This is a genomic window from Rhizobium sp. RSm-3 (assembly GCF_001854685.1).
Taxonomy (GTDB): Bacteria; Pseudomonadota; Alphaproteobacteria; order Rhizobiales; family Rhizobiaceae; genus Rhizobium; species Rhizobium ecuadorense.
This window is the reverse complement of the sequence record NZ_MAWZ01000013.1, coordinates 447,588-503,384: the sequence shown is the minus strand read 5'-3', so window position 1 is coordinate 503,384 and position 55,797 is coordinate 447,588. Positions and strand designations below refer to the sequence as shown.

The 55,797-nt window shown below is 61.4% G+C and carries 48 protein-coding genes, 1 tRNA gene and 3 pseudogenes (1 of these 52 cut by a window edge); 23 read left to right on the top strand and 29 right to left on the bottom strand.

The window, feature by feature from the left end:
- The 5 genes from tnpC to BBJ66_RS15610 form a co-directional block, all read right to left on the bottom strand.
- A partial coding sequence (tnpC, locus tag BBJ66_RS15630) for an IS66 family transposase (protein ID WP_071088100.1) occupies positions 1-1,466 on the bottom strand: 1,466 nt, incomplete at its 3' end.
- A 71-nt stretch (positions 1,467-1,537) separates the two neighbouring features.
- A complete protein-coding gene (gene tnpB, locus BBJ66_RS15625; protein WP_071088098.1) occupies positions 1,538-1,894 on the bottom strand; it encodes an IS66 family insertion sequence element accessory protein TnpB in 357 nt (118 codons plus the stop codon).
- On the bottom strand, positions 1,891-2,337 hold the full coding sequence (gene tnpA / locus BBJ66_RS15620) for an IS66-like element accessory protein TnpA (RefSeq protein ID WP_071088097.1): 447 nt from the start codon (positions 2,335-2,337) through the stop codon (positions 1,891-1,893). The genes tnpB and tnpA overlap by 4 nt, the downstream gene beginning before the upstream one ends.
- Positions 2,338-2,661: 324 nt before the next feature.
- On the bottom strand, positions 2,662-3,855 hold the full coding sequence (locus tag BBJ66_RS15615) for an XRE family transcriptional regulator (protein ID WP_071088095.1): 1,194 nt from the start codon (positions 3,853-3,855) through the stop codon (positions 2,662-2,664).
- Positions 3,856-3,867: 12 nt separating this feature from the next.
- Entirely contained in the window at positions 3,868-4,587 is a 720-nt protein-coding gene (locus BBJ66_RS15610; RefSeq protein ID WP_071088094.1) for a hypothetical protein, read from the bottom strand.
- A gap of 808 nt (positions 4,588-5,395) precedes the next feature.
- Here BBJ66_RS15610 and BBJ66_RS35865 point away from each other — a divergent pair.
- Positions 5,396-5,620: pseudogene (locus BBJ66_RS35865) on the top strand (IS481 family transposase); the annotation flags it as partial.
- Between the two features lie 43 nt (positions 5,621-5,663).
- Here the strand turns inward: BBJ66_RS35865 and BBJ66_RS15600 are convergent.
- The 4 genes from BBJ66_RS15600 to xylF form a co-directional block, all read right to left on the bottom strand.
- A tRNA-Arg gene (locus BBJ66_RS15600) sits at positions 5,664-5,740 on the bottom strand.
- A gap of 206 nt (positions 5,741-5,946) precedes the next feature.
- Entirely contained in the window at positions 5,947-6,729 is a 783-nt protein-coding gene (locus BBJ66_RS15595; RefSeq protein ID WP_007630865.1) for an ATP-binding cassette domain-containing protein, read from the bottom strand.
- Between the two features lie 14 nt (positions 6,730-6,743).
- Positions 6,744-8,057: a sugar ABC transporter permease gene (locus BBJ66_RS15590; protein WP_071088090.1), complete on the bottom strand. Its 1,314-nt coding sequence runs from the start codon at positions 8,055-8,057 to the stop codon at positions 6,744-6,746.
- A 260-nt stretch (positions 8,058-8,317) separates the two neighbouring features.
- Positions 8,318-9,358 carry a D-xylose ABC transporter substrate-binding protein gene (xylF, locus tag BBJ66_RS15585; protein WP_071088088.1) on the bottom strand — a complete coding sequence of 347 codons (1,041 nt, stop codon included), beginning with the start codon at positions 9,356-9,358 and terminating at the stop codon, positions 8,318-8,320.
- A gap of 291 nt (positions 9,359-9,649) precedes the next feature.
- On the opposite strand from xylF, the gene BBJ66_RS15580 reads away from it, so the two are divergent.
- Complete coding sequence (locus BBJ66_RS15580; RefSeq protein WP_071088086.1) at positions 9,650-10,924, top strand: ROK family transcriptional regulator; 1,275 nt, start codon at positions 9,650-9,652, stop codon at positions 10,922-10,924.
- A gap of 420 nt (positions 10,925-11,344) precedes the next feature.
- On the opposite strand, the gene iolG is transcribed toward BBJ66_RS15580, so the two are convergent.
- Positions 11,345-12,337, bottom strand: coding sequence for an inositol 2-dehydrogenase (iolG, locus tag BBJ66_RS15575; protein WP_071088084.1), 993 nt, complete (start codon positions 12,335-12,337; stop codon positions 11,345-11,347).
- Positions 12,338-12,533: 196 nt separating this feature from the next.
- On the opposite strand from iolG, the gene BBJ66_RS15570 reads away from it, so the two are divergent.
- Positions 12,534-12,815 (top strand): hypothetical protein, encoded by a 282-nt coding sequence (locus tag BBJ66_RS15570; RefSeq protein ID WP_071088082.1) that lies wholly within the window; start codon positions 12,534-12,536, stop codon positions 12,813-12,815.
- Positions 12,816-12,938: 123 nt separating this feature from the next.
- On the opposite strand, the gene BBJ66_RS15565 is transcribed toward BBJ66_RS15570, so the two are convergent.
- From BBJ66_RS15565 to BBJ66_RS15555, 3 genes are all read right to left on the bottom strand, one after another.
- Positions 12,939-13,817 carry a Hint domain-containing protein gene (locus BBJ66_RS15565; protein ID WP_071088080.1) on the bottom strand — a complete coding sequence of 293 codons (879 nt, stop codon included), beginning with the start codon at positions 13,815-13,817 and terminating at the stop codon, positions 12,939-12,941.
- Positions 13,818-14,118: 301 nt separating this feature from the next.
- Positions 14,119-14,580 carry a hypothetical protein gene (locus BBJ66_RS15560; RefSeq protein ID WP_071088078.1) on the bottom strand — a complete coding sequence of 154 codons (462 nt, stop codon included), beginning with the start codon at positions 14,578-14,580 and terminating at the stop codon, positions 14,119-14,121.
- A gap of 152 nt (positions 14,581-14,732) precedes the next feature.
- Positions 14,733-15,737 (bottom strand): LysR family transcriptional regulator, encoded by a 1,005-nt coding sequence (locus tag BBJ66_RS15555; protein WP_071088076.1) that lies wholly within the window; start codon positions 15,735-15,737, stop codon positions 14,733-14,735.
- A gap of 270 nt (positions 15,738-16,007) precedes the next feature.
- Here BBJ66_RS15555 and chvE point away from each other — a divergent pair, with 270 nt between their 5' ends.
- The 6 genes from chvE to araD all read left to right on the top strand — a co-directional run bounded on the left by chvE (position 16,008) and on the right by araD (position 24,333).
- Complete coding sequence (gene chvE / locus BBJ66_RS15550; RefSeq protein ID WP_049733798.1) at positions 16,008-17,072, top strand: multiple monosaccharide ABC transporter substrate-binding protein; 1,065 nt, start codon at positions 16,008-16,010, stop codon at positions 17,070-17,072.
- A gap of 99 nt (positions 17,073-17,171) precedes the next feature.
- Positions 17,172-18,710 (top strand): multiple monosaccharide ABC transporter ATP-binding protein, encoded by a 1,539-nt coding sequence (gene mmsA, locus BBJ66_RS15545; protein ID WP_071088074.1) that lies wholly within the window; start codon positions 17,172-17,174, stop codon positions 18,708-18,710.
- A complete protein-coding gene (gene mmsB / locus BBJ66_RS15540; RefSeq protein WP_049733800.1) occupies positions 18,707-19,918 on the top strand; it encodes a multiple monosaccharide ABC transporter permease in 1,212 nt (403 codons plus the stop codon). The genes mmsA and mmsB overlap by 4 nt, the downstream gene beginning before the upstream one ends.
- 116 nt (positions 19,919-20,034) lie before the next feature.
- Positions 20,035-21,030, top strand: a complete 996-nt coding sequence (araD1, locus tag BBJ66_RS15535) for an AraD1 family protein (RefSeq protein ID WP_049733810.1) — start codon at positions 20,035-20,037, stop codon at positions 21,028-21,030.
- Between the two features lie 66 nt (positions 21,031-21,096).
- Complete coding sequence (locus tag BBJ66_RS15530; RefSeq protein ID WP_049733801.1) at positions 21,097-22,530, top strand: aldehyde dehydrogenase family protein; 1,434 nt, start codon at positions 21,097-21,099, stop codon at positions 22,528-22,530.
- Between the two features lie 63 nt (positions 22,531-22,593).
- Entirely contained in the window at positions 22,594-24,333 is a 1,740-nt protein-coding gene (gene araD, locus BBJ66_RS15525; RefSeq protein ID WP_049733802.1) for an L-arabinonate dehydratase, read from the top strand.
- 624 nt (positions 24,334-24,957) lie between these two features.
- Here the strand turns inward: araD and BBJ66_RS35755 are convergent.
- Positions 24,958-25,665, bottom strand: a pseudogene (locus BBJ66_RS35755) (APC family permease); the annotation flags it as partial.
- 166 nt (positions 25,666-25,831) lie between these two features.
- On the opposite strand from BBJ66_RS35755, the pseudogene BBJ66_RS35630 reads away from it, so the two are divergent.
- Positions 25,832-25,993, top strand: a pseudogene (locus tag BBJ66_RS35630) (MurR/RpiR family transcriptional regulator); the annotation flags it as partial.
- Positions 25,994-26,083: 90 nt separating this feature from the next.
- Entirely contained in the window at positions 26,084-26,668 is a 585-nt protein-coding gene (locus BBJ66_RS15515) for a MurR/RpiR family transcriptional regulator (RefSeq protein ID WP_274534078.1), read from the top strand.
- A gap of 2 nt (positions 26,669-26,670) precedes the next feature.
- On the opposite strand, the gene BBJ66_RS15510 is transcribed toward BBJ66_RS15515, so the two are convergent.
- Positions 26,671-27,573 carry a DMT family transporter gene (locus tag BBJ66_RS15510; RefSeq protein WP_071088072.1) on the bottom strand — a complete coding sequence of 301 codons (903 nt, stop codon included), beginning with the start codon at positions 27,571-27,573 and terminating at the stop codon, positions 26,671-26,673.
- Between the two features lie 168 nt (positions 27,574-27,741).
- Here BBJ66_RS15510 and BBJ66_RS15505 point away from each other — a divergent pair, with 168 nt between their 5' ends.
- A complete protein-coding gene (locus BBJ66_RS15505) occupies positions 27,742-28,611 on the top strand; it encodes a helix-turn-helix transcriptional regulator (protein WP_071088149.1) in 870 nt (289 codons plus the stop codon).
- Positions 28,612-28,706: 95 nt separating this feature from the next.
- Here the strand turns inward: BBJ66_RS15505 and BBJ66_RS15500 are convergent, their stop codons facing one another.
- The 4 genes from BBJ66_RS15500 to BBJ66_RS15485 all read right to left on the bottom strand — a co-directional run bounded on the left by BBJ66_RS15500 (position 28,707) and on the right by BBJ66_RS15485 (position 33,645).
- Positions 28,707-29,969: an MgtC/SapB family protein gene (locus tag BBJ66_RS15500; protein ID WP_071088070.1), complete on the bottom strand. Its 1,263-nt coding sequence runs from the start codon at positions 29,967-29,969 to the stop codon at positions 28,707-28,709.
- Positions 29,970-30,457: 488 nt separating this feature from the next.
- Positions 30,458-31,282: a transglutaminase family protein gene (locus BBJ66_RS15495; RefSeq protein WP_049736071.1), complete on the bottom strand. Its 825-nt coding sequence runs from the start codon at positions 31,280-31,282 to the stop codon at positions 30,458-30,460.
- A gap of 12 nt (positions 31,283-31,294) precedes the next feature.
- On the bottom strand, positions 31,295-32,236 hold the full coding sequence (locus BBJ66_RS15490; protein WP_049736072.1) for an alpha-E domain-containing protein: 942 nt from the start codon (positions 32,234-32,236) through the stop codon (positions 31,295-31,297).
- Positions 32,236-33,645, bottom strand: coding sequence for a circularly permuted type 2 ATP-grasp protein (locus BBJ66_RS15485; RefSeq protein ID WP_049736073.1), 1,410 nt, complete (start codon positions 33,643-33,645; stop codon positions 32,236-32,238). The genes BBJ66_RS15490 and BBJ66_RS15485 overlap by 1 nt, the downstream gene beginning before the upstream one ends.
- A gap of 558 nt (positions 33,646-34,203) precedes the next feature.
- Between BBJ66_RS15485 and BBJ66_RS15480 the strand changes: the two genes are divergently transcribed.
- Positions 34,204-35,103: a DMT family transporter gene (locus tag BBJ66_RS15480; protein ID WP_071088068.1), complete on the top strand. Its 900-nt coding sequence runs from the start codon at positions 34,204-34,206 to the stop codon at positions 35,101-35,103.
- 74 nt (positions 35,104-35,177) lie between these two features.
- On the opposite strand, the gene BBJ66_RS15475 is transcribed toward BBJ66_RS15480, so the two are convergent.
- The 3 genes from BBJ66_RS15475 to BBJ66_RS15465 all read right to left on the bottom strand — a co-directional run bounded on the left by BBJ66_RS15475 (position 35,178) and on the right by BBJ66_RS15465 (position 38,608).
- A complete protein-coding gene (locus BBJ66_RS15475) occupies positions 35,178-36,866 on the bottom strand; it encodes a DEAD/DEAH box helicase (RefSeq protein WP_049736075.1) in 1,689 nt (562 codons plus the stop codon).
- A gap of 244 nt (positions 36,867-37,110) precedes the next feature.
- Positions 37,111-38,226 carry a DNA alkylation repair protein gene (locus BBJ66_RS15470; protein WP_071088066.1) on the bottom strand — a complete coding sequence of 372 codons (1,116 nt, stop codon included), beginning with the start codon at positions 38,224-38,226 and terminating at the stop codon, positions 37,111-37,113.
- A gap of 73 nt (positions 38,227-38,299) precedes the next feature.
- On the bottom strand, positions 38,300-38,608 hold the full coding sequence (locus BBJ66_RS15465) for a hypothetical protein (RefSeq protein ID WP_071088064.1): 309 nt from the start codon (positions 38,606-38,608) through the stop codon (positions 38,300-38,302).
- Between the two features lie 307 nt (positions 38,609-38,915).
- Between BBJ66_RS15465 and BBJ66_RS15460 the strand changes: the two genes are divergently transcribed.
- Positions 38,916-42,296: a response regulator gene (locus BBJ66_RS15460; protein ID WP_071088062.1), complete on the top strand. Its 3,381-nt coding sequence runs from the start codon at positions 38,916-38,918 to the stop codon at positions 42,294-42,296.
- Positions 42,297-42,416: 120 nt separating this feature from the next.
- Here BBJ66_RS15460 and argS read toward each other — a convergent pair whose 3' ends face one another.
- The 3 genes from argS to mnmD form a co-directional block, all read right to left on the bottom strand.
- Positions 42,417-44,120: an arginine--tRNA ligase gene (gene argS, locus BBJ66_RS15455; RefSeq protein ID WP_071088060.1), complete on the bottom strand. Its 1,704-nt coding sequence runs from the start codon at positions 44,118-44,120 to the stop codon at positions 42,417-42,419.
- 225 nt (positions 44,121-44,345) lie between these two features.
- Positions 44,346-44,540, bottom strand: a complete 195-nt coding sequence (locus BBJ66_RS15450) for an addiction module antitoxin (RefSeq protein ID WP_071088058.1) — start codon at positions 44,538-44,540, stop codon at positions 44,346-44,348.
- Between the two features lie 71 nt (positions 44,541-44,611).
- Positions 44,612-45,340: a tRNA (5-methylaminomethyl-2-thiouridine)(34)-methyltransferase MnmD gene (gene mnmD, locus BBJ66_RS15445; RefSeq protein WP_071088056.1), complete on the bottom strand. Its 729-nt coding sequence runs from the start codon at positions 45,338-45,340 to the stop codon at positions 44,612-44,614.
- Here mnmD and BBJ66_RS15440 point away from each other — a divergent pair.
- The 8 genes from BBJ66_RS15440 (at position 45,339) to BBJ66_RS15405 (ending at position 50,836) form a co-directional block, all read left to right on the top strand.
- Positions 45,339-46,517, top strand: a complete 1,179-nt coding sequence (locus BBJ66_RS15440; RefSeq protein ID WP_071088054.1) for an NAD(P)/FAD-dependent oxidoreductase — start codon at positions 45,339-45,341, stop codon at positions 46,515-46,517. The genes mnmD and BBJ66_RS15440 overlap by 2 nt on opposite strands.
- 114 nt (positions 46,518-46,631) lie before the next feature.
- Positions 46,632-47,339 carry a DUF1045 domain-containing protein gene (locus BBJ66_RS15435; protein ID WP_071088052.1) on the top strand — a complete coding sequence of 236 codons (708 nt, stop codon included), beginning with the start codon at positions 46,632-46,634 and terminating at the stop codon, positions 47,337-47,339.
- A gap of 113 nt (positions 47,340-47,452) precedes the next feature.
- Entirely contained in the window at positions 47,453-48,376 is a 924-nt protein-coding gene (gene puuE / locus BBJ66_RS15430) for an allantoinase PuuE (RefSeq protein WP_071088050.1), read from the top strand.
- Positions 48,376-48,876 carry a 2-oxo-4-hydroxy-4-carboxy-5-ureidoimidazoline decarboxylase gene (uraD, locus tag BBJ66_RS15425; protein WP_071088048.1) on the top strand — a complete coding sequence of 167 codons (501 nt, stop codon included), beginning with the start codon at positions 48,376-48,378 and terminating at the stop codon, positions 48,874-48,876. Before puuE ends, uraD begins: the two co-directional genes overlap by 1 nt.
- The gene (locus tag BBJ66_RS15420) at positions 48,873-49,235 is read left to right on the top strand and encodes a HepT-like ribonuclease domain-containing protein (RefSeq protein WP_049736085.1); all 363 of its coding nucleotides are present in this window, start codon (positions 48,873-48,875) and stop codon (positions 49,233-49,235) included. Before uraD ends, BBJ66_RS15420 begins: the two co-directional genes overlap by 4 nt.
- Positions 49,236-49,239: 4 nt before the next feature.
- A complete protein-coding gene (locus tag BBJ66_RS15415; RefSeq protein ID WP_049736086.1) occupies positions 49,240-49,740 on the top strand; it encodes an ureidoglycolate lyase in 501 nt (166 codons plus the stop codon).
- Positions 49,737-50,093, top strand: coding sequence for a hydroxyisourate hydrolase (gene uraH, locus BBJ66_RS15410; RefSeq protein WP_071088046.1), 357 nt, complete (start codon positions 49,737-49,739; stop codon positions 50,091-50,093). Before BBJ66_RS15415 ends, uraH begins: the two co-directional genes overlap by 4 nt.
- 2 nt (positions 50,094-50,095) lie before the next feature.
- Positions 50,096-50,836, top strand: coding sequence for a metallophosphoesterase family protein (locus BBJ66_RS15405; protein ID WP_071088043.1), 741 nt, complete (start codon positions 50,096-50,098; stop codon positions 50,834-50,836).
- 22 nt (positions 50,837-50,858) lie between these two features.
- On the opposite strand, the gene BBJ66_RS15400 is transcribed toward BBJ66_RS15405, so the two are convergent.
- From BBJ66_RS15400 to BBJ66_RS15385, 4 genes are all read right to left on the bottom strand, one after another.
- On the bottom strand, positions 50,859-52,622 hold the full coding sequence (locus BBJ66_RS15400) for a flotillin family protein (RefSeq protein ID WP_071088041.1): 1,764 nt from the start codon (positions 52,620-52,622) through the stop codon (positions 50,859-50,861).
- A complete protein-coding gene (locus BBJ66_RS15395) occupies positions 52,619-53,266 on the bottom strand; it encodes an OB-fold-containig protein (protein ID WP_049736090.1) in 648 nt (215 codons plus the stop codon). Before BBJ66_RS15395 ends, BBJ66_RS15400 begins: the two co-directional genes overlap by 4 nt.
- Positions 53,267-53,271: 5 nt before the next feature.
- Positions 53,272-54,411, bottom strand: coding sequence for a PspA/IM30 family protein (locus tag BBJ66_RS15390; RefSeq protein WP_116429641.1), 1,140 nt, complete (start codon positions 54,409-54,411; stop codon positions 53,272-53,274).
- 150 nt (positions 54,412-54,561) lie between these two features.
- On the bottom strand, positions 54,562-55,173 hold the full coding sequence (locus BBJ66_RS15385; protein ID WP_071088038.1) for a CDP-alcohol phosphatidyltransferase family protein: 612 nt from the start codon (positions 55,171-55,173) through the stop codon (positions 54,562-54,564).
- Positions 55,174-55,375: 202 nt separating this feature from the next.
- On the opposite strand from BBJ66_RS15385, the gene BBJ66_RS15380 reads away from it, so the two are divergent.
- On the top strand, positions 55,376-55,797 hold the start of the coding sequence (locus BBJ66_RS15380; protein ID WP_071088036.1) for a bifunctional alpha/beta hydrolase/class I SAM-dependent methyltransferase. 1,363 nt of this gene lie beyond the right edge of the window; 422 of the gene's 1,785 nt are visible here — the first part of the coding sequence; the start codon lies at positions 55,376-55,378; the stop codon falls past the right edge of the window.

Here is a 55,797-nt window from a genome sequence, read left to right as displayed (position 1 = left end):
TTTGGGTGGTCGTTGACGATCCTTGTGAGGACGTCAGAGATGTAGGCCAGTGGCTCGACATCGTTGAGCTTGGCGGTTTCGATGAGCGATGCAATGGTGGCCCAATGTTCGGCCCCTGCATCGGAACCGGCAAACAGCGCATTTTTTCGATTGAGCGCAATTGGCCTGATGGACCGTTCGACGGTGTTGGAGTCGATCTCGATGCGGCCGTCGTCGATAAAACGGGTCAAGCCATCCCAGCGTGACAGGGCATAGCGGATGGCTTCGGCGAGCTTGGTCTTCTGGCTGATATAGCCGAGTTGTTCACGCAGCCAGGGAGCGAGGCTTTCGGTGATCGGTCGGCTTTTCTGCTGGCGGACGGCGCTACGCTCCCCATGTGTGCGGCCACGTATCTCGTCTTCGACCGCGTAGAGTTCGGCGATGCGTCTGAGTGCCTCGCTGGCGATGGGTGCCGGACCGGCGGCGGCCAGTTCATAGAAGCGGCGTCGAACGTGAGACCAGCAGAATGCCAGCGACACGGTGTTCTTTGCCGCGAGCGGGCGATATCCACTGTAGCCGTCGACTTGCAGGATGCCGACGAAGCCATCGAGATGGGCCATTGGCCGCTCGCCTTTGCGATCCGGTGCATAGACATAGGCGACGCCGGGTGGGTCCTCGCCCTGCCACGGCCGGTCGTCCCTTGCATAGGCCCAGAGCTGTCCGGTCTTGGTTTTGCCGCGCCCCGGATCGAGCACCGGAGCTGTCGTCTCGTCGGCAAACAGCTTGGACGAAGACTTCAAATGATCGAGCAGCCGCTGATGAACCGGCCGAAGATGCCAGGCCGCGCGACCGACCCAGTCGGCAAGCGTCGAACGGTCGAGATCGATGCCCTGGCGCTTGTAGATTTGCGCCTGGCGATAAAGCGGCAAGTGGTCAGCATATTTGGAGACTAGCACCTGGGCGACGGTTGCCTCGGTCGGAATACCGCCCTCGATCAGCCTTGCCGGGGCCGGAGCCTGGACAACGACCTCCTCGCAAGCCCGGCAACCATACTTCGGGCGGCGCACCACGAGCACCCTGAACTGAGCGGGCACGATATCGAGCTTCTCGCTGACGTCTTCGCCGATCCGATGCAGGTCGTTGCGGCAGCACGGGCAGGCATGGTCATCGATATCCACCACGATTTCGACGCGCGGCAGATGTGCTGGCAGCGAACCCCGGTTCGTGCGCCGCTTGACGACCTGCGCCTGGCGAAGAGCGGCGACGGCTTGCTCCTTCTCTTCCAACCCGGCAGCCTCAACTTGCTCAGCCTCTTCAAGCCCCAACAGAAGCTGGTCTTCGGGAAGGGTCTCGGCGCGGCGGCCGAAGCGATGACGCTGCAATTCCTTGATGATCTGGCGAAGGCGGGCATTCTCTGCCTCGCGCGAAAGCACCATGGCTTTGAGCGCATTCAGGTCATCCGGAAGCTCGTCTGCCGTCATCGTCATGGATCGACAACAGCATATTTTACCGCTCCGATCGAGAGGCTGGATGGTGCTGATTCAATTGGTCGCGGCCGCTATCCAGCCTTTACCGGGATGCGCGTTTCGCTCGGCGCATGCACCCGTTTCCAGTCCAATCCCTCGAACAAAGCCGAGAACTGCGCAGCTGTCAGATGCATCGCGCCGTCCTGCATTCGAGGCCAATGGAACTCGCCATCCTCAAGTCGCTTGGCGACCAGGCACACGCCGCTGCCGTCCCAGAAGATCAGTTTGATCCGGTCCGTGCGCTTGGCTCGGAAGACGTAGATCGTACCGGAGAACGGATCGGCACCCATCTCAGCCTTCACCAGCGTCGCCAATCCTTCAGCACCTTTGCGGAAGTCGACGGGCTTGGTGGCGATCATCACCTTCACCGCACCGGACGGGCCAATCACGACGATGCCTTCAAGGCCTGGATCACGGCGGCAATGGTTGCCGCATCGGTGCCCGAGGCAATGCGCAGCATGGCTCCATCAATCTGCAATTCAATAGCCGCCTCCGGAGAAGTTCTTCTTGGCAAACGTGCCTGCCGCGCCTTCTTCGGCTCCGGCTTCTCCGGTGACACGATGACCGCTGGTGCAAACATCGGCTCCTCGACCGGCACAGAAAGAACCTCACATGGCTTTCGGGCGAGACGTCGCCATGTGAACAATTGCTGCGGCGTCAAACCATGCCGCCGCGCCACAGAGCATACCGTCACGCCAGGTTCGCAACTCTCCGCAATGATCTGCGCTTTCTGATCGTCGCCCCATTCGCGGCGACGGCCATTGCCAGTGAACACCTCGAACCGGCGCACCGGCTCATCCTTGGATTTAAGCGTAAGCTCTGAAATCGACATATGTCCAAGCCCTCTTTCGAGGCTGAACATCGACAATCATACGCTGATCCGGAAGGTGGGGTCAGCACAGCGCTTACGGAAGAGCAGATTATTGCGGTGCTGAAGGAGCGCCTTGATGCTTCCTATGTCTTAGGAATAAACCGTAACCTATGTGTCCAGAACGGACTCTGATTTATATGGCGCGCCCGACAGGAAACTCCGAGCGGAGGAGCTCGAGGTGTCCTAAATACTTGAAATCAAAGCTATCTCTCCAAGACCTTCGCTAAGCGATGTGAAGGAGAAGCGAGTGATTGGCAAGTGGTATAAGTGCCGCCGCTGTTGCAATCAGCTCCGTTTCAGAGGCACCACATTGCTACCATTCTCAGCTCGTTCCACTTTACGCGAGATGACCGGCTTGAACTCCACGACTCTTGCCGCCTCTGCCGTAAGCCATCCGTCAGGCAACCCTGATAGACTTTCCACATCGTGTGGCATTAGTGGAAGGTCTTGGCGCAAAGCGTCCTTAGTTATCTGCCCCTCTTCAACCAAAGCTCTGAACACATCCGCCAATAGGTTGGGCCGTTGGAGCGGCCAACTGTCATCGTAAGGCTCACCTTTGGAGCTATAGCCCTTGGCGCTGTAGATTTTGTACAGGCGGGTTGCGGCCTCACGGTCCACAATGCCGAGCCGTTGAAGCCGCATGATCTGAGCCTTGATCGAAACACGCCAACGAGCTTTTAGCCGCTCCAGTTCCCAAATTGCCCCGGTGTCGATTTCCACAGAGAACTGGCTTGCCGGCAGCAAAAATGCGGACGCAAAGTTGTGCGCCTGCTCTTCGATGGTCTTGAAATTCTCTTCGAACTCCGCCTCAGTTACAGCCCTGTGGAGGACGATATGCCCGAGTTCATGGGCGGCATCGAACTGGCGGCGGGCAAATGACTGCTTGTCGTTGGCCAGCAGGATGTACGGCCTTCCGTCAGTACCCCAACGGCTGAGGCCATCCAAGCGGTCAGTATCCATCTGCTCGCTCGCCACAACGACCCCGTTACTTTCCAGGAACGTGAGCATTTCGGTTACCGGGCGGAGGCCCAGCCCCCAAAACTCGCGAGCACGCTGCGCTATCTCCTCAAGGTCTTCCTCTCGTAGAGACCTGAAGTTTCTGCCCTCAAGCAACTCGGGGATGTTCACCTCGGGAAGGTAAGCGTAATGCTCGGCAACCGCCGTAACATCTTCGAGCCATGTTAGCCGAACCTGTTGAACCAGCCGGTCACCCTTGAGAGCACCTGCAAATGACCTAAAGAAAGACGGTCCTGCCCCCTCTGCTCTAGGTGTAAGAAAAAAGTCTTCGGGCAGTGAAAGCAGTGTGGAGAGTTGTGATAGCGCCAGAGGCTCAGGAAAAGACGCACCCTCTTCCCAACGCTGTACCGTACTTGGTGCCCGCCGCATCAGGTCAGCCAAAGCCTTGCGCGAGGTTATCCCCCGCGCTTGCCGCGCCTCGGCTAACTTAGCGCCGACAAATGATCCAACTCCACTACGCACGCTTCATCTCGTTTACTCTCCTTGGCCGGTAACTGCGGGATCGCCCTTACCGTCCTTGAAACTTTTGGTCACCTTCTTGAAGGCCACCGGCCGCTTGGTCTTCACGGCAGTCTCAGCCCCGTATCCTGCCAGGAACTCGTTGATGTCCCACTGGCAAATGAAGCTCTCAACCTTGCTGTCCACCAAGCTTATCGTCATCGAGGCGATCTTGCCCAACACCTGAGGATCGCGCCTAACCATGATAAGAACCAATCGTTTCCGATCATTGAACATCTCAGGCGGGTGGAAGAAATCCGGCGAGAGACCCCGATTTTGAGAGCAGAGCGCACGTCTGGAAGCGTTCTTAGAGGGAGCGTCCTCCTTTTCCCTATGCGACGCAAAGCCGACCATTGTTTGACCGAAGCAGCCAGTAGTCACATAGACGGCAGATTGCCGTATTTCATCGGGAGTGACCTCAACGGGAACCGAGGTGACGAACTCCGCGCCGTTCCGAGACAATATTTGTTCGAAGGCTTCGTCAATGATGTTGTGTCTGAGAATGCCGGCGCTTCTGCTTTGTCTACGCCGTGACAGCGCCAAGCCATTTGCAACGGACTTATGAGAAGTCCCCACCGCAGTATCCGCCTGCTCTGCGGCAATAGGGAACATCTCGATGGCCTCCACCAAGACATTTCGCGGCAAGTCCTTCCGAATTGCCAACTCAAACTCCAGCTTACGCTCATCGGTGATCATTTCGGCTACCTCGTCGCCTTAACCAATTTTGCATTAACATGGAAAACATGCCAGATTTTTTGCATTTTGCAACATGCGCATTCGCTTCCCCCCGGCGTTAACCCATTCGCTAACAGCTTTTATCGGTCCAGCGTGTTGCCAACAACTACTAGACCCCACAGGACCGGCATCACGGATGCGCGTAGCCCTTCCGACTTATACAGGGATCACATATCTCAGAGGCTATCCACGCGGCAGCGGCGAGGAGGTTCCCCCGGTGCCCTCTGCCATGGGCCCAATGCAGGCATGATGGCACCCTCCTGCCTCCGCACGCAATGAGTCACCAAGCCCGCCCCAGCCACCTCATGAACTTAGTCATAAGTCCGCGCCTCTGCGCTGCCCTGATGCTTCCCCAGTCGCCGTCGCCGTAGATGCGGAGCAGGTCGGGGCCAATATCTCCACGGTACTCGTAAGCGTCTGGCTCAGCTCCAGACTTTCTGAACGGGCTCGGCACCGAGTAGTACTCCCGCAGAAGCTCACGGTTTAGACCAGCGTCATCAACTTCAATCAATACTCTCGGGGCGGCATGGTACTTGCGCAGTGCCGCAGGGTCATTCAGGTCAAAGAGCCAAACCGAGGCGCTTTCCATACCCTCGACCGGGAGAGCCCGCCGGAGAAGCAGCCCCTCATTTCCGATAGCTTGCAGATTTTCTGGTCTCGTGGAGTGCCCAAATGCCATCGCCTTACCATCTTTCCTCTGGTTGGCACCTATGAGCGATGAAACCTTAAGGGATGCTAAGAGGCCACCGAGAAGTTTAAGCGCTGCGCAGATTTCTCGCGTACCGTCACAACATGCGGCCGCATCTGCTACAAGCGAAAGAAGATCAATCTCAGCTGGTCTTTGCCCGGCCAGGCCGTCGGCATCAAACAGGTCGAAGGCCATATTTGGCTCGCAAGCTTCATGGATTACGACCTGGGATACTTCGATGACGAGACATGCAGGCTCGAACCGCTGCCGAACCCTTTCGGCGCGAAAGTGTTACCTATGTCTTAAGAATAAACCGTAACCCATGTGTCCAGAACGGACCTTGATTATATGGCGCACCCGACAGGATTCGAACCTGTGACCTTTGGAATCGGAATCCAACACTCTATCCAGCTGAGCTACGGGTGCATGCCTGAGGCGGTTTGAATCGCCTGTCCGATGGGTGGTTCTTAGCCTAGCTTGCGGCCGGCTTCAATCGCGAATTTCTCAGAAATACCGATGCTTGCGGTTTACGGGGTGTTTTTATTCGTCAGCCTTTGGATTGAACGAAAAACTCCGCCGGCCTTGCGGGCGGCGGAGCGGGGTTGTCGGGGGGCAGGGCGCTTTAGCGCCGATCAGATCTGCATGGCGCCGGGGCCGGGGATGGCCTTCGGCGGCACCTTGCCGAGGATGATCATCCCCAGCACTTCGTCCTTGGTCACATCCTCGGTGCGGGCGTGGCCCACGAGCTGGCCGTTCTTCATCACCGAGACGCGGTCGGCGAGGTCGAAGACGTCGTGGATGTCGTGGCTGATGAGGAAAATGCCGATGCCTTCCTTCTTCAGCTGCTTGATCAGCTCGCCCACCTGCGCCGTCTCCTGGGGGCCAAGGGCCGCCGTCGGCTCGTCCATGATCAGGATGCGGGCGTTGAAGAGGATGGCGCGGGCGATCGCCACCGATTGCCGCTGGCCGCCCGAAAGCGCCTTCACCGGCTCCTTGAAGCGCTTGAAGTTGGGGTTGAGCCGCCCCATCACCTCGCGGGCCGAAGCCTCCATCGCCACGTCGTCGAGCGTGCCCCAGCGGGTCTTCAGCTCGCGGCCGAGATAGAGGTTGGCGGCGGCGTCGACGTTGTCGGCGACGGCCAGCGTCTGGTAGATCGTCTCGATGCCGTATTTCTTGGCATCGCGCGGGTTGCGGATGTCGGCCGGCTCGCCGTTGATCAGGATATCGCCGCTGTCGCGCTTATAGGCGCCGGAGAGGATCTTGATCAGCGTCGATTTGCCGGCGCCGTTGTGGCCGAGAAGGGCGACCACTTCGCCGGGGTAGAGATCGACCGAGGCATTGTCCACGGCGTGGATGCCGCCGAAGGAGATCGAGATGTTTTTCAGTTCCACAAGGGGAGTGCGTTGATCAGCCATGTCTAGGGCTCCTCTCACTTGGCACGGGCGCGATAGACGGTGTCGAGCCAGACCGCCACGACGAGAACGGTGCCGACGACGACGCTCTGCAGCGGCGTGTCGACATGCGCGAGAACCATGCCGGATTGCAGCGATTGCATGACCAGCGCACCGAGCATGGCGCCGGCGATCGTGCCGGTGCCGCCCGCCAGCGACGTCCCGCCGATCACGGCGGCGGCGATGGTGTAAAGCTCGTCGAGCGTGCCCTGCGAGTTGGTGGCGGCGTTGAGGCGGGCGGTGGAGATCGCGGCTGCGATTGCCGCCAGAATGCCCATCAGCGCGAAGATGCGCACCGTCACCCAGCGGGTCTTGATGCCGGCGAGCTCGGCCGCTTCAGGGTTGCCGCCGATCGCGAAGACATAGCGGCCGAAGCGCAGTCGGGTGGCGATGAAGGTCATGATGATGCCGACGACGATGGCGATCAGCACCGGCACGGCGATGCCGTAGGGAATATCCAGGCCGGTCTCCGGCCAGGGGATATTGTTGGTCTCGGCATATTTCTTGGCGATATTGATCGGCCAGTAATAGCTGTTGGCGATCGAGACCGCGCCGAGGATCAGCACGCAGCTGAGGATGGCGAGGAAATATTCCGCCCAGATCGGCCGGCGCGGAAAGCCGAAGCGGCGGCGCTGCCGGCGCGAGCCGATGATGCTGGCGACGACGAACAGGCAGGCGGCGATGCCAACGATCCAGCTCCAGGTGGCGCCGATCGAGCCCTCCGCGCCGCCGCCCATGATGCGGAAGGTCTGGTCCATCGGGGCAACCGTCTGGCCGCTGGTCACGAGCCAGGTCGCGCCGCGCCAGACGAGCAGGCCGCCGAGGGTGACGATGAAGGAGGGAACGTTCAGGAAGGCGATGATGATGCCCTGGAAGGCGCCGATCAGGCAGCCTGCCGCAATGCCGATGATGAGCGTGATCGCCCAGGTGAAGGGGCTGTCGAAGCCGATATACTCAGGCAGGATCTTGGCCTGGGTCACGCCCATGATCATGCCGCAGAGGCCGAGCACGGATCCGACGGAAAGATCGATGTTGCGGGTGACGATGATCAGCACCATGCCCGTCGTCATGATCGCGATGTCGGTCGTCTGAACCGAGAGGTTCCAGAGATTGCGCGGGGTCAGGAACAGGCCGCCGGTGATGATGTGGAAACCGATCCAGATGATGATGAGCGCGCCGATCATGCCGAGCAGACGCGTGTCGATCTCGGTCGCGCGGAAGAAGCGGGTCACCGGATTGGCTTCCGCCGTTCGCGGCCCGCTTGATGCTGTTGATTTTACCATTTCGGCCATGGGTTTGCCGTTCCCCCATTGTGTTTGGACGGGTGCGCCGGCGTGCCCGAGACTGTTGGCGGCGTCATCGTCTGTTCTTCAACTGACCATCGCGATGCTTCCGGAAACCGTGGCGTGGCGTCGCGACACCCTTCCGGCAGGGAATGCAGGTCCGCGATGGTGCGGCGGGGCGGAGGAACTGCATCCTTGGAGTTCTCATCCGCATCCGGCGCCGCAACGGTCTCTCCGCTGCGGCGCCGGCAGTTCAGTCCGAAGCGTGCTTACTTGCAGGCAGCGACGGTGCCGGCCTTGACGCCCTGGCAGGCTTCAGCCTTGGAAATCCAGCCGGCGTCGATGACGACGTTGAGGTTTTCCTTGGTGATCGCCTGCGGCTTCAGGAAGACAGACTGCATTTCCACGCCCTTCGGGCCGCCCTTGAAAGCCTGGGCGCCGTCGATCTTGCTCATGTCCTTGCCGCCGGCGAGGTCGAGAGCGATTTCGGCAGCGCGGGTGCCGAGCTCGCGGCTGTCCTTCCAGACGGAAACCGTCTGCGTGCCGAGCGCGATGCGGTTCAGCGCTGCCTTGTCGCCGTCCTGGCCGGAAACCGGAACGGAGCCGGCAAGGCCCTGGGCGTCGAGGGCTGCGATCGCGCCGCCGGCGGTGCCGTCGTTCGAAGCAACAACGGCGTCAACCTTGTTGTTGTTGGCGGTCAGGAACTGCTCCATGTTGCGCTGAGCATTCTCAGGCAGCCAGCCGTCGGTATAGGCTTCGCCGACATTCTTGATCTTGCCGGCGTCGATTGCGGCCTTCAGCACTTCCTGCTGGCCCGAGAACAGGAAGTCGGCATTCGGGTCTGAGGACGAGCCCTTGATGAAGACGTAATTGCCTTCCGGCTTCGCCTTGAAGACGCCCTCGGCCTGCAGGCGGCCAACTTCCTTGTTGTCGAAGGTGATGTAGAAAGCAGCCGGGTTTTCGATCAGACGGTCGTAGCCGACGACCGGAATGCCTTCGGCAGCGGCCTTTTCGATCGCCGGGCCGATGGCGTCGGAATCCTGGGCGAGAATGATCAGCGCGTTGGCGCCCTGCGAAATCAGCGATTCGACGTCGGTCAGCTGCTTTGCGGCTGAAGACTGCGCGTCAGCGGAAATATACTTGGCGCCCTTGGCTTCGAGAGCCTTCTTGATCGCGGCTTCGTCGGTCTTCCAGCGCTCTTCCTGGAAATTCGACCAGGAAACGCCGACGACGAGGTCGGCAGCCATGGCCGCGGTATGCACGGAAACGAGAATGGCCGCGCCTGCCATCAATTTCAAAATAGACTTCATACTATCCTCCCGAGTGAGTTGCGACCGGCCCAGCCCATGCTTCCTCCGGCCACCGCGAAAAGCTGTCGAGGGAAATTCGGATTATTTTCTCGACAGTCGAGAAATTTGATGTCAGAGATTTTTTCGGCTGTCAACACTGGGCCGTCAGCTTATTTCCCTTGCGGAACGGCGGCCGGAGATGCAGTGGAAAGTTGGGTGGGGCCAGAGCATGATGCCGAAAAGAGTGAGCGGTTTTCGGATGACATCATGCTCTAAACTATTGAATTAGATCAGGAGGAGAGGGCGGCATTCATGCTGACCAAGTCGAGCACGGAGCTGGTCCGGCAGCGAAACAGCGTGCTCGTGCTGTCCGTGCTGCGCCGTCACGGCGCGCTCGCCCATACCGAAATATCCGATTTCACCGGCCTTTCCTCGGCCACCATCTCGGCGATCACCGCCGATCTGGAACGTGCCCATATCATCGAAAAATCCGAGCAGCAGGCAGCCAGCGGCCGCGGCCGGCCGCGCGTGCTGCTGCGCCAGCGCCGCGATTGTGGCTATCTCATCGTCGTCATCATCTCCTCGGATGCGGTGCAATATTCGCTTGTGGATTATGCCGGCAAGCTGATCGATCGTTTCAGCGAGGAGCGCTCGCATGATCCCGCAGGGGCCGCCCGCTTCGTGGAAGGGGTGCGCGCCGGGCTCTCCCGCATTCTCGAGCGCTCCAGGATTTCCCAGGAAAAAGTGCTGCTGATTTCGATCAGCAGCAAGGGCCTGGTCAACTCCACCGAGCCGGTGCTCGTCTGGTCGCCGATCTTCGGCAGCGATCAGATCGATTTCGAATCGGCGCTCAGGCCGGATTGGCAGGCCAAGGTCATCCTCGACAATGAGACGCTGCTGGTCGCCGCCGCCCTCGGCGCCCGGGAAGAGATCGTCAAGGGCGCCGATTTCCGCTCGCTCGCTGCGCTCTCGCTCGGCCACAGCATCGGGCTCGGCATCGTCAGGCGCGGCGGCCAGAGCGGCCAGGAAATCTCGGCGCCGAATTTCGGCCATATGCTGCACATGGCGGGCGGCGGCCTCTGTCGCTGCGGCACCCGCGGCTGCATCGAGGCCTATGCCGGCTTCTACGCCATCCTGCGCAGCGCCTTCGAAGTGCCGCTCGATACGATCCCGGCAAAATTCGTCCCCGTCACCGAACTCGACAAAATCGCCGCCAAAGCCCGCCAGGGCCACCGCACCTCCACCATCGCCTTCCGCCAGGCGGGCCTCGCCCTCGGCAACGGCCTGTCGCGCATGCTCAGCCTCACCGAAAGCATGCCCATCGCCATCACCGGCCCCGGCACCCGCTATTACGACCTGCTGCGCCAGGGCATCGAAGAGGGGCTGGGCCAGTCGCATATCGTCCGCATGGAAGGCATGCCGGAAATCCGCGTCGTCGCCGACGAACCCATCCTCGTCTTCGAAGGCCACCTCAACCGCGCACTGTCGGTGATCGACCAGGATATTGTGGTCTCTGGGGTTCAGGGTGCGGAGAGTAGCGAAGGAAAACCCCTCCCCAACCCCTCCCCACAAGGGGGCGGGGCTTAACCCGTCGCCCCGACGGTGACCAACAGGAGAGGCCTTGCCGGCTGCTACCGTCCCACAAATTGTTACGTTGGAGGTTATCGCAAGCGGCGCGGCAGATTAGCCCCTCCCACCTGTGGGGAGGGGTTGGGGAGGGGTCTTCCAAACGCTCCGAACCACCGCACAGCTGCCCGGTTTGCGCCAGACGCCTGCCCCTCACCCTAGCCCTCTCCCCGTAAACGGGGCGAGGGGGCGTGCCTTGCGCGACGTTGGCGAGGGACCGAGAGCTCGCGGCATACCTCCTTCGCCCCGTTTACGGGGAGAAGGTGCCGGCAGGCGGATGAGGGGCTGGTCTCGCCGGCTCCGCAGCACGCCACCAAAACGCAAAACGGCCGGGCAAACACCCGGCCATCCACACCTCTCTCTCAAATCGAAAGCCGGCCGTCACCCAACCTTGATCAGCTTGCCTTCCTTCACCGACTGCACCGCCGCATCGGCGAGCGCCAGCGCCGCCAGGCCATCGGCGCCGGACGGCGAGATCTTCGTGCCCTTTTCGATCGCGGCGATGAAGGCGGCGATTTCGTTGGCGTAGGCTTCGGTGTAGCGGGTCATGAAGAAATCATGCAGCGGCGGGCGGGTGTAGCCGTCGCCGTTTGCCACTTCGATCGAGACCGGGCGCTGGTTTTCGGCAGCCGCCATGCCCTTGGCGCCATGCACTTCGATGCGCTGGTCGTAGCCGTAGGTGGCGCGGCGGGAGTTGGAGATGATCGCCTGCTTGCCGGATTTCGTCTGCAGGATCACCGAGACGCTGTCATAGTCGCCGGCTTCGCCGATCGCCTTGTCGACGAGCACGGCGGCGGTCGCCAGCACCGAGACCGGCTCTTCGCCGAGCAGGAAGCGGGCCATGTCGAAATCATGGATCGTCATGTCGCGGAAGATGCCGCCCGAGCGCTTGATGTAATCCACCGGCGGGGCGCCGGGGTCGCGCGAGGTGATCGTCACCATTTCGACATCGCCGATCTTGCCGTCGTCGATCACCTTGCGCACCGCCATGAAATGCGGGTCGAAGCGGCGGTTGAAGCCGACCATCAGCTTGGCGCCGGTTTCTTCCACCACCTTGATGCAGGCCTTGACGCGGGCGACGTCGAGATCGATCGGCTTTTCGCAGAAGATCGCCTTGCCGGCGCGGGCGAAACGCTCGATCAGGTCGGCATGGGTGTCGGTCGGCGTGCAGATGACGACCGCGTCGATATCCTTGGATGCCTCGATCGCCTCGATGGTGCGCACTTCGCAGCCATAGGCCGAGGCGATGGCGTCGGCCGCCTGCGGAAAGGCGTCGGCGACCGCGACCAGCGTCGCATTGGCGTCGCCGCTGACGGCTTTCGCATGAACCTTGCCGATGCGGCCGGCGCCGAGAAGACCAAATCTCACTGTCATAGCAACCTCCTTGAATTCGGAACAAATAAACCGAATTGCCATAAATCTGGAATTTTCATTCCATCTTCTCTGCGTCGCGTCAAGCCCGCGGCTCTTTCACATTTGCAAGATTCAAACTAAAGACAAGCGCAACAAATGCCATGGCCGGTGTGACACATGCCATGGGCATGGTGACATATGCGACCGCGGGGCCCAGATGCAACTGATTGATCCGAACCATCCGGCATACCGGCGCCTTTGGGTGCGTGTCGCCATCGTTGCCGTCTGCTTCGGCTGGGCGGCGTTCGAGATTGTCGGCGGCGATCCCTTCTGGGCGGTGCTCTCGGCCGCGGCGGGCGCCTATTCCTTCTATATGCTGTTCTGGACCTTCAATCCGCAGCCGCCGGAGGCGGCGGCAGTCGTCACGGCCGATGATGCTGATGGGGGCGAGCCTGAAGGAGACGAAGAGAAGAAAGCCGAAGAGAAGAAGGCCGAATAATCGAAGCGCGCCGCGATCTTTCCGATGCGCGGCACGCTTGACGTCTTTCGTTTGATACCATCGCAAATCCGACGCGCGGCTTCGCGTGCAGCCGGCCCGATCCCGGACCGCATTCCTGTCCTGTCAGAGTGACAGTTCCTTGGCTTGCGCGTCGATCTTTTCGCAGGCATTCCCGAATGGATCGCGCATCGGCACCAGCGGCGAAACGCCGAGCATGAGAAGCGCTTTCAGATGTGACCAGCCACCTCCCAGCAACGGCGCAAAGCATGTCATCGCGAGGCGTTCCTCGCCATAGAGACGCAGGTACTCTGCAAAATTGCTGAAGTTCTCGTGATTGCCGTTCTTCAGATGGAAGGTTTCGGCCGCAGCACCTTCGGCAAGGATAACTTCGTGCGTATCGAGCATGATGGCATAATAGTCGATCGATACGTCGGCGGCGGGAGTGACCGCTGCGATCGTCGTGCCGTTCACGAGGTCCTTCACCTGGATCAGGATGCCGTTCAGGTACAGCGCATGGCCAGGCGACAGATATAGATCGCAATGGGGGGTGTGCCCGTCCAGTGCGTGGCGGGAAACCCGGATCGGCACGACGTCCTTGGGCCAGCGCGCGCCGCTCTTCTTGAAACTTTGGCGACCGACCCACTTTACCGGACGGCTGCTGCCGTCAGGAAGGGCGACGCGATCGCCGATGCGAAGATCCTCGACAGGCTTCTCACCGCAATCCGTGAGGATCGCCGTTCCCCGCAGGAAACATTGTGGGCCGCTGCCGCTGCCGCCACCACCGGCACTGGGGCCACCACTTCCGCCGGAGCCACCGCCCCCGCCGGAGCCACCGGAGCCGCCGCGTCCCCATAGCCGCCCCATCGCTTTGGCCGGAGAGGTGGAAATGGCTGCGGCCAAGGTCGCCACGCCGGCGAGACGAGCACCGGCGGCTGCGGCTATACCTAGAAAATGTCTGCGCGCAGTGTTGCGTGGCAGTTTCGGATCTTCCGTAGATGGCATGTCGGCGGTCTCCTGAAAACATTTGCACCGCCCTATGTTACAACAGGTTGTATTGCATTCTATTTCCCTAAATAGCGCTACGGCCTACCGAAAAGGGCGTAGGCATGGTCCACTGGGACCCCAAAATACACTATATCAGGCACCAAAAAGCGGGAGATTTATCTGCTACCCGAAGGCGAAATAATCAATCTTGGTGCCACGGGCACGGGTTGAATCGCAGAAAAACAGCCCATATTAAATTCGCGAATCGCGCCGGAAACGGCCCCTTTCAGGGCCTCGGACGTTTGCCTGCGTTCGCGCTTCAGCTGTGCGGCAGGCGGCGCATCGCCTCGTCGATCAGCAGATTGGCGATCATCATGCGCCGGTTGGCATTGTCGCGGAAAGGCTCTGCGACGCCATCAGGATGATTGGCCTTGGCAAAGGCGCGCCGCTTCTCGTTCAGCATCTGTTGGCTATCGGCGGCAACGATCGCCAGTTCCCTGGCGATCTCTTCCGGAGCGATGCGGGCGAGATGGTCCGGCATGACCGGTTCCGGATCCGGCGGGGGAGCCTCATTTTGAATGGGTTCCTGCTCGAAATTGTCGAAATAGCCTTGGCCGATCCGCTGCGAGGCGACCGAGACACCCTCCATGACATCGAAGGCAAAGCCGGTGCCGAGGCCGGCCACACGGTGGGCGGCGGGCGCTTCGGCCTCTTCAGCCGTCTCGTCCTCGGCCTTCAGCCGCTCGAGCACTGATTGAAATACCGACTGTCCGAACAGCATCCGGTTTCCTCAAGAGCATTCCGTTTGGATTGACCGACGTGCTCTAATTTTTTCACGCAATTTCCGGACGCAAAAACCGCTGCGCACCTTTGCCGGAATTGCTCCGGCGCGCATTAAAGATGGGCAAGATGGCGCCGGGCTTGCGGGCCTCGTCAGCCCGCCTGCTTCAGGCTTTCCTCAAGGATCATGTCGTAGAGCAGCCTTGCGCTCGGCGGCAGCGCCCGTTCCCTGGCAGCGATCAGGCTGTAGGGCTTGACGTTGATGTCGAAATCGATCGGCAGCACACGCACATCGGCGGCCTTGGCGCCTTGGCCGGCAAGGAAATGGGCGACGTCGACGGCGACAGGAGCGATCGCATCGGTCTCACAGACGATGGCGCAGGTCAGCAGCAACGAGGAGGTGTTGACGATATTTTCCGGCAGCGCCACGCCGCGCGCCAGGAAAATGTCTTCGATCGTGCGGCGCAGCAGCGTGCCCGGCGGCTGGAACACCCAGTCGTAACCCCTCACATCGGCAAGGCTGCTCACCTTCTGCTTCAAGAGCGGATGGCTCTTGCGCACGATCAGGCAGGCCCGCTCGATGCCGATCTCCGTCACCTCGAACAGGCGCGGATTGAGATCGTCTGGAATGCGGCCGATGATGAAGTCGTGGCGGGCGGCGAGCAGTTCGCGGGCGAGCACATTGCTGGTCTCCACCTGGATGTTGATCTCGATGCCGGGATAGGCCTTGCGCACCTTGTTGATCGCCGGCACGACGAGGCTCATGGCCGGCGCCGTCACTGCGCCGATGAAGACCGAGCCGCCCTTGCCGCTCTTCAATTCGCCGATCTCGCGGCTCGCCTCGCGCAGCTCCAGCAGGATTTTGCGCGCCCGTCTGGCAAGGGCCGCGCCGAAGGTCGTCAGCACCACGCCGCGGGCCACACGCTCATAGAGCTGTGTCTTGGTGATCGATTCCATTTCGGACAGCATGCGCGATGCGGCGGGCTGCGAGATGTTGAGGACTTCCGCAGCTGCGGAAATCTGTCCACTATCTTCGATTGCGACGATCATCCGCAGGTGATTCAGCTTAAGTCCTGCACGTAAAAGGCCGTCATTGCCGAAATTATCACTGTGGATATCGACGTGGTCCATCGAAATGGGGTCTGAAACAATCGTCATGGTTGCAGCCTCCTCGCTGCGCTCCATCAAAAGTAATACTTTTTAACGATATACCAAAATTGTTATGCACGTTACCACTTATTCTATTTGACAGTTATAGGAATCCATACCAGTTTGCCGCCGTGTGCTGGTTGGCACTCAACACGTGTGAGATCGTGGAGGAGACCTACTTCGTTTCTCACCATCTGAAGTAACTATCCAATACGGAACCTGCCACAGTTTCGGGGCGGGCGATTTTTCGTCCGCTGCTTATTAACAAGGGAGAGAGAAATGAAGTCCATTATCTCATTGATGGCTGCGGCTGCCTTCGGCGTCGCTTCGTTCGTTGTGCCGGCAATCGCCGCCGACAAGGGCACCGTCGGCATTGCCATGCCGACCAAGGCTTCGGCTCGCTGGATCGACGACGGCAACAACATCGTCAAGCAGCTCGAAGCTGCCGGTTACGCCACGGACCTGCAGTATGGCGACGACGATATTCCGAACCAGCTTTCGCAGATCGAAAACATGGTCACCAAGGGTGCCAAGGTTCTGGTCATCGCTTCGATCGACGGCACGACGCTTTCCGACGTTTTGCAGAAGGCGCACGATGCCGGCATCAAGGTCATCGCTTATGACCGTCTGATCCGCGATTCGGGCAATGTCGATTACTACGCGACGTTCGACAACTTCCAGGTCGGCGTTCTGCAGGCTGGCTCCATCGTTGACGGCCTCGGCCTCAAGGATGGCAAGGGCCCGTTCAACATCGAACTGTTCGGCGGTTCGCCGGACGACAACAACGCCTTCTTCTTCTATGATGGCGCAATGTCGGTCCTGCAGCCCTACATCGACTCGGGCAAGCTCGTCGTGAAGTCCGGCCAGACCGGCATGGACAAGGTCGGCACCCTGCGTTGGGATCCGGCAACGGCCCAGGCCCGCATGGACAACCTGCTCTCGGCTAACTACACCGACGCCAAGGTCGACGCCGTTCTGTCGCCTTACGACGGTCTGTCGATCGGTATCATCTCCTCGCTGAAGGGCGTTGGTTACGGTACGGCTGCTCAGCCGCTGCCGATCGTCACCGGCCAGGACGCTGAAATCCCGTCGGTCAAGTCGATCATCGCTGGCGAACAGCACTCGACGATCTTCAAGGACACCCGCGAACTCGCCAAGGTCACTGTTGCCATGGTCGATGCCGTCATGTCCGGCAAGGAGCCTGAGGTCAACGACACCAAGACCTACGACAACGGCGTCAAGGTCGTTCCGTCCTACCTGCTGAAGCCGGTTGCCGTCGACAAGACCAACTACAAGCAGATCCTCGTCGACAGCGGTTACTACTCTGAAGACAAGCTGAAGTAAGACGTTAAGCAGGAGGCCGGAACCCGCGCTTGCGGGTTCCGGTCTTCGATTTTATGATCGCCAAGCCGCTTGGCGGCTCAAGGCGCTGGAACTTTGACTATGGACAACACCATCCTCGAAATGCGGAGCATCACCAAGACGTTCCCGGGCGTCAAGGCGCTGGAGAACGTGAACCTCAAGGTTCGCAAGGGTGAAATTCACGCATTGGTCGGCGAAAACGGGGCCGGCAAATCGACCCTGATGAAAGTCCTATCGGGCGTCTACCCCACCGGAAGTTATGACGGCGACATCGTCTATGAAGGCGAGACGCGCAACTTCAAGGTCCTGAAGGATTCCGAAGAAATCGGCATCGTCATCATCCACCAGGAATTGGCGCTGGTGCCGCTCCTGTCGATCGGCGAGAACATCTTCCTCGGCAACGAGAATGCCAAGAGCGGCGTCATCAGCTGGGATGAGACGTTCAACCGCACCAAGCAGCTGCTCAAGAAGGTCGGCCTGTCGGAATCTCCGAACACTCTTGTAACCGACATCGGCGTCGGCAAGCAGCAGCTCGTCGAGATCGCCAAGGCGCTGTCGAAGAGCGTCAAGCTGCTCATCCTTGACGAGCCTACCGCCTCGCTCAATGAAAGCGATTCCGACGCGCTGCTGACGCTGCTGATGGAATTCCGCAAGCAGGGCATCACCTCGATCATCATTTCCCACAAGCTGAACGAGATCCGCAAGGTCGCCGACCAGATCACCGTGCTGCGCGACGGCATGACGGTCAAGACGCTCGACTGTCACGCGGACGAAATCAGCGAAGACATCATCATCCGCAACATGGTCGGCCGCGATCTCGAAGACCGCTATCCCCCGCGTTCGGTGCCGATCGGCGAAACTATTCTCGAAGTGAAGAACTGGAACGCCTATCACCAGCAGCACCGCGACCGTCAGGTCCTGCACGATATCAACGTCACCGTCCGCAAGGGCGAAGTCGTCGGCATCGCCGGTCTGATGGGGGCAGGGCGCACCGAATTTGCCATGAGCCTGTTCGGCAAATCCTATGGGCACAAGATTTCGGGCGACGTGCTGATGCATGGCAAGCCGGTCGATGTCAGCACCGTGCGCCGGGCGATCGACGCCGGTCTCGCCTATGTCACCGAAGACCGCAAGCAGCTCGGCCTCGTGCTCAACGACACGATCCTGCACAATACGACGCTCGTCAATCTGAAGGCAGTGTCGAATGCGTCGGTCATAGACAGTGTCAAGGAATCCCGGGTTGCGTCCGACTATCGCTCGAAGCTGCGCATCCGCTCTTCCAGCATCTTCCAGGAAACGGTCAATCTTTCCGGCGGCAACCAGCAGAAGGTGGTGCTGTCGAAGTGGCTGTTCTCCAATCCCGATGTTTTGATCCTCGACGAGCCGACGCGCGGCATCGATGTGGGTGCAAAATACGAAATCTATACTATCATCAATCAGCTCGCGGCTGACGGCAAAGCCGTTCTGATGATCTCGTCGGAAATGCCGGAACTTCTTGGCACCTGCGACCGCATCTACGTCATGAATGAAGGGCGTATCGTTGCGGAACTGCCGAAGGGAGAAGCGAGCCAGGAAACCATCATGCGCGCCATCATGCGCTCAGGAGAGAAGAAACAATGACGCCGATCAACCAACCCATCGCTGAGCAAGGGCGCGTCGTCTCGATCGGAGACTACGTTCGCGGCAACATCCGGGAATACGGCATGTTCATCGCGCTGATCGCGATCATGGTGTTCTTCCAGATTTCGACCGGCGGCGTTCTCTTCAGGCCGCTCAACCTGACCAACATCATTCTGCAGAACTCGTTCATCGTCATCATGGCGCTGGGCATGCTGCTGATCATCGTCGCCGGCCATATCGATCTTTCGGTCGGTTCCGTCGTCGGTTTCATCGGCGCCATTGCCGGGGTGATGACGGTGCAATGGCACGTCAACTATGTCGTGGCGGCTGTCGTCTGTCTGGCCATGGGCGCGCTTGTCGGCGGTATCCAGGGCTATTTCGTCGCCTATCACAAGATCCCGGCCTTCATCGTCACGCTGGCCGGCATGCTGGTCTTCCGCGGTCTGACGCTGTTCGTGATGACGGCTTCGGGAACCGGCACCAGCATCGGTCCATTCCCGCCGGAGTTCCAGCTGATCAGCATCGGCTTCCTGCCGAACCTGTTCGATATGGGCGGCATCAACTCGACCTCGATCATCCTGACCGTCGTCGGCGCCGTCACCCTGTTCTACATGGCATGGCGCAAGCGGCTCTCGAACGAGAAGCATGGCAATGACGTCGAGCCCATGGGCTTCTTCCTCGTTCAGAACATCATTGTCGCGCTCGCCATTCTGGGGCTCGGCTACCAGCTGTCGATCTATCGCGGCTTCCCGAACGTGCTGGTCATCATGCTGGCCCTGGTCGCCGCCTACGCCTTCATTACCCGTCGCACGACGATCGGCCGCCGCATCTATGCCATGGGCGGCAATGAGAAGGCGACCAAGCTTTCCGGTATCAACACCGAGCGGCTGACCTTCCTGACTTTCGCCAATATGGGGCTGCTTGCCGGTCTTGCCGGCCTGATCGTGGCGCTGCGCCTCAATTCGGCGACGGCCAAGGGCGGCTTCGGTCTCGAGCTCGACGTCATCGCCGCCTGCTTCATCGGCGGCGCGTCGGCCCAGGGCGGCGTCGGCAAGGTGACGGGCGCGGTCATCGGCGCGCTGATCATGGGCATCATGAACAACGGCATGTCGATCCACGGCCTCGGCACCGACTCGCAGCAGATGGTCAAGGGTGCGGTGCTTCTCGCCGCCGTGTTCTTCGACGTCTACAACAAGAACAAGGGCTGAGCGCTCAAGCGCAGCCCCGCATTCGCAGTCATATGAATGATCAATTCCGGCTCCTGATGGAGCCGGACAGGCGGAGCTTTTTCTTAAAGCTTCCCGGAACGAGAAGGATCGAAGTCGTGCTTATTTCCCAGATCAAGGATGCCAACGGAGAGATCGTCGTCGCCGTGCGCGAGCCCGGCGGCGCAGCCAGATCGGTCAAGAATGCCGGCAGCGTCTATGCGCTGGCGATGGAAGCCGCCGATGGCGGCAAGTCGCTCGCCGCGGTCATCGAGGCCCATGGTTACGGCGATGCCGTCGATCTCGAAAAGGCCTATGCGGACGGCCGCTTCCTGCCGCCGATCACCCATCCGGACGCCGCCCACCTGCATCTGACCGGCACCGGCCTGACGCATCTCGGCTCCGCCGCCACCCGCGATTCCATGCACAAGAAGACCAGCGAGGCGGCCGAGGAAACGCTGACCGACTCGATGAAGATGTTCAAGATGGGTCTCGAGAACGGCAAGCCGAAATCCGGCGAAAAGGGCGTGCAGCCCGAATGGTTCTACAAGGGCAACGGCCACGGGACGGCTGCCCCCGGCGCGCCGCTCGTCTCGCCCTCCTTCGCGCTCGACGGCGGCGAAGAGCCTGAAATGGCTGGCATTTACGTCATCGCCACCGACGGTTCGCCGTTCCGCATCGGCTTTGCGCTGTCGAACGAGTTTTCGGACCACGTCACCGAACGGATCAACTATCTCTATCTGGCCCACTCGAAACTGCGCCCCGCCGCCTATGGTCCGGAAATCCGCATCGGCGCCGCCCCCGACGATATCCGCGGCACCTCGCGCATCAAGCGCGGCGACAAGGTGATCTTCGAAAAGCCCTTCCTGTCGGGTGAAGCCAACATGTCGCACACCTTCGCCAATCTCGAATATCACCATTTCAAATACGGCCTCTTCCGTGCGCCTGGTGATGTCCATGTCCATATGTTCGGCACGGCGACGCTGTCTTTTGCCGACGGCATCAAGGCGGAAGAGGGCGATGTCTTCGAGATCGAAGTCGCCGAATTCGGCCTGCCGCTCAGGAATCCGCTGAAGGTGGCCGCCGAAGAAGAGATCGCCGTCAAGCAGCTCTGATTTTTGAGATCCGGCCGCTTGGTGGCCGGATCGTGATGTAAACGGTAAAGGAGGCTTGTTCAGCCCATGACCATTTATCAAAACCTGATCGCCGGCGAATGGGTCGGCACGAACGCGACGAAAAACATCAACCCGTCCGATACGAACGAAGTCGTCGGCCTCTATGCCGACGGCAGCGCCGAAGACACGAAGAATGCCATCGCCGCCGCCAAGGCCGCCTTTCCGGCCTGGTCGCGCTCAGGTATCTGGGAACGCCACGTCATCCTGAAGAAAACAGGCGACGAGATCATGGCGCGCAAGGACGAGCTCGGCGCGCTGCTTGCCCGCGAGGAAGGCAAGACGCTTCCCGAGGCCACCGGCGAAGTCATTCGTGCTTCGCAGATCTTCGAATTCTTCGCAGGCGAAGCGCTGCGGCTGGCCGGCGAGGTCATCCCGTCGGTGCGCCCGAACATCGGCGTCGAAATCACCCGCGAGGGGCTCGGCGTCATCGGCATCATCACGCCGTGGAACTTCCCGATCGCCATTCCCGCCTGGAAGATCGCTCCGGCGCTCTGCTACGGCAACACCGTCGTCTTCAAGCCGGCCGAACTGGTGCCCGCCTGTTCCTGGGCGATCGTCGACATCCTCAACCGCGCCGGCCTGCCGAAGGGCGTGCTGAACCTGGTCATGGGCAAGGGCTCGGTCGTCGGCCAGGCCATGCTCGAAAGCCCCGATGTTCACGGCATCACCTTCACCGGTTCCACCGGCACCGGCCGCCGCGTCGCCGCCGCTTCCATCGAGCATAACCGCAAGTTCCAGCTGGAGATGGGCGGCAAGAACCCGATGGTCGTGCTCGACGATGCCGATCTGTCGGTCGCCGTCGAAGCCGCCGCCAATTCCGGCTTCTTCTCCACCGGCCAGCGCTGCACGGCATCCTCGCGGCTGATCGTCACCGAAGGCATCCACGACAAATTCGTCGCGGCCCTGACCGACAAGCTGAAGACGCTGGTCGTCGACAACGCGTTGAAGGCCGGCACCCATATCGGCCCTGTTGTCGACGAGCGGCAGCTGAAGACCGATACGGACTATATCGAGATCGGCAAGTCGGAAGGCGCCAAGCTCGCCTTCGGCGGCGAAGTCATTTCCCGCGACACGCCCGGCTTCTACCTGCAGCCGACGCTGTTCACCGAAGCGACCAACCAGATGCGCATCTCGCGCGAAGAGATCTTCGGACCGGTGGTCTCGGTGATCCGTGCGAAGGACTACGACGAGGCGCTTGCCATCGCCAACGACACGCCGTTCGGGCTTTCGGCTGGTATTGCCACAACGAGCCTGAAACACGCGACGCACTTCAAGCGCAATTCCGAGGCCGGCATGGTCATGGTCAATCTGCCGACGGCAGGCGTCGATTTTCATGTGCCGTTCGGCGGCCGCAAGGGTTCGTCCTACGGCCCGCGCGAGCAGGGCAAGTACGCGAGCGAATTCTACACCACCGTCAAGACCGCCTACACGCTGGCTTAAAACAAAGCGCGATGACCCGGGCCGTACGAGGCGGTTCGGGGATATCCCTGAAGGACAGAGACTATGAAAAAGAAAGCGGAATGGCCGCGCAGGCTGAGGTCGCAGGAATGGTACGGGGGCACGAGCCGCGATGTGATCTATCACCGCGGCTGGCTTAAGAACCAGGGATATCCGCACGACCTGTTCGACGGAAGGCCGGTGATCGGCATCCTCAACACCTGGTCGGATATGACCCCGTGCAACGGGCATCTCAGAGAACTCGCCGAGAAGGTCAAGGCTGGTGTATGGGAGGCCGGCGGCTTCCCGCTCGAGGTGCCGGTCTTCTCCGCATCCGAAAACACCTTCCGCCCGACCGCGATGATGTATCGCAACCTCGCCGCGCTCGCCGTGGAAGAGGCGATCCGCGGCCAGCCGATGGATGGATGCGTGCTGCTGGTCGGCTGCGACAAGACCACGCCGTCGCTTCTGATGGGTGCTGCCTCCGTCGATCTGCCATCGATCGTCGTCACCGGCGGGCCGATGCTGAACGGCTATTTCCGCGGCGAACGTGTCGGCTCCGGCACGCATCTGTGGAAGTTCTCCGAAATGGTGAAGGCCGGCGAGATGACGCAGGCCGAGTTCCTCGAGGCGGAAGCGTCGATGAGCCGTTCGTCGGGCACCTGCAACACCATGGGCACGGCCTCGACCATGGCCTCGATGGCCGAGGCGCTCGGCATGGCGCTGTCCGGCAATGCTGCGATCCCGGGCGTCGATTCCCGCCGCAAGGTGATGGCGCAGCTGACCGGCCGCCGCATCGTGCAGATGGTCAAGGACGACCTGAAGCCGTCCGAGATCATGACGAAGCAGGCCTTCGAGAACGCCATCCGCACCAATGCGGCGATCGGCGGATCGACCAATGCCGTCATCCATCTGCTTGCGATCGCCGGCCGCGTCGGCATCGATCTGTCGCTCGACGACTGGGACCGCTGCGGCCGCGACGTCCCGACCATCGTCAACCTGATGCCGTCGGGCAAGTATCTGATGGAAGAGTTCTTCTATGCCGGCGGCCTGCCGGTGGTGCTGAAGCGCCTCGGCGAGGCCGGCCTCCTGCACAAGGATGCGCTGACGGTCTCCGGTGAAACCGTCTGGAACGAGGTCAAGGACGTCGTCAACTGGAACGAGGACGTCATCCTGCCCGCCGAAAAGGCGCTGACGTCTTCGGGCGGCATCGTCGTGCTGCGCGGCAATCTGGCGCCGAAGGGCGCGGTGCTGAAGCCTTCAGCTGCCTCGCCGCATCTCCTGGTGCACCGGGGCAGGGCTGTGGTGTTCGAGGATATCGACGACTACAAGGCCAAGATCAACGACGACAATCTCGACATCGACGAGACCTGCATCATGGTCATGAAGAACTGCGGGCCGAAGGGTTATCCCGGGATGGCCGAGGTCGGCAATATGGGGCTGCCGCCGAAGGTGCTGAAGAAGGGCATCCTCGATATGGTGCGCATTTCCGACGCCCGCATGTCCGGAACGGCCTACGGCACCGTCGTGCTGCACACCTCGCCGGAAGCGGCGGTCGGCGGCCCGCTCGCGGTTGTGAAAAACGGCGACATGATCGAGCTCGATGTGCCGAACCGTCGTCTGCACCTCGACATTTCCGACGAGGAACTGGCGCGCCGGCTTGCCGAATGGCAGCCGAACCACGATCTGCCGACATCAGGCTATGCCTTCCTGCATCAGCAGCATGTCGAAGGGGCCGATACCGGCGCCGACCTCGACTTCCTCAAAGGATGTCGCGGAAACGCAGTCGGCAAGGACAGCCACTAAAACAGAATTTTTTAGGCCGGATCGGCCTAAAATCTGAATCGTTCTGTATAAAAGAGTTAGAGCATGATGCGCCCGAGAACCGCATCGTGCTCTAAAGCGCGTCGCGTCAAACTTGATTCATGCGCCGCGCTTTAGCTCTTTGTTTTCATGCATGTCGTTGCCGCAAAACCGCGGCACACTTTTGCGCGACATGCTTTAGCTGGTTATCCGAGGCGCGCTGACGATCTTCAGGAACAGGGCCTCCATGGCCTCTTCAATGCCGTCAGTTGGACTGACTGCGAAGTAGAAGCCGGGGGTGGCGCACTCTTCCATTTTCGTGGCGATCTTGCTCTCGAAAGGCTTAACCCAGTCATTGTAAAAGCTGTTGTCGGGTAGGGGCAAATACGTCGTGTAGAGGACGGCGACTTTGATGCCGCGATCTTTGAGCTTCTTGCAATAAGCCGTGTCGATGGGTTCGATGCATCGTCCGCCGTTTGCGCCTTTCGGGCTGGTGCATCCCGCCGGCTTATAGCTATCGCCAACACCGTCAGCGACAAAAAACACGATCTTCTGACGATCGGCATTGCTGGTGCCCATGCCGATGTTGCCCTTGATTTCGCCTTCAATCCCTTTCAGCGCTTCGTCAAAGCTGGTCTGCTGGTGGTCGCGGCCCATGGAAAACCATGCGCGAGACGCATCGTTGATGCAGCCGTTCGCCGAAGCCAGCGTCGAAAACAGCGTGCCGACGAAGAGCAGAACCATGAGGCCGGTGTTTCCGGTCACCCGGGCGGCGTCGAAAAGCGGTGTGCCCGCCTGGCCGAGATATTCCCACGGAATGAGGCCGGAACATACGTACCAGGTCATGGTCGCGGCGATCAGCAGGGTCATGATCCCCGCCATCGTGCCGTAAGGCAGCGAACGGGCCGGCGAGCGTACCTCTTCGGCTGCCTGGCATGTGCCCTCGATGCCGAGGTAAAACCAGAGGCCGAAATGCAGCGCCGCGATGATGCCGACCCAGCCATAGGGCATCGGGTCTGTGGTCACGGCGGAAAAGTCGAGCTGGACGGCCGAGCCGCCGAGCTGCACGACGAGAAACAGCGCGATGATGGCAAGAAATGCAATTGCCGTGATGACCAGATTGAAGGTCAGCGTCGCCAGGACGCCGCGGTAGTTCAGCCAGGCGAGGAACATGATCGAGAGCACGATGAAGGGCTGCTGATTGAGGCCGCTGTGGCCCTGCAACCCGGCGACGGTATCGAGCAGGAAACCGATCGTGATCGCGTTGCCGGCCTCCAGCATCGTGTAGGCCATGACCAGAAACAGACCCACATTGAAGGTCATCAGCGGGCCGACAGCGACGACGTTCTTGACCCGAGCCGGAAAAACATAAGATAGAAATAACAGGCGGGTTTATTGATAGAGACCGGCAGTCTTGTTTTCCCAGCGGGATATCGACGTGCAGAATACGCAGCCGACAAGGTCACTGGAATCCAGAATCTAATGCGCCTATGCCGGCCTTTCTCCCTCGGAGCGACGGCTGGCCGATGTGATGCTCGAGCATCAGATGGATCTGGCGCTTTACACGGCGGGCGAGCTTGCCCGCAAGGCGGGCGTTTCGACGGCGACGGCGGCGAGGCTCATTCGCACCCTCGGCTATTCGTCCTATCCCGCCGCCAAACGCCAGATCCGCGAGGCGATCCATTGGGGATCGCCGCAGGGCGGCGCGATCGATACGGCGCAGCATGCCGCCGAGGTCCCGACTTTGACGGCGGTGGTCCAGACCAATATCGACAACATCCGCGCCACGGCGGACGGAACGCCGCCGGAGACGCTCGATGCCATCTGCAGCGCCTGCGTCGAGGCCGAACGGGTCTTCGTGGTCGGCATGCGCAACGGCTTCGGCCTGGCGCATTATGCCGCGCATTACCTCGGCCTGATCAAGAACGACGTGCGGGTTCTGCCGGCGACCGGCACCTCGATGGCGCATGAATTATCGGGCATTCGCGAGGGAGATCTGGTGATCTGCTTTGCCTTCCGTCGCCGGCCGCGCAAGCTTCCGCTGCTTCTGAACGAGATCCGCGCCACGGGCGCCATCGCGGTGTTGATTACCGATATCAGTGCGGCCGAAAGCGCAAAGGCTGCCGACCACGTCATTCGATGCCGCTGCCATTCGCTGGCGGCATTCAACTCCTTCACCGCGGCCGCGACGATGATCGACTATATCTCCTGGACCGTCGCGGCGCGGCTGGGCGAGCTCAGCGTCGAGCGCTTCCGCATGATCGACCGGATGGTCGAACTGATCGACGATGTCGCCACGCCCAATCCACCCGCGGCGGATCAGAGAAATTCGCCCTGACATCAGAGGCGAAAGCGCCTGACAAAAACGGCCAGCCGAGGCACCGGTGAAAAAACCAGCACGTTTCCAACCAGAACGGCGCAGAGCCCGAGAGCCGCCAATGGACCGAGCTGATAATTTTCGAAAAACATCGAAATCGTCAGGGCAACGATCGGAAAGAGGACGGTCATGTAAGCGGCTTTGGCTGCTCCCAGCCGGTTAACGACGGTGAGATAGGTGGTAAACCCGATCACGGAGCCGAAAGTCGCGAGATAAAGGAGAGAGCCGACATAAGACGCTGAAGGATCGAAGGTAAATTCGACGCCCCGAATGGCGGCGAATGCCGAAACGATGCCCGCGCCATAGAGCATTCCGTATGCGTTTACCGAAACCACCGACAGTCCGTGTTTCCTGTTGCGCACGGACACAAGGTTGCCGACCGAAAAGAACCATGTCCCGAGGAGGGCAAGCATCACGCCGATCGCCACGTTGCGGTCGAACGCGGCGGCGGCAGCCTCATTCCAAAAAAGGCAGACAATGCCGGCAACACCGAAGGCCGCGCCGACGAGAATGCGCGCCGACGGCCTCTGGCCAAATGCGATCATGCCATTGGCAAGATTGAAGATTGTCGCCGCTGAGAAGATCACCGAAACAATGCCGCTCGGCACCAGGGTTTCGGCGATATAGAAGCACAGAAAATTACAGGAAAAGAGACAGATCGACTGCAGGAACACGTAGGGGTGATGACGCAAGGGAATGGGCTGAAGCCTCTTCGTAACCGTCAGGCCGACAAATAGTATCACGCCGGCGAGGGCGAAGCGGTAGGCGATCGACGCTTCAATCGGAACGACGCCAAGCTGGTTCTTGATGGCGATCCAGGTGGTGCCCCAGATCAGGACGGTTAAAGCATAGCAGAGGCCGGTCATGGTCTTTCACTCCGTCAACGACGATGGGAGGATGGATACCGAGCCGAACAGCCAGGTCTATGTCGCAGACTGTAGAGGCATTGTATATTCTTGGGTTTTTTGCCTTTGATCCTATTGATCAGCTGCGCCGTCCCCTTCAAACTCGTCCAGACGAGGCCTCGATGGATCATGGAACAGCAACACCGTCTGACAGTTAAAGAAGCGCTCTCAAGATCCGGCGCATGCCTTCAGCGCTCCGGCTTGGTTGACCGGGGGCTGTCGCTTGCGGAGTGGACCAATAGCGCAGGACAAGCGTTCTATGAGCGCCCCGATCATCACACGCTGAGCATCTATCTCGACGGCGGCGAAAGGGTCATCCGTGAGGACAAGCGGCTAGCGGGCGGAGCACCAGGCAAGCTTTGCCTATTGCCGGCCGAACACAAAAGCCAATGGCATATCGGCGGGCCGTTGAGGATGTTTCATCTTTACGTTGATCCCGAGCTCCTCGCTTATGAAGCGCTGACATCGTTTGACATCGACCCCAGACATATCGATCTGATGGATCTGACGTTTTGCGATGACCCGGCGATGGCGATGATTGTCCGGGGAGGGGTTTTGCCTCTGAACTGGCAAGAAAAGAGCGACCGTATCGCCCTTGATGCGGTTTGTAAGCTCCTCATTCATCGTATCCTGAAATCGCACAATCGGCAGGCGCGGCAAGAGGCGGTGCGCGGCGGGCTTTCACCCTCCGTGCGTCGCCGTACTGCTGATTACATCGACGCCAACCTCGACCGGGCGCTGACGCTTGATCGGCTGGCGCGGGAAGCCGGTCTGAGCACCTTCCATTTTGCCAAGATGTTTCGCGTCAGCTTCGGAATGCCTCCACATCGCTACGTGGCGGTGCGACGGATCGAGCAGGCAACGAGGCTCCTTCGCGACCGGGAAAACGGCCTTGCAGCCGTTGCCTCCGCCTGCGGCTTCGGTTCACAAAGCCATTTTTCCAAAGCTTTTAAAGCGGCCACCGGTGTGCCGCCAGGAGAATGGCGAAGCCTGCAGTGAAAGCCGCCGGCCACAGCCCTATCGGATTAGCCTGCGCGATCGGCGCTGTCGTTCCGACGTGCGGAACTGGAGCCTCTGCCGACAGCGCAGACCGTTCACATCAGAAACAAGCCGGCCGCGCCCGCAAGTGTCGCTATGCCGGTGGTGATCGCCAGTCGAACCGCATAACCGATGCTTCCCGCCGTTGCCGCAAGACCGGTTTTCGCCAGAAGATTGGCGAAGGCGGCAACCGCTATCGCATGCGCGGCCGCGTCCGCAGGCACGGTCTGCGACGACAGCTTGGCGATGGAGAGGGTTATCGCATCGAGATCGCCGAGCCCCGTGATGAAAGCGACCGCGACGAGCGACTGGGCTCCAAAGACTGCCAAAGTTGCCCGCGCCACGATGGTCACAACGGCAAGCAGAAGCGCAAAGCGGATGACGACCATCACTTCCAGCGGATTTCGCGGTGAAAAATCGGAACCGCCATCGGAGCGCCGCGACAATCCGGCGAGGCCGCCGCCCAAGGCAAGGATCGCGGCAGCCGGGCCGAGCGATGCCGCAAGCTCCTTGAGTATATCAGGCGCGATGACGCCGCAGATCAAAAGCACCCGGCTGAGGGATACGGCTCCCGCCAGCATCGCTCCGGCCGAAAGCAGCGGCGAGAGGGCGGGCGTCTGCGTCGACTGGCGGGCGAAGGAAAGCGTCAGCGCCGTCGACGAGACGATACCGCCGCAGGCCCCGGTCAGCAATATTCCGGCCTTGGCGTCGCTGAGCCTGATCATGACGTAACCGGCGAATGAAACTGCACCGATCAGGATTGTCATCATCCAAAGCTCGAAAGGGTTGATCGTCTGCCAGGGATCGACCGCCTCGTCGGGAAGAATCGGAAGAATGACGACCGTCATCGTCAGCAGGATCAGTGCGGCCCGTAATTCGAGCCAGGTCAGTTTCCGGAGAAATCCATGCAGCGGCTCCCGCGCCGCCAGAAGCGCGGTGATCGCGACGGCACTCGCCGCAGTCGCCGTCATATCCGCAACGACAGCGGCGAAGCCGAGCGCAAAGACCGTTATCGCGGCGATGGTGCCGGTCGCGCTGTAATCTTTCTCCCGTGCTGCCTGCATGCCGCTGAAGACGAGCACCGTGATACAGAAGAACACGAAGATGGCCGTCGGCAGGACCGGTCCTGTGATCGGCTGCAGAAAACCGCAAAAGCCGCCGAGGAAGCTCGACAGGCCATAGGTGCGGATGCCCGCCACTCTCTTGCCCGGCGCAGCCTGGCGTTCGCGCCATCCGCGCTCGATCCCAACGAGGATGCCGATCGCGAGCGCCAGGCTGAGACGTTGGAATGCGTCCGTCATCACCAATGAAGTCATCATCCGAAGATCCAGACATTGTCAGCCAGCCCGCCTTCGCGGGAACTTCTGCCAATATGCCACGACGACGGTGTATTCCGCTCTGCTTGTTTCTGAAATCCAACCATGGCCATGCGGCCCGATCATTGCGACGGATCAAAGTTGGCTGCGTCCTCTCGATGCGAGCCGGGATGCTTCTCGTTGAGCCATGCCAACGCGCGATACAGGACAGGTGTTAGCGGGGCGGATATCGGGCCTCGATGGGCTGTCCGAATTCCGCATCGTCTGGCGGCGTGACGTGCTGGTGAAACGGCGCGGCCGAGACCAATCCATCTGCAGGAGATCGCCGGCGCGCGATGGACAGGCCCAGCCATGGCGCTTCGAGGGGGAAAGGCCGGATATCGCCATCAGCTGAGCACAGAGATATCAGCCCTGGAAGACCGTCGAAATCCGGTGCGCGCATACAAGGGAGCTCAGATTTGGATCTCGCTCTTCCGAGCGGCTGATGCCGCTTAGCTCTGGCTCTGGCTTTGCATCTGGCCGCCATCCTCGACCTTCACGGTCACCGACAGCGTTTCTCCCGGCGTGCCGATACGCATGCCCGAGATCGGCGCGGCGTCGCGGTAGCAGAGGCCGGAGGCGACGCGGACGTAACGCGTATCCGGGCAGATCTCGTTGGCGGGATCGAAACCGACCCAGCCGAGGCCGGGAATATGGGCTTCGGCCCAGGCATGGGTCGCCGCCTGCTCGACCTTTTCCGCCATCATCAGATAGCCCGAGACATAACGCGCCGGCACCTGCAGGGCGCGGGCGGCGGCAATGAAGATGTGGGCATGGTCCTGGCAGACGCCGCTCTTCTTTTCCAGCGCCTGTTCGGCCGTCGTCGCGGTGTTGCTGGTGCCGGGTTTATAATCGACCGTCTGGTGGATTGCTTCCATCAGCGCATGCATGCGGGCAAGGTCGTTATCGCCAGCGACCCCCTTGATCAGTTCCTTGACCAGCTTGCCGCCCTTGGTCAGCGGCGTTTCGCGCAGGAAGAGCCAAAGCGGGCAGAAGCCGGTATGCGGGCCGGTGACGCCGTTATTATCCGCCGTCTCGACCTCGCCTTCGGCGAGGATGCGCGTCAGGTGCTGCGCGCCTTCCAGCGAGACCAGGTTGACGTGATTGCCGTACTGGTCGTCATATTCCACCTCGGGTGTGGCGCCCTCGACATTCAGCGACCAGCCGAGCACCTTCTGGGCGGCTGATGTCGGCGGCGTCAGCCTGAGCCGCTGCAGCGAGAACTGCGCCGGCTCGTCGTAGCGGTATTCGGTGAGGTGGCTGATCTTCAGTCTCATGTTCTGATCCGCTTATACGTAGAACCGGTAGCCGTCGGAAATTTCCGCGCCGAGCTGGTTGTTGCGCGCGACGAAATCCTCCAGGAATTCGTGCAGGCCCTGATCCATGACGTCGCGGATCGCCCGCGTCTGCAGCGTTGTGCGGATCGCATCGGCGGTATCGTGGGCAGGCAGTCGCGCCTCGTAATCCTGGGCGAGGTAGCCGAGATTGCTGACAATCTTCTCGTAGCAATAGGCCAGTGAACGCGGCATCTGGACATTCAGCGTCAGGAAGTCGGCAATGTTCATTGCCCGGTATTCGCCGTCATAGGCCCAGCTGTAGGCGCGGTGCGCCGAGACCGAGCGCAGGATCGATTCCCACTGGACATTGTCGAGCGAGGAGCCGACCGCCGAGACCGAGGGCAGCAGCACGTAATATTTCACATCGAGGATGCGGCTGGTATTGTCGGCCCGCTCGATGAAGGTGCCGATGCGGGCAAAATTATAGAGCTCGTTGCGCAGCGTCGAGCCGTGGAAGGCGCCGCGGATGAGACCGGCGCGGCGCTTGATGACGTCGATCACCTCAGGCATCTCGGCCGCCTTGACGCGCTTTTCAAGCAGCGCCTTCAGCTCGATCCAGCATTCGTTGGTTGCTTCCCAGGTCTCCCGCGTCAGCGCGGTGCGCACCATGCGGGCGTTGTTGCGGCCGGACTCGATGCAGGACATGACACTCGACGGATTGGCCCGATCGCGCAGGAGATAGTCGATCGCATCGGCATTGGTCAGCTTCGCGTGACCTTCGTCATAGGCCTCACGCACGCCGGCACTTTGCAGCACCCCATCCCAGTTGTCGTCGCCGGCGCTGCTGCGGGTCAGCGACATGCGCAGCCCCGCATCGACCAGGCGGGCGATATTTTCGGCGCGCTCGATGTAACGGAACATCCAGTAAAGGCCGTTTGCAGTTCTTCCGAGCATCAGTCCTCCAATACCCAGGTGTCTTTGGTGCCGCCGCCCTGGCTGGAATTGACCACCAGCGAGCCCTGTTTCAAGGCCACGCGGGTGAGCCCGCCCGGAATGATCTGAACCTTGTCGGACACGAGCACATAGGGGCGCAGGTCGACATGGCGCGGCGCAATGCCCTTGTTGACGAGGATCGGCACGGTGGAGAGCGACAGCGTCGGCTGGGCGATATAATTGTTCGGCTTGGCCTTCAGCTTCTCGGCGAAATCGGCACGCTCTTTCTTCGAGGCCGTCGGTCCCACAAGCATGCCGTAGCCGCCGGAACCGTGCACTTCCTTGACGACCAGCTCTTCCAGGTGCTCCAGCACGTATTTCAGGCTTGATGCCTCCGAACAGCGCCAGGTCGGCACGTTTTCGAGCAGCGCCTTGCTGCCGGTGTAGAATTCGACGATCTCCGGCATGTAGGAATAGATCGCCTTGTCGTCGCAGATGCCGGTGCCGGGCGCGTTGGCGATGGTGATGTTGCCGGAACGGTAGACATCCATGATGCCGGGAATGCCGAGCGCCGAATCGGCCCGGAAGGTCAGCGGATCGAGGAAATCGTCGTCGACGCGGCGGTAGAGCACGTCGATCGCCTCGTAACCGCGGGTCGTCCGCATCTTCACCTTGCCGTCGATGACGCGCAGATCCGAGCCCTCGACCAGTTCAACACCCATCATGTCGGCGAGGAAGGAATGCTCATAATAGGCCGAATTGTAGATGCCGGGAGTGAGCACCGCGACGCGCGGCTTGCCGGTGCAGCCGGGAGGGGCGAGCGAAGCAAGACTCTGACGCAGCAGGTAGGGATAGTCCTCGACGCGCTGCACCTTGTTCTCATGGAAGAGTTCCGGGAACATTTGCATCATGGTTTCCCGGTTTTCCAGCATGTAGCTGACGCCGGAAGGCGTGCGGGCATTATCTTCCAGCACGTAGAACTGGTCCTCGCCGGTGCGCACGATGTCGGTGCCGACGATATGGGTGTAGACGCCACCGGGCGGGCGGAAGCCGATCATCTCGGACAGAAAGGCGACATTGTTCTCGATCAACTCGCGCGGGACACGGCCGGCGCGGATGATCTCCTGCTTGTGGTAGATATCGTCCAGGAAGGCGTTGAGCGCGATCACCCGCTGCTCGATGCCCTGGGCAAGCTTTCGCCATTCACGGGCGGAGATGATGCGCGGAATGATGTCGAAGGGGATGAGCTTTTCGGAACTATCGGCATGGCCGTAGACCGCGAAGGTGATGCCGGTCTTCCGGAAGATATTTTCCGCATCGCGGGACTTGGCAATCAGATGCGACCGGTCTTGGCTGTTGTACCACTCAAAATATTTTTCATAAGGCGGGCGAGGACTTTCGTCCCCGGTAATCATTTCATCAAATGCCAAAGGTGCGGCTCCCCTTTTTTGTTCATTTGAATACAACGCAAATTGCAATGCAAGAACCATGCGCAGTTCGAGGAAAAGATTTTGCGTTGCGGGAAACAGGGGGAATTGGGGGATGGAAGCGAGGTGGCGGGTGGTTGTGCGCCAGGGACTGCGTAAAAAATGAGCAGATGATGACTTTTCGCTCGACCGATATGTGGAGCACAGCCTTCCCACTTGTTCCCTCATTTCTGTGCTCGTCACAGGAATCCAGCCGACGCGCGTCGGCGCAGCCAATGACTTCTACGGTGAAGTGAGTCTCCTGCGCCCAAGGACTTGGGCGCGCTGGATCCCTATGACGAGCACAGGGATGAGGGTGGGCGGGGATGCGTCGGCGATCCTTCTTGGCCATGGCATGGCGTCGAGCTGTCGATAGGGTCGTCCACCAAAAGTATCATCTTCAGCATGTCCGTCAGACCCAACCATCAGCGAAATTTCAAATAATCATCAACGCTTCGCCTTTGACTGTGACCGCCCGGTGCAGCTATCAGCACGGCGAACCCTTTTCTGCCGAGCTGCCTCATGTCCCTCGACCGCTTTGCCCCTGCCGTTTTCGTCCTGCTCTGGTCCACGGGCTGGGTGGTGGCGAAGTATGCGGCGCTGCATTCCGAGCCTTTCACCTTTCTTTCGATACGTTATGCGCTATCGGCCCTGGCATTCCTGGGCTTTTGCCTGGTGACCGGGGCGCAATGGCCGAAAAGCCGGGCGACGGCGCTGCGTGCGGTCTATTCCGGTTTCTTCCTGCATGGTTTCTATCTCGCCGGCCTCTGGTGGGCGATCGCCAATGGCGTGCCGGCCGGCATATCGGGCATTATCGCGGCGCTGCAGCCGCTGTTGACGGCGATGGCGGCTCCCTTTCTCGTCGGCGAGCGGTTGCAGCCGACCCAGAAGCTCGGTCTTGGCTTCGGCTTCATCGGCATTGCCATCGCCATTTCGCCGAAACTCCTCGATCCGGCGGCATCAGATCTCACCCATGCCGCGCTGCCGCTGGCGATCAACCTCATCGCCATGGGGTCCGTCACCTACGGCACGCTCTATCAGAAGAAACACCTGCAATCCGGTGACCTCAGGTCCATCGCGACGCTGCAATATGTCGGGGCGCTGCTTCTCACCCTGCCGCTTTCGCTGATCTTCGAGCATCAGCATTTCGATGGCACAACGCAGGCCTTTGCGGCGCTCGTCTGGTCGGTCTTCGGACTGTCCATGGGCGGCGTTGGACTGCTGCTTTATCTGATACGCCGCGGTCAGGTCTCCCGCGCGGCCTCGCTGATCTATCTGATGCCGCCGGCCGTCGCTTTCGAAGCCTTCATCGCTTTCGGGGAACCGCTGACCGTGCCGTTGATCCTGGGCACAGCGATCGTGGTCGTCGGTGTCTATCTGACGAGCCGCAAGGTCGTTCAGCAGGTACAGGCCAGAGCGTAGGCCGACGGCTGCCACATGCTTCAATGAAAAAAGGCCGGTTCGACCCGGCCTTTTTCCTTTGGTTCAATCAACGCTCAGGCGCGTTCGCGGCGCTGGCCGCCGCCATTGCGGGAGCCGGAGCCGCCGCGGCGGTTGCCGCCATTGCCCTCGCGGCGGGGTTCACCGCCCTGGGCCTGCTGCGGACCGCGGTCTTCGCCGTGCTTGCGGGCCGGGCGGCCGTGGGCGTGACGGCCGTTGCCGCGGTGATGACCGCTCGGCTCGCCATTGGCATGATGGCCATTGGGGCCGCCATGGGCAGGACGCTGCGGCTTTGCCGAGGGGCGGAAGTCGGAGGTCGAGACCAGATCGTTGTCGGGGCCGAGATTGGGGGTGGCTTCACCGCGGCGCTGGCCGCGGAAATCCTCGTTGCGGCTTGTGCGCTCGGGACGCGGACGGCGCTCCTGGCGGCTGCCGCGGTGCTCCGAGCGGTTCTGATCGCCACGGCCTTCGCCGCGACCCTGAGCTTCGCGACCCTGGCCGCCACCGCGGTTGCGGTTGTTGCCATTGCCGTTGCCGCGGCGGGGGCCGCTGCTGCTGATATTGGCCGGCGCTTCGCCGCTTGCGACTGCGATGTCGATACCCATCAGGCGCTCGATGTCACGCAGCAGCTTGGCTTCGTCGGGGGCGCAGAAGGCGATCGCGATGCCGTCGCGGCCGGCGCGCGCCGTGCGGCCGATGCGATGGACATAGGCGTCGGGCACTTCAGGCAGGTCGTAGTTGTAGACGTGGCTGACGGCCGGAATGTCGATGCCGCGGGCGGCAACGTCGGTGGCGATCAGGGTCTTGATGCTGCCGTCGCGGAAGGCCTTCAACGCCCGCTCGCGCTGGCCCTGGCTCTTGTTGCCGTGGATCGAGGCGACGGAATAGCCGATATTGTCGAGATGCTTCATCAGCTTCTCCGCACCGTGCTTGGTGCGCAGGAAGACGATGGCGCGGCCATCGGGGTTTTCGGTCAGCGACTTGCGCAGCAGTTCCGTCTTGTCGTTCTTGCCGGCGACGAAATGGACATACTGCTCGACCTTGTCGGCAGCCTTGCCTGGCGGCGTGACTTCGACCTTGACGGGATCGACGAGGTATTCGCCGGCGAGATCGGCAATCATCTTCGGCATGGTAGCCGAAAACAGCATGGTCTGGCGCTTCTTCGGCACCAGCTTGGCGATCTTGCGCAGATCGTGCACGAAGCCGAGATCGAGCATCTGGTCGGCCTCATCGAGCACGAGATAGCGCACGGTGGTCAGGGTGATGGCGCGGCGATTGACGAGGTCGAGCAGGCGGCCGGGGGTCGCGACCAGGACATCGGTGCCCTTTTCGAGCTGCAACTGCTGCTTGTTGATCGAGACGCCGCCGACGACGACGTTGACGCGCAGATGCGACTTGCGGATGAACTTCTTCAGGTTGTCGGCGATCTGGTTCACCAGCTCGCGGGTCGGCGCCAGGATCAGCGTCCGCGTCGTGCGGTTGTCGGGGCGCCGCTCGTCGGCGAGCAGCTTTTCAATGAGCGGCAGGCCGAAGGCGGCGGTCTTGCCGGTGCCGGTCTGGGCGAGGCCGATCAGGTCGCGGCCTTCGAGGAGGAGAGGGATGGCCTGTTCCTGGATCGGCGTCGGCGTTTCGATGCCGAGCTGGAACAAGGTGGCGACGATCGGCTTGGAGACACCAAGCGATTCAAAATTAGTCAAGGCAAAACCTTTCGGGGCGCCACAACGACTATCGCCGGAACGCACCATGCGATCCGGTTTCATTCTGGCGTCAAGAACCCCGCGTGAAGTGGGAACTTGTGAGTTGGAAAAAGCTTTCCAGCGCTTCTGGCCGCTGATGGGAGCGCGGCCTCTATCGAAATGCGCTTTTGTCCCTTCTTCCTGCGTCCGTATTTTCTAGCAGGGGCACGCTCACGCGGCGGCCGGAAGGATGAAAGCTGGGCTGCATGTGGCCCAGTTCGCTGACAAAGTCAAGTGCAGTGCACAAAAAGCCTCAACCAGGGTCAGGCGACGGCATGACGAGAAGGAAGCTTTCCGATGCGATTTCCGCACCGTTGATGAGGATGGCGATGCGGTGTTCGCCGGGGTAGTAACGCCGCGTCGTGATCGGCCGCATGGAATGGCGCCGTTCGATCGACTGGCTTTGCCCGGGCGCAAGAGCAATCGTCTTGAACTTGAAAACCTTGGGCGAGAGCGAGCCGTCGTTTTTCACGTGATGGATGGCGTAGTCGACCATCAGCGATTGCGCGATGTCGCCGGCATTGGTGACGCGGATCTGGAAATCCAGCCCTTCGCCGAATATTACCTCCGCATTCCGGAGCCGCAGGTCGCATGCAAGTGACGCGGCCGTGCCAAAACCGAAATTGGCGAGCGCCTGCGCGTGGCCGTTCTTCAGAAGCGTGCGCGAGGCATGTTTCAGCAGCCGGCGGCGTTCTTCAGAAGCCGCCTCGATATGACCGGCGATGAAGGCGGCGACCAGATCCGGATGATCCTTGGCGATGTCGTTCAGGCTGTTGGCGACGGAGCGGCGGACATAATCCTCCGGATCATCGATCAAAGCGGTCAGGATCGGCAGGATCGGCGCCGGGTCTTTCACCAGTTGCGGCAGACGCATGGCCCAGGGCAGGCGCGGCCGCGTTCCCTCGCTCGCCAGCCGGCGCACATGCCGGTCGGGATCACCGAGCCAGCCGGAGATAATGGCAAGCGCCCGCTGCTGCTCGCGGTGAATGAAGGGACGGATGCCGTATTCGGCGGTGAAATGCGGCGTCAGCGCCTTCAGCAGATCAAGGCCGAGCTCGAAATGATCGGGGCCGCGGGCGGCGATGAACTGGTTGACCGGCAGCAGCATCCAGCCGGTCAGCCCCGGTCTGCCTGATGCAGGCAGGCTTGCCGTTAGGATGGCGGCGGCTTGCGGGAAATCTTCGGGAAGCGTGGCAAACAGCGCGTCGCGGATCAGGGCCGAGCGTTCCATCAGCTCCAGCGCGTCAAGACTGCGCGTTGCCAACGCCATGAAACGATCCCTGTCGAAGGCGGGCGCATGGGCGGCGATGCGATCGGCCATGTCGGCGACCAGCGCCTGATGCAATAGGTTTTTGAGCGGTTCCGGCATGCTGATCCTCCCTCAGTGGGAGGATTGGACCGGCGCCGCCGGGAGGTCAAGCGGCGCCGGATCGCGCTTTCAACTATTCGGGGCAGACTTTGACGCGGTAGGGGTTGCCCCAATCGTCGTGCCGCCATTCGAGGTGGCAGTAGGATGGCCGGTAATAGGTCCGGTAGACCGGATAGGGGCGATAATAGGGGTAGGCGGGGTAGGCGGGATAGGCCGGGCGGGCGGCCTCGGACAGCAGGGCGCCGCCGACGACGCCGGCGGCGAGGCCGCCCCAGAAGGCATCGCGTGGACGGGCATCGGCGGTGGTGGCGGTGGCGAGCGAGGCGCCGGTAAGGGTCAGCGCAATCAGGCCCGTCGCCATGGTCTTATGAAGAACGGACATGCTATTTTCCTTGATCTAGACTGGCTTCCATAAAGCCGTGTTCAGGCTCCGCCCGGATCGCGGCGGCGCGATGGCCGTGCAAGCGTCTGCAGCATTAAATTTTCGTCATGATTTCAATGGATCGCGGCGTGGGGCGGCGGCGGTCTGTCCTTGTCGTACAAGCCGGGCCGCCAATGTGAGGCAGGTTCAGTTGGTGGGCCGGCTTGTAAAAATCCCCTGCTGAAATTTATGGTTAAAACCTTGTTAAAAGCCTTGGCGTTATAGTCTTTGTAGTTGATATTTCATTCATTGCGGGAGCGACAATTTCTTGAAATCAGCCGGGGACATACTGGAATTGGCTTGCTGCCGGATCGCCGATCTGGACACCCCGGCCTATGTCAAGAACAGCGAACTGCGCTACGTCGCCGTCAACGAAGCCTATGCCGATTTCCTCGGCCACGAGATTTCCGATTTCATCGGCCGGCGCAGCCGCGAACTCTTCGACCGTCCCGAGGAAGAGGAGCGCGAAGACAAGGAGCGCCGGGCGCTGGTGTTCGGCACCGAGGAAAACGCCATCTGCTTCGATGCCGCAGGCCTCGGCCATGAGCGCATCCAGATCGAGAGTTTTTCGCCGTCGCCGGAGCGGGCCTATGTGCTCGGCATCTTCGAAGTGCGTGATCGCCGCGCCGTTGGCAGTGAGACCGGCGGCAGCCCTCGGACTGTAAACGATTCCGATCTCGCCCAGGTGCGCGAGGCGCTGGAAAAACTCGACCAGCCGATCGGCATCTTTGCAGAGGACGGTCGCCCGCTGGTCGTCAACGCCGCCTACCGCACCGGCGCAAAGCCGGATGCTCGCAGCGATAGGCGCTGGCACGAGAGCGTCAACGAAGGCGATCTGTTGCGCACCATCATGGAGGACCTGCCGGTCGCGGTTTTCGTGCGCGACGACAAACACCGCCTCGTCTATGCCAATCAATATTACGAGACTTTCGGGGGCTACGACCGCTCTCAGGTGCTGGGGATGACCGAGCACGAAATGTTCGGGCCGGAGGAGGGAGAGGCGATCTACCAGGAAAACCGCCTGGCGCTGGAAGACGGCCTGTCGAAGGAAATCGAAAGCCAGATGCCGGGCAAGGATGGCCGCATTCATCCGCTCATCTCGCGGGTCAACCGCGTCGTGACGCCGGATGGGCGCACCTATGTCGTCGGCTCCTTTTCCGATATCGCGCCGCTCAAGGAGCGGGAGAAGGCACTGATCGAGGCGAAGAAGCAGGAAGAAGCGCTGCATCGGGATATCGAGAGCATCCTGCGCTCGCTGCCGATCGGCGTGCTGATCCTCGATAACGACCACCGGATTCTCTCCGTCAACGACGAATTCTACAGCATCTGGGAGCTGCCGCTCGACGACCGCTTCGATGGCCGCCCCTTCATCGACGTCATTCGCCGCAATGACGAGCTCGGCCGCTACGACGGCACGCAGACGCCGGAAGAGATCTACGCCTTCCGCAAGCACCTGTTCGAGACCGATGAGCCGGAGCCGATCGAGCTCGGCTGGGCGGGCGGCAAATCCGTCATCTTCGACAGCCGCCGCATCTCCAACGACCGCATTCTGCTGACCTATGCCGACATCTCGGCGGTGCGCGAGCGGGAAAAGGAAATTCATGAGACCCGCGCCGCGCTGGAGCGGGTCGGCGAAATGATGCGCGATGCGACGCATGCAATGTCGCAGGGGCTTGCCATCGTCCAGGACGGCATCATCAAGATGTCCAACGAGGCGATGGCCGATATTCTGCAGATTCCGGCTTCCTACATCGAGGCCGGGCAGGGTTGGCTCGGCATGTTCGAATTCTGCGCGGCGCGCGGCGATTTCCACGATGCGGCGGACGAAATCCTGCAGGAATGGCGCGCCAATATCGCCGCCAGGCAGCCGATTTCCACCGTCTTCCATGTCGGCGGCGAGCGCTGGGTGAACATGGATGCGACCATCAGCGAGGGACAGCATTGGGTGGCGCTCTTCACCGATGTCACCGAGCTGAAGAGCCGTGAAGAGGAACTGCGCCAGCTCCTATCGCGCGCCGAAGCCGCCGACCGCGCCAAATCCGAATTCCTCGCCAATATGAGCCACGAGATCCGCACGCCGATGAACGGTGTGCTCGGGATGGCGGAGCTGCTTGCCAAGACCAATCTCGACACGCGCCAGAAGACCTTCGTCGACATCATCGTCAAATCCGGCAATGCACTGCTGACGATCATCAACGACATCCTCGACTTCTCGAAGATCGATGCCGGGCAGATGAAACTGCGTAGAGCCGCCTTCGACATCACCGAAGCGGTGGAGGATGTGGCGACACTGCTCTCCTCGCATGCCGCCGAGAAGAACATCGAGCTGCTGGTGCGGGCCGCTCCGGATCTGCCGGCCGCCGTGATCGGCGATGCCGGCCGTTTCCGCCAGATCGTCACCAATCTCGTCGGCAATGCCGTCAAGTTCACCGAGCGCGGCCATGTCTTCGTCGATGTCGGTTTCCAGGCGGCCGCCGGCGGCGAGATCATGGCGAGCATCCGCATCGAGGATACCGGGATCGGCATTCCGGCCGAAAAGCTCGAATCGGTCTTCGACAAGTTCTCGCAGGTCGACGCCTCCTCGACCCGGCGGCATGAGGGAACCGGTCTCGGGCTTGCAATCACCGCCGGCCTCGTCGATCTCTTCGGCGGCTATCTCAATGTCGAGAGCGAATGGGGCAAGGGCTCGGTCTTCACCGTCAACCTGCCGTTTGCCGTGGCGGCCGCCCGTCTCGAGCCGAAGCCGCTGCCGATCAACGTGCAGGGTGCCCGCATCCTCGTCGTCGACGACAATGAGGTGAACCGGCGCATCCTCACCGAGCAGCTGCAGCTCTGGGGCTTCGACGGCGTCGCTGCCGAGGGCGGCGGCACCGGGCTTGCGATCCTGGAGGCGGCGGCCGATCTCGGCGTCAGCGTCGATGCTGTCATACTCGACTATCACATGCCCGACATGAACGGTGCCGATGTCGCGCGCCGGCTGCGCGCCGATCGCCGCTTCGCCGAATTGCCGATCATCTTCCTGACGTCGATGGATATTTCGGGCACGGAAAAGGAATTTGCGGCGCTGAACGGCCACGCGCATCTGATGAAGCCGGCGCGCGCCAATGTGCTGCGCAACACGGTCGTCGAAGTGGTGCGCGCCAGCCGCGTCAAGCAGGCTTCGGAGGCCGAGATCGCCCGGCTGCAGGCTGCAGCGGCCGCGCCCGTTCCGGCGCCTGCGCCTGTGCCGCAGCAGCGGGCGGCCGAATTCGTCGATGTGCTCGTCGCCGAGGACAACGAGGTCAACCAGATCGTCTTCACGCAGATCCTGCAGGGAACCGGCCTTTCCTTCCTCGTCGTCGACAATGGCGAGGAGGCGGTCGCCGCCTGGGAGCGGCATTCGCCGCGCATCATCATGATGGACGTGTCGATGCCGGTCATGAACGGCCATCAGGCGACCCAGACCATCCGCGAACGGGAAAAGGGGCAGGGCCACCGCGTGCCGATCATCGGCGTCACGGCCCACGCACTCGAAAGCGACCGCGAACTCTGCCTCGACGCCGGCATGGACGACTACATGTCGAAGCCGATCAGCCCGGAACTGCTGGAAGAGAAGATCCGGCAATGGCTCGGCAAGGACGAGGAGCAGCCGGGGCGTAGCAGCTACTGATCTTTGCGCAATTGGAAGCTGCCACCGGCTTTGGGATCCGATTTCTCGTGAATGTAAACCATTCGACCGCTGCTTCGGATGCCTCCACCTGATAAGAAACATCGGTGCAAAAGCAAAGGGTCACATCCTTCGCACTGTTTCCATTCCGAGAAGCTCAAGACACTTCCCGATCACTTGCGCTACCAGCTTGCAGGTCGCGAGACGTCCGGGTGGATCTTCTCCATTAAGCACTGCGCAGTCCGCGTAGAAGCGATTGAAGGTGTCCGCCACTTGATATGCCCGTTCAGCGATCTCGAACGGTTCAAGCTGCCGGGCGGCTTCGGACAGCGAATGCGGATACCAGAGGCATTCGACCAGCACCGCCCGTTCTGACGGATGGCTGACAGAGACCGTGACGCCCGGAACGATGCCTGCCGAGGCTGCCTTGTTAAGGATCGAACAAATTCTCGCGTAGGCGTACTGCAGATACGGTCCCGTCCGTCCCTCGAAAGAGGTCATCTTGTCGATATCGAAGACGTATCCGGTCTTCCTCGGGGTGGAGAGGTCGGCGAACTTCAGTGCGCCGAGGCCAACCGCAGTCGCCGAATCCTTGTCCTTCACTTTCTCGGCGGCCTTCGCAAGCGCCAGCTCGATCATGTCGCTGAGCGACGCCGTGGAGCCGTCCCGGGTCTTAAACGGCTTCCCATTCCATCCCCGGACGGTGCCGAAAGTTGCATGCCGCAGCTCAACACCGTGGGCATATCCTGCCGAGCGCGCAGCCGAGAAAACGCTCCCGATGTGGAGCGCTTGGCGGTCGTCGGTGCAGTAGATGATCCGTTGCGCACCGATGTCCCGCACCCGCCGCCGCAGCGTCGCCAGATCCGTGGTGCTGTATAGCGCGGCACCATCGCTCTTCCGCAGTAAAAGCGGGGGGACGTTGTCAGGTAGTCCCTCGCCGGAGACGTCGATGACCAGCGCTCCGTCGCTCTCCCGGGCAAGCCCGCGTGACACGAGGTCGTCGAGCATAGGGCCGACCTCGGAGTGGGCGTCGCTTTCGCCGAAAAATAAGTCGAAATGCGCCCCCAGCTGTCCGGCGGTGGCTGACACCGCCTCGAGGGAGATCTCCCGCATCCGCTTCCATGCGGCCGTGAGGATGGGGTGGCCGTCCTGGAGCAGGTTCGTAAGTGACCGGGCAACCGCAAGCGCGGTATCGTCCTCGCTCGCCGCATTGCCGGACTTGTAGAGTATCCCGAGCTCCTCGACGGACATTTCGTCGAAAGAGAAGTCTTTGATGAAAGACATGGGATCTCCGTGCCGCCAGCCGGAGGCGATAGCAGCGCCATGCAAGAGCTTGCCCATCTGCAGACCCCAGTCGCCGAGGTGAATGTCCGAGATCACGTCGTGTCCGATCTCGGCCAAGATGCGCCGGAGACTCTCGCCGATGACGAATGACCGGAGGTGGCCGACGTGCAGGGCTTTCGCGACGTTGGGGCCGCCGAAGTCGATGACGGTGCGGACGGGGGACTCTTTCCCGACGCTTAGCGTGGGATCTCCCAGCATAGCTGTCGCCTCTGCGGCAATGGTCTCGTTCGACAACCGGAAATTCAGGAAGCCAGGACCTGCGACGGACACGTCTTCGAAGACGTCATGGTGCGCCGCTGAGGCGACGGAGGCGGCCAACTCGCGCGCGTTCTTCCCGGCTGCCTTGGCGAGCGGCATCATATCGTTGCACTGGAGGTCACCGAATTCCGGCTTCGTTGACCGGACGACGGAAGGAGCGGCTTCAAGGCCGTTCAGCTTATATGCGGATGCGAGCGCGGCGAGCGCTGCCGATTTCACGGACATGGATCATTCCCTTTGACTGCATGACTAAAGGTTCGCGGAAGCTTGAGAGCTTCAGCGTCGTCGGACAGTCTTTGGAACGATATTCTCCATGTCGGTATGTCGGGCCTTTTGAGTTCCACCCGTCGATAGACGGTCCCGACGCCGAATGCAATCTTCGCGATAAGATTAGTTATAGGCGGAAACCAGCAATGCTACCTAGTTGCGGGTCTTTGTGGGACAGGACGATCACGAACGGTCGTCGTATCTGGCCGTCAGGCGCGCTGGGACATCGCCGATAGGCTTGAGGCGGCCCGCTTCCGCGTCGGCGATCCCCCGGCCGATTGCCAGATCGAGTGCCATCAGTCGTTTTTCCTGTTCCGATTTCACACGTTCGTCCATGTGGTTTTGGAGTTGCGGGCCAGAGTTCGCGTCGTTTGCCATATCCATTCCTTTTCGGAGATCATCGGCAAAGCGGTAATTGTTGGCAATATTGGCGATCGAATCCGGAATGCTTATTTGCCGGGCGCCTTGATGCCGCAGAGCATTTCGCGTTTGCCGGCGAAGCCCTGGCGGCGTTCGACGGCAAAACCTGCGGCGATGAGGTTGCGGCGGACGAAGCCGGCCGCGGCATAGGTAGCGAAGGTGCCGCCGGGGGTGGTCTTTTCGTGGACGCGCCGCATCAGTTCCTCCGACCACATGTCGCCGTTGCGCGACGGGGCGAAGCCATCGAGATACCAGGCGTCGAAGCCGGGCTTTGCGGCTGCGACGCCGTCGAGCGCTGCGCCGCAGACGACGCTGAGCCTCGTCTGGTCGTCGAGGTCGAGCGAGACGGTACCATCAGGCGTTTGCGGCCAGGCCGCCGTCAGCGCCTCGCGTTCGGCATCGATCTCCGGCCAATGCGAGAGCGCCCGGCCGATCTCCTCGCCGCGCATCGGGTGGAGTTCGAAGGAGATGAAATGTAACTGTTGGCCGCGCTTGCGGTGAAGCTTCCACTGCCGCCAGGTCTCGGCGAAGTTCAGGCCGGTGCCGAAGCCGAGCTCGCCGATCAAAAATTCCTGCCGCCCGTCCCAGCGCTCCGGCAGGCCGTTGCCGGCGAGGAAGACATGGCCGCATTCCAGCCGTCCATCCGTCTGGCAATAAAAATGATCGCCAAAGGCGGTGGAATAAGGCATATCGCCGTCGCGCCATTCGAGCGGCTGCGGCGCGCCCACGCCAATCTGATCGGGGTTCACGTCTGTCATGGAAAAAGCCGATAATCCTCGGCCGGTCTCAGGTCAATCATCCTGCGAATTGCTGGTCGTCGGCGGCGGCATCATGGGTCTCTGGGCGGCCGTCCATGCCGAGCGCCGAGGCATCGCCACCCTGATCGCCGATGCCGGCCAATTGGGCGGAGGGGCAAGCGGCGGCCTGCTCGGCGCGCTGATGCCGCATATGCCGGATCGCTGGTCGGAGAAGAAGCAGTTTCAATTCGATGCGCTGGTCTCGCTCGAAGACGAGATCGCCACGCTCGAAGCGGCGACCGGGCTTTCGGCCGGATATCGCCGTTCGGGACGGTTGATCCCGCTGCCGAAGCCGCATCTCGAAAAAATCGCGCGCCGACATTGCGAGGATGCCGAGCGGCATTGGCAGACCGGCGCGCGCCGTTTCCACTGGCATGTGCTCGACAATCCGCCGGTCGGCGGCTGGATCGAGGCCTCGGCCGGCGAGAGCGGCTTCGTGCACGACACGCTCGCCGCCCGCGTGGCGCCCCGTTCGCTGATCGCGGCCCTTGTCGCCCTGCTGCGGCGGTCAAAACATGTGCGCATTCTGGAGCATGCAACGGTTGCCGGCCTCGATCCGGACCGCGGCGTGGCCGAGATAGGCGGCGAAAGCATCGCTTTCCGTCACTGCATCCTGGCCGCCGGCCATCAATCCTTTCCGTTGCTGCAGGGCCTGACGCCGGGGTTGAAACAGCCGCTCGGCCAGCCGGTCAAGGGACAGGCGGCGCTGTTGAAAGCCGATATCGACCCGGCGCTGCCGACGATCTTTCTCGACGGGCTCTATGTCGTCGCGCATGAGGGCGGCTACGCCGCGATCGGCAGCACCAGCGAGAACCGTTTCGACGATCCTACCTCGACGGATACCCAACTCGACGCGCTGATTGCCGGGGCGCGGGAGATCGTGCCGACGCTCCGCGATGCCGTCGTCGTCGAACGTTGGGCCGGGCTTCGCCCGAAGGCGATCGACCGTGATCCGATGATCGGCCGCCATCCCGATCACCCGCGCCTGATCGCGCTGACCGGCGGATTCAAGGTCAGCTTCGGCCTGGCCCACCGGCTGGCGGAAGCGGCAATCTGTATCGCAGGCGATACAGATTGCGGATTTTTGCTGCCGGAAAGCTTCGCAATTTCAAGCCATATCGCAGCGGCTTCACGTTAAACGTGAATTCGCCGCCGCCTCGTTTCGTTATTCTGTCATGCAAATCACCTATCTGCTTGCGCATCGACGGCGCCTGAGATCACCGGCGCTCCTTTTCCTGATGGAGGAAATCGCATGCGCTATGCCATTTGCTTCACGCCCCCGGCAAGCGACCCGCTATCGCTCATGGCCGCCCATTGGCTTGGCCGAAACGTGTTTTCCGGCGATATGCTGGAGCCTCCGGCCGTGCGCGGCCTCGGCATTCACGAGATCGCCTTCCATACGGCCGTGCCGCGGCGCTACGGTTTTCACGGCGTCTTGAAGGCGGCGTTCCACTTGTGTCCGGACCTGTCCGAAGCGCAACTCCTGCGCGATCTCATGCGTTTTTCCGGGACTGTCCTTCCCTTCCAGATTCCGCGTCTCGAAGTCGCCAGGCTCGGCAATTTCTACAGCCTGCTGCCGAGTGCTCCCTGCGAGCAGATCCAGTATCTCGCTTCGGCGATCGTGCAGGAATTCGACCGTTTCCGCGCGCCGCTCAGCGAGGCCGATATCGAACGCAGCGATCCGGACGGGCTGTCGGCGGCGCAGTTCTCAAATCTGCATCGCTGGGGCAATCCTTACGTGATGGAGGAGTTCCGCTTCCATATGCCGGTGACGGGTCCGGTCAACGCGATCGACATGCCGCGCATCGAGCCGGCGCTGCGGACGGTTTTCGAGGCTGTGCTCAGCGAACCGGTCATGGTTTCGAACGTGGCGCTGATGATCGAGGAGGGTACCGGCGGGCCTTTCCGGGTTCATTCGCTGCATCCGATGGGCAAGGTCAGCGCCCGCAAGATCGCCTGACAGGCGATGAGCTAAATGCTTGTGCAGAAAGGATAAAATTCCGCTGCGCAGTTTCCGTCTCGACATTCCGGCTGCGGATGCTACCGTTCTCCGTCTTTTCAGAAGGTGATTTGATGGTATCCGAGACTTATCCGCGCAATCTCGTCGGCTACGGGCGTCAGACGCCCGATCCGAAATGGCCTGAAGAGGCACGCGTCGCCGTGCAGTTCGTCATCAATTACGAGGAGGGCGGCGAAAGCTCGATCCTCGATGGCGATCCGGCGTCGGAAAATCTGCTGTCGGAGATCGTGGGCGCGGCCGCCTGGCCGGGGCAGCGCAATCTCAACATGGAATCGATCTACGAATATGGTTCGCGCGCCGGTTTCTGGCGGCTCTGGCGGATGTTCACCGATCTCAAGGTGCAGGCGACCGTCTACGGCGTGACGCTGGCGATGGCGCGCAACCCGGAAGCCGTCGCGGCGATGAAGGAGGCCGGCTGGGAAATCGCCAGCCACGGTTACCGCTGGCTGGAATATAAGGATTTTCCGGAAGATCTGGAGCGCAAGCATATTCTCGAAGCCGTGCGCCTGCACACCGAACTCACCGGCGAGCGGCCCTATGGCATGTACCAGGGCAAGCCCTCAGACAATACGCTGCGGCTGGTGCAGGAGGAGGGCGGCTTCCTCTATTCCTCCGATTCCTATGCCGACGACCTGCCCTTCTGGGTCAATGGCGTCGACGGGAAACCCTTCCTGATCATTCCCTATACGCTCGAAACCAACGATATGCGTTTTGCGACCCCGCAGGGTTTCAACACCGGCGACCAGTTTTTCACCTATCTCAAGGATGCCTTCGATACGCTCTATGAGGAAGGCAAGGCGGGCAGCCCGAAGATGATGTCGGTCGGCCTGCATTGCCGTCTCGTCGGGCGCCCGGGTCGGGCGGCGGCGCTGAAGCGCTTCATCGAATATGTGCTGAAGCACGACAAGGTCTGGATTCCGCGCCGCATCGAGATTGCCGAGCACTGGCACAAGCACCATCAGCCGGACGCGATCTGATGCTGTCGCGCGAGGATTTCGTTTCCCGCTTCGGCGGCGTCTTCGAACATTCGCCTTTCATCGCCGAGCGCGCCTATGACGCCGGCAGCGTGACCGAGCCGCTGACGGCATCAGGGGTGCATGCGGCGCTTGCCGCGGTCTTCCGCGCGGCAAGCCGGGAGGAACGTCTCGGCGTGCTCCGCACCCACCCCGACCTTGCCGGGCGCCTTGCCATATCGGGCGAACTTACCGAAGACAGCCGCAAGGAGCAGTCCGGCGCCGGTCTCGACCGCCTGAGCCCCGCCGAGCACGCCCGCTTCACTGAACTCAATTCGGCCTATGTCGAAAAATATGGCTTTCCCTTCATCATCGCCGTCAAAGGACTCGGCAAGGAGGATATCCTGGAAGCTTTCGAAACACGGATCGGCAACAGGCGGGACGAAGAATTTTCGACCGCGACGGCGCAGGTCGAAAAGATCGCGCTGTTGCGTTTGACCTCGATGCTGCCGGAGGCTGAATGAAGGAGAGACGCGCCATCGACTATCTCAACGACATGCAAAAGGCGGCATCCCAAGCGCTGTCCTTCATCGGCGGAATGGATGAGGCGGCTTTCGCCGAGGACCAGCTGACCTTCAAGGCCGTTGCCTTCTGCCACTTCACCATCGGTGCCGCGGCATCCCGTCTGCTGGTGAGCCATCCGGAATTTGCCACCGAGCATCCCGGCCTGCCGTGGACGAAGATCTGCGGCACGGGCAATCGCATTCTCGACGACGTCTTCGATCTCGATCCCTCAGAAATCTGGGAGGCGACCTATCGGACGCTGCCGGAGCTGCTTCGCGAGATCGATGCCGTCCGATACTGGCATGCCCAAGGCGAATGAAGCAATGTCTCAGTTTCTCGACATTCGTCCACTCACCGGCGCCGCCTTCGCTCCCTTCGGTGAGGTGATCGAAACCGATCCGGCCTCGATGCGGCTGATCAATGGCGGCACGACGGAGCGGTTTCATGCGCTGGCCGCGGCGGAGGCGGCGGGCGAGGGCGCCCGCGTGATCATCAGTCTGTTTCGCGGCCAGCCGCGCAGTTTCCCCTATGACATCGACATGATGGAGCGTCATCCTTTCGGCAGCCAGAGTTTTTCGCCGGTTTCCGGCCGTCCTTTTCTGGTCGTCGTCGCCGAGGACGCGAGCGGATGTCCGGGCAGGCCGCAGGTGTTTCTGGCACGCGGGGATCAGGGCGTGAATTACCGCCGCAATGTCTGGCATCATCCGCTGATGGCGCTTGGCCAGGTCTCCGATTTCCTGGTCGTCGACCGCGACGGGCCAGGCAACAATCTGGAGGAATTCTTCTTCGAAACCCCCTTTATCATCAGAGAGCCAGCCCTATGACCGGTCTGACTACCCATGTTCTCGATACCGCCTTGGGCAAACCGGCCGAGCGGCTCAGGATCGATCTCTTCCAGCTCGACGGCGAGATCCGCAGGCATTTGAAGACGGTCGAGACCAATGCCGACGGCCGGGTCGATGGCGGCCCGATCCTTGCCGGCGAAAATTTCCGGGCCGGCACCTATGAACTGGTCTTCCACGCCGGTGATTATCTGAGAGCCAGCGGCACGCCGCTGCCGCATCCTGCCTTCCTCGATCTCGTGCCGATCCGCTTCGGCATCGCCGATGTCACGGCGCATTATCATGTGCCGCTGCTGATCTCGCCCTACGGTTATTCCACCTATCGAGGAAGTTAGGAATGCGTTTTGCTGCGATCGCCGACATTCATGGCAACCATCCGGCGCTTGAAGCCGTGCTTGCGGATATTCGCGCTGAGGGCATCGAGGACATCGTCAATCTCGGCGATTTCTTCAGCGGGCCGCTGGAGGCCGGCCGGACGGCGGAACTGCTGATGACGCTCGGCCTGACCTCGGTTTGCGGCAATCATGACCGTTATCTGATCGAGCAGGATCCGGCGGCGATGCATGCCTCGGATGCCTCAGCCTATCGGCAACTGATGCCGGCCCATCTCGACTGGATCCGCAGCTTGCCGTTCGATGCCGTTTATCGCGACGAGGCCTATCTCTGCCATGCGACCCCGAAGGACGACAATCTCTATTGGCTGGAATCGGTCTCGCCTGAAGGCTTCGTCTTCCTGAAGCCGATCGAAGCGATCGAGGCGCTGGCTGAGGGTATCGACCTGCCGCTGATCCTCTGCGGCCACAGCCATCTTCCCCGCGCCGTCCGCCTCTCCGACGGCCGGCTGATCGTCAATCCCGGCAGCGTCGGCTGCCCCGCCTATGACGATGTGCTGCCTTATTACCACAAAGTCGAAGCCGGCCACCCGCTGGCGAGCTACGCCATTCTGGAAAAGACGGCGGCCGGATGGATATGGCAGTTCCGAACCGTCGCCTACGACCATATGGCGATGTCGGCACTCGCCACCGAAAGAGGCCGTGCCGACTGGGCGAGCGCGCTGGCGGCGGGTTGGGTGAGATAGCCCAGACCCGCCAGCCCTTCGATCAATCCTTCGTCGGCGCCGAAGGGGCGATCGGTTTCGCCGGGGCTGCGGCCGGTGCCGGTCCTGCCGGAGGTGCTGCGGGTATTGCCGGCTTCACCGGAGCCGCAACCGGCTTTGCGGGTTTTGCGCCATCGAGATTTCCAAGGAGGGACGAGATGGCGTTGTCGCCTTCGAAGCCGGCCTCTTTCAGCAATTTGTCGAGGATCGGCTTGTTGGCCTGATAGGAGAGGAGCTGGCCGGCCAAGCCTTCGCCGAGACCGATGCCGCTGTCGCCGTTCGCGCCGTTTCCGCGGCCGAGCATGCCGCCGGTGTCGAAAATCCTGATATCAGAGATCTTTTCGATCGGCTTGACCGCCTCGGCAAGCGCCGCGGGAATGATGCGGATACGTTCGCGGGTGATCTCGAACTCGATGATGGCAGAGCTCAGTTTGTTACGCGCGTCGTTGAGCAAGGCTTCGCTCTCGGCCGCGGCCTTGCCGGTTTCGAGAATACCCTTGGCCTTGATGATCGCCGCATCCGCTTCGGCGGTCGCCAGCGTCTTGATGGCTTCGGCCTGATCGATCGCCGCCTGTTTTTCGGCCTCGGCGCCGACGGTGACGGCGGTCGCTTCGGTTTCGGCTTTCTTGCGGGCGTCGATCACGGCGATCTGCTTTTCGCGCTCGGCAATCTCGATCGCCTTGGCCGTGCCGACCTTTTCCTCTGCCGCGATCGCGAGCGCCCGGGCGGTTTCGGCGGTGGCCTTCGCCTCGGATTCCTCGCGGCTCTTATTGGCGACGGCGATGGCGCTTTCCTGGGCGACGATCTGAAGGTCGCGCTTGGCTTCTGTTTCGCGTTGCTGGACAGCGCGGGCCGCGTCGATGTTGGCGCTTTCGCGGGCCTGCTTGGCGGATGCCTCGCGTTCGGCGATCGCCTGTTCGGAGGCGATGCGGGCTTCTTCCTCGGCGCGTTTTGCCGCCTGCTCCTGCTGGGCGGTTTCGGCGCGCGTCGCCGCGGATTTGTTGGCGATATCGCGTTCCTGGCTGAGCTCGGCTTCGCGCTTGGTCCGCTCGATGGTCAGCGACTGCTGGCGGGCCTCGAGATCCTTCTGGGCGATGGCGACTTCGGTATCGCGAACGATCTCGTTTCGCTCCTTCTTGCGGCCCTCGGTGATGCGGGTCAATGCCGCAAGACCTTGCGCATCGAAGAAGTTGTTGGCGTTGAAGTGCTTGATATCGGTCTGATCGAGGCGTGTCAGCGACACGGATTCGAGCTCGAGGCCGTTCGACTGGAGATCGGCGCCGACGGCTTCCTGCACGGCCTTGACGAAGTCCATGCGCTGTTCCTGCAGCGCGTCGAGATTCATCGTCGCGGCCACCGAGCGAAGGCCGTCGACGAATTTTGCTTCGATCAGGATACGAAGCGCCTCGGCATCGTTGGTGCGGTTGCCGAGTGTCTGGGCGGCAAGCGCAATCGAGGAGGCATCGGGTTTGACGCGGACGTAGAACTCGGCGCCGATATCGACGCGCATGCGGTCCTTGGTGATCAGCGCGTCGCCTTCGCCGCGGCGGACTTCCAGTCGCAGCGTCTTCAGGTTCACCCTGGCGGTGGAATGGAAGATCGGCAAGACGACCGAACCGCCGTCGAGCACGACTTTCTGGCCGCCGAGGCCGGTGCGCACATAGGCTTCGTCACGGCTGGAGCGTGTGTACAGGGAGGCGAGGACAAAACCGATACCGAAGATCAGAACGATTGCAATGCCGGCCGGTAGAAGAATGTCATACATCATGACTGCTCCGTGAAAGATTGATTGTCCGATCCGGTGGGGTCCACCAGGGCGGGAATGGCGATAAATACATCTGCGTTGCGATCGACGAGGAGAACCTGCGTGCCGATCCCAAGCGGCGGCTGATCCTTGGCGGCTCTGGCTCTCAGCACATGCCAGTTTCCATGCTGGTCCTTGACGCGGACGCGTCCCGGCAGTCCCTGATCGAGCGGGCCGATGGACACTTCGGCAGTCCGGCCGACAAAGGTGTCGAGATCGACCGCATAGGTCTCGTCGTGCGGCACGATCCGCGCCACGGTTCTGCTCGATGCCCTGACCATGGGGAAGGTGATCAACAGGGCGGGAATGACGGCGATGACGGAGGGCAGCGGCGCCCAGAAGGTGTTGGCGACCGCCTGGATGGCAAAGCCCGCGATGGCGAAGAAGCCGAGCATCAGCATCAGCAGAATGAGCAGGGGCACGCCGCCGAGATTGAGCCAGGAGAGGTAGCCGGCAATGCCGTCATGGCCATGGAAATCCGGTTTTCCGAGAAGCTCCGTTATCGAAAAACCCATGACGGTTGCGAGCATCTCGATCGCCGTCAGGCCCGCAAGCACGGCGGCGGCGATGGCAAAGGGGGCGCATTCGGGGGCGAAGAAAAGTGCCATCGGCGTTACCGGTTATCCGTCTTGAAACGTGCGAGGCGTGCCTCGATCGCCCGTTCGCGGTGCAACCGGTCGAGTTCGTCCAACTCGGAACTATTGATATGCTCGGCTGACGGAACGCCGGTCAGCCGCGAGACCGCTGCGGCCGCCCGCGCAGCACCTGCGCCGGGCGAGGGCTGGCCATGGCCGGTTGCGGCCTGTTCGGGATGCTGGGCGATGCTGCGCTTGAAATCGGCAAGACGCGCATCCGCCTCGCGGCGCGTGGCGAGCACGGCCTGCAGCGCTTTCTGGCCTTCATCAACCTGTTCCCTGGCATCGGCCAACGCCTTGTCAAGCGCTGCGATCTGGGATTCGAGGTCGATCTGGCGGGCAACGCCGGCCTTTGCCAGGTCATCCCGCCCGGAGGAGACGGCAAGACGGATCTTTGCGTCGAGCGCGTTCATGTCTTCGACGATTTCGTCCCTGCGGCTCTGGATGCGGAATTCCTCGGCGCGCGCCTTGCCGAGATTGGTGCGGGCATCGTCCGCCGCCGCATCGATTTCGCGGATCGCCTGTTCGATGACGGCGATCTTGTTGACGCCTTCCGCCTTGTCGATCGCCGCATTGGCGATGCCGGCGATCAGGCGGCCCATGCGTGAGAGAATGCCTTCGTTCGTCATGTTTTCCTCCATCCGAGCGGAATTCGGCGTGACGCCGATGTGAATCTCGTAGCGGTCGGCGCCTGCGACGAGATAGGCCGGAAAATTACTCTCCCATCCCTTGGAATAACCCGCGACATCGAAGGGCACGGCAACGCGGCCGTGTACCGTGGCGATGGTCAGGTCCGAGGGGCCCTTGATGGCGAAGAGCTTGTCGTCGAGCGGCAGAAGCGGCGGATCGGCAGTGGCGCCGCGATTGGCGGCAAAATCGCGAAGGCCGAGTGTTACCAGCCTTGCCGGCAGACCCGTCTGCTCGCGGACGGTTTCATAGGCAATGTCATGCAGCACGACGAGGTTGGCGCCCGCTGCATCAGGGACGAGATCGGTGAGGATTTCGATCATCCTGGTATAGGCGGCAATGGTGTCATCCAGCGCTTGTCGGGCACTGGCATCCGGCGCCAGCGTGTAACGCAGCAATGATGGATGCGATGTTCTGCCTGGGTTTGCCATGGAATAAAACATAAAGCACCGCTTTTGTGCTTTCAAGGGGTCGCGCTAAAAATACAACCTAAGCTTAATGTGCCGTTAGGAGCAAAGAGGGCAGCGTCGGTTGTGGATCACATTGCCGATGGAAGAACGGCGGCAGGCCAGATCCGTTTCCTATCGGGCCGCCGTCTGCGCCTCGCGAATCCCGGCCCTGATCCGGTTAATGATGGTCCATATCAGAAGGAGCGCCACCACTGCCCAAAGCCACGACGTCCATGCTGCAAACGTACCACCAACCGCGACAAAGATGCCGAGCGCGCCAAAAAGCACCGCGCGGTCGCTCTTGCCCATCGGCCCGTCGTAACGCCGGCTTGCCCCGACCGTTTGACCCAGAACGCCGGTAAACTCCGTCAATGCCGAGAGGAATATGACTGATATCGCCGGCATCAAGCCGTTCGGATCGATGAGCGCAAACGGCAAATACAGGGCGGCATCCGACACGACATCGCCGATCTCGTTCAGATAGGCGCCTAAAATGCTTTTCTGCCCATGCTCGCGCGCGAGCATGCCATCGATGGCGTTGAGGCCCATGCGCAGCAGAAACCATACAGGCACCAGCAGGAACCAATGCGGAAGCGGGGCGAGGCTCAGGAAAAGGCCAAGTGCAACCGAGGCGACGGCGGCAACTGACGTCACCTGATTGGCGGTGACGCCTCGTGCCGCAAGCGAGCGCACCAGAGGGCGAAGAATATTCTGAAACCGGGACTTCAATTGATAAACAGACATGCGACCTCAGTGGAATTTTACGGCATTTGAACAGTCTATCCCGGCTCGGGCAGTGCGGATTGTCGTAGCTGTGGGAAAGCCCGCACTTCATATCGGCTCACCCAAAGGACTTATCATTTGCAGCTAGACTTTTGCAATGAAAGCAACTCACTGTTGCCGCCAATGGATGCAACCTATCCACCGATCAGAATTGGAGATGACTGTGCTGCAGACTGCCGATAGCGAGCAACCGTCCTCGACGACCAGACCCATGCATGAATCCGAATTCGCATCGCATGACGGCACTCGACTGTTTTATCGGACGTGGCCTGTGATCGGTGCTTCGCCGAAGGGCGCAATCATTCTTCTCCATCGCGGCCACGAACATAGCGGCCGCGTCGCCCATCTCGCCACCGAACTCGGCCTCGATGATTTTGCCTTCTACGCCTGGGACGCACGCGGCCACGGGCGTTCGCCTGGAGAGCGCGGCTATTCGCCATCCTTTGCGGCCTCGGCGCATGATCTCGATTGCTTTGTCCGCCATGTCAGCGAGACAAGCGGTACTCCAGTCGAAGACATCGCCGTCATTGCGCAGAGCGTCGGCGCGGTTCTCGCCACCACCTGGGTGCACGACTATGCGCCGCC

Bases quoted from the DNA above. Each gene is read 5' to 3' on its own strand.
- BBJ66_RS15415 (WP_049736086.1), top strand. From the start codon at position 49,240: ATGTCTCAGTTTCTCGACATTCGTCCACTCACCGGCGCCGCCTTCGCT.
- BBJ66_RS15555 (WP_071088076.1), bottom strand. From the start codon at position 15,737: ATGACGATTGTTTCAGACCCCATTTCGATGGACCACGTCGATATCCAC.
- BBJ66_RS15385 (WP_071088038.1), bottom strand. From the start codon at position 55,173: ATGTCTGTTTATCAATTGAAGTCCCGGTTTCAGAATATTCTTCGCCCT.
- BBJ66_RS15505 (WP_071088149.1), top strand. From the start codon at position 27,742: ATGGAACAGCAACACCGTCTGACAGTTAAAGAAGCGCTCTCAAGATCC.
- BBJ66_RS15500 (WP_071088070.1), bottom strand. From the start codon at position 29,969: ATGATGACTTCATTGGTGATGACGGACGCATTCCAACGTCTCAGCCTG.
- BBJ66_RS15510 (WP_071088072.1), bottom strand. From the start codon at position 27,573: ATGACCGGCCTCTGCTATGCTTTAACCGTCCTGATCTGGGGCACCACC.
- BBJ66_RS15420 (WP_049736085.1), top strand. From the start codon at position 48,873: ATGAAGGAGAGACGCGCCATCGACTATCTCAACGACATGCAAAAGGCG.
- BBJ66_RS15560 (WP_071088078.1), bottom strand. From the start codon at position 14,580: ATGCTGTTCGGACAGTCGGTATTTCAATCAGTGCTCGAGCGGCTGAAG.
- araD (WP_049733802.1), top strand. From the start codon at position 22,594: ATGAAAAAGAAAGCGGAATGGCCGCGCAGGCTGAGGTCGCAGGAATGG.
- BBJ66_RS15465 (WP_071088064.1), bottom strand. From the start codon at position 38,608: ATGTCCGTTCTTCATAAGACCATGGCGACGGGCCTGATTGCGCTGACC.
- mnmD (WP_071088056.1), bottom strand. From the start codon at position 45,340: ATGACAGACGTGAACCCCGATCAGATTGGCGTGGGCGCGCCGCAGCCG.
- puuE (WP_071088050.1), top strand. From the start codon at position 47,453: ATGGTATCCGAGACTTATCCGCGCAATCTCGTCGGCTACGGGCGTCAG.
- argS (WP_071088060.1), bottom strand. From the start codon at position 44,120: ATGTCCGTGAAATCGGCAGCGCTCGCCGCGCTCGCATCCGCATATAAG.
- uraH (WP_071088046.1), top strand. From the start codon at position 49,737: ATGACCGGTCTGACTACCCATGTTCTCGATACCGCCTTGGGCAAACCG.
- BBJ66_RS15480 (WP_071088068.1), top strand. From the start codon at position 34,204: ATGTCCCTCGACCGCTTTGCCCCTGCCGTTTTCGTCCTGCTCTGGTCC.
- BBJ66_RS15390 (WP_116429641.1), bottom strand. From the start codon at position 54,411: ATGGCAAACCCAGGCAGAACATCGCATCCATCATTGCTGCGTTACACG.
- BBJ66_RS15395 (WP_049736090.1), bottom strand. From the start codon at position 53,266: ATGGCACTTTTCTTCGCCCCCGAATGCGCCCCCTTTGCCATCGCCGCC.
- BBJ66_RS15590 (WP_071088090.1), bottom strand. From the start codon at position 8,057: ATGGCCGAAATGGTAAAATCAACAGCATCAAGCGGGCCGCGAACGGCG.
- BBJ66_RS15490 (WP_049736072.1), bottom strand. From the start codon at position 32,236: ATGCTCGGAAGAACTGCAAACGGCCTTTACTGGATGTTCCGTTACATC.
- mmsB (WP_049733800.1), top strand. From the start codon at position 18,707: ATGACGCCGATCAACCAACCCATCGCTGAGCAAGGGCGCGTCGTCTCG.
- BBJ66_RS15495 (WP_049736071.1), bottom strand. From the start codon at position 31,282: ATGAGACTGAAGATCAGCCACCTCACCGAATACCGCTACGACGAGCCG.
- BBJ66_RS15530 (WP_049733801.1), top strand. From the start codon at position 21,097: ATGACCATTTATCAAAACCTGATCGCCGGCGAATGGGTCGGCACGAAC.
- BBJ66_RS15610 (WP_071088094.1), bottom strand. From the start codon at position 4,587: ATGATCACCGATGAGCGTAAGCTGGAGTTTGAGTTGGCAATTCGGAAG.
- BBJ66_RS15595 (WP_007630865.1), bottom strand. From the start codon at position 6,729: ATGGCTGATCAACGCACTCCCCTTGTGGAACTGAAAAACATCTCGATC.
- BBJ66_RS15450 (WP_071088058.1), bottom strand. From the start codon at position 44,540: ATGGCAAACGACGCGAACTCTGGCCCGCAACTCCAAAACCACATGGAC.
- BBJ66_RS15470 (WP_071088066.1), bottom strand. From the start codon at position 38,226: ATGCCGGAACCGCTCAAAAACCTATTGCATCAGGCGCTGGTCGCCGAC.
- chvE (WP_049733798.1), top strand. From the start codon at position 16,008: ATGAAGTCCATTATCTCATTGATGGCTGCGGCTGCCTTCGGCGTCGCT.
- tnpA (WP_071088097.1), bottom strand. From the start codon at position 2,337: ATGTCGATTTCAGAGCTTACGCTTAAATCCAAGGATGAGCCGGTGCGC.
- BBJ66_RS15570 (WP_071088082.1), top strand. From the start codon at position 12,534: ATGCAACTGATTGATCCGAACCATCCGGCATACCGGCGCCTTTGGGTG.
- uraD (WP_071088048.1), top strand. From the start codon at position 48,376: ATGCTGTCGCGCGAGGATTTCGTTTCCCGCTTCGGCGGCGTCTTCGAA.
- BBJ66_RS15440 (WP_071088054.1), top strand. From the start codon at position 45,339: ATGGAAAAAGCCGATAATCCTCGGCCGGTCTCAGGTCAATCATCCTGC.
- BBJ66_RS15405 (WP_071088043.1), top strand. From the start codon at position 50,096: ATGCGTTTTGCTGCGATCGCCGACATTCATGGCAACCATCCGGCGCTT.
- BBJ66_RS15565 (WP_071088080.1), bottom strand. From the start codon at position 13,817: ATGCCATCTACGGAAGATCCGAAACTGCCACGCAACACTGCGCGCAGA.
- BBJ66_RS15400 (WP_071088041.1), bottom strand. From the start codon at position 52,622: ATGATGTATGACATTCTTCTACCGGCCGGCATTGCAATCGTTCTGATC.
- iolG (WP_071088084.1), bottom strand. From the start codon at position 12,337: ATGACAGTGAGATTTGGTCTTCTCGGCGCCGGCCGCATCGGCAAGGTT.
- BBJ66_RS15475 (WP_049736075.1), bottom strand. From the start codon at position 36,866: ATGGTGCGTTCCGGCGATAGTCGTTGTGGCGCCCCGAAAGGTTTTGCC.
- BBJ66_RS15435 (WP_071088052.1), top strand. From the start codon at position 46,632: ATGCGCTATGCCATTTGCTTCACGCCCCCGGCAAGCGACCCGCTATCG.
- xylF (WP_071088088.1), bottom strand. From the start codon at position 9,358: ATGAAGTCTATTTTGAAATTGATGGCAGGCGCGGCCATTCTCGTTTCC.
- BBJ66_RS15580 (WP_071088086.1), top strand. From the start codon at position 9,650: ATGCTGACCAAGTCGAGCACGGAGCTGGTCCGGCAGCGAAACAGCGTG.
- mmsA (WP_071088074.1), top strand. From the start codon at position 17,172: ATGGACAACACCATCCTCGAAATGCGGAGCATCACCAAGACGTTCCCG.